This window comes from Bacillus gaemokensis (assembly GCF_001590835.1).
GTDB classification, from domain to species: Bacteria; Bacillota; Bacilli; order Bacillales; family Bacillaceae_G; genus Bacillus_A; species Bacillus_A gaemokensis.
The window spans coordinates 1-57,671 of the sequence record NZ_LTAQ01000011.1 but is presented as its reverse complement, the minus strand read 5'-3'; the positions used below and the strand labels follow the sequence as shown (position 1 = coordinate 57,671).

Sequence of the window (57,671 nt, the reverse complement as noted above, 5' to 3'; positions counted from 1 at the left end):
AGCAACTGCAAGTTCTGGAGTAAATTGACTTTCCAGTGGCCAAATTCTCGTTTCAAGCCACGGCTGTAATAACATATCATCGCCAATTCCGCGTAAAAGACTCATCACGACATGCGTGTGTGTATTCACAAGACCTGGCAATACCCACTTACCATTCAAATCAATTACTTCATCTATTTGATTTTCATTAGAAAATTCACCATTCTGCACTTCTATAATCTTACCATCTTCTACAATGATATATCCGTTTTTAAACACTTCATTCCGTTCATTTAAAGTTGCAATCGCAGCGCTTACATAAGCTGTTTTCAAAAGTATTTCCCCTCTCAACTCTATGAAGTATATTCCCTTTAATAAGTTACCACCATTATAGTAACTCATTAAACATTAAGAGTCAAAAGATATTTCACTTCAAACAAATTCTATTGTATAAAGATATGCACCTTCTGTTTTAAAGCGTAATATTGTCTTTCATTCGTATCTGCAAATGCTTCTTCTCTATTAGAAGTAATATCCATATAGGCTATCTCTTCCAAAAATTGTGTTACTGTAAAATCATATTGCTTGCCATTTATAACGTTGTAAAAGTGCCAAGCCTCGCCAGCTTGCGTCTTCTTTATTTCTCCTCCAAACAAATCATGTATAACAAGTGCTGTTACACCACATTGTCCTTTTGCTGGATTTCCTTTCGTCCACTTTGAGCTTGTTTCAAGTGACAAAGATTTCATTAAAACCTTGTGTACCTGTGCAATTTCTAAATCTCTCATTTCAGCATCTCCTATGTATACCAAAGTTTATACGTCGTATTGTAAAAGTGGCAGAACACGATCTTTAAATACTGTTGAAGGTGTCTCCCCAATTAACTTTGCTCCCATCTTCATGTAATAGCCTTTCGCATTTGGATCACTATCAATCATGAAACTCTTAATTCCTAATTCCGCTGCTTTTTCTACGACACTCCGCCATAGAATTTCCCCATAGCCTTTCCCCTTATAATTTGGATATAAATATAAAAAATCGAGAACATCTTCTTCTTTTCGTTGGAATGAGAAAAAACCAATTTTCACTCCTTCATTTTCTAAAATATATACGTAGTGATTTTTAATATACTTTTCCGTAATCGTTAAATCTTCCTTACATGCCAGTATAAATTCTTCGCTGTAATCCCAAGTTGCTTTTGAGTTTAGTGCTAGTTCACTGAGTTCATTTGCTTCGCTTAGTACGGCCTCTCTCGTTTTCATCCCTAGTCCCTCTCTTCATCTTATATTGATATTTAACTTACCAAATTAGAATTACTTCTTAAAAAATCCAATAAGTCCTTTAAAAATATAGAACTTATCATAACTCTTTCATATTCCTCTCGATTCTTTCCTTAACAACAAATAAGACGCTATACCGATCACGACAGCGCCTAAGATTACAAAAACTATTTTATCCTTGTCATGATTGATTCATAGCCACCGCCATTAGGATAGACCCACGCACCGATATTCACGTTGCCGTCTTGGCTGAATACTCCTTTAAAGTAAGCAGGTGAGCCCTTCCATCCACTCTTAAGTGACGGTACCTTCAGCGCCTCCACTAACCTTCCAAATACTAACTAAACGCTCCAATTGATTCAGATTAGGGTTTGGAATTTGGAATTGATATCCTTGTGATTGCACATTTTCATTCGACATATAATGTCTCCTTTCTAATTATATTTCACCTAAAATATATTAGAGATACAAAGCCCATTCTCCTTTATGTAGATGTAACGTATTACTCATTCAAATGTCCATTTTGATCAATAAAAAGAGAGCATCTGCCCTATTAGATGCTCTTCAACGCGATAAGGAGTAATGAATAGGATATAAGCGGCGGTTAGCTTGTCCTATACTCCAATATATGCTTGTTCGTCTCAAAAGGTGAAACAAAAAGTGCACTGTTCATTTCTAACTATGTAATTACTGTTTTTTATCCAACTTTTCTTTTGCTTTTTTAGGCATATCTTCAGGTCTTACTTCTTCATATCTATGAATTCCATAATAAGATTCACCGTTGTATTTTCCACCTATTTCAACACGGAGATATGCATTCACTCTTAATTTTTTCATTCCATGAAAATAAATCGTTTTTTCATCCCCATATGCATTATACGCTTTTAATGTATACCAATTGAATTTATCTTTTGTACCATCATCAGCTACAGCCGTTGCTTCTTTACCATCTCCATTAATTTGAACATAATACTCCGATGTCATCCAACTCTTAATACCAAATGAATCTTCTTTATCAGCAATACCCCATGCAATAATTCCAACAAAAAATATTACTACGATTCCTATTAGTTTTTTCATTTTTCCACCTTTAATCTTCTTTCAGTTTTGATATTTCGTATACTATCACAGGTACTAAAACTGAATTATCTATTTACATTACACAAACCTTACACTTTTGTAATAATTAATATTCTATTTATATAATCCATAGAGCTATCACCCCTGTATTTCATCTCAATCATCTTGCGTGGTCTTCAATAACGAACTATACCTAAACCTTACTTTACAATCGTTTATTGTGTAATCTCTTTAAAAATATAGAACTTATCATAGCTCTTTCATATTCCCCTTGATTCTTTCCTTACTAGCACTATAAAATAGAAAAGTATTCCAAAACAAACCATCCTTTAGGGGGAGTTGCTTATGCCGTTGGACAACATTTCAGGTAACTAATATTCCAAAATTTAAAGGAGTGCCTGAAATTTGCTAAACTCATATATTAATTCATTTTTATATACAAACAACGAAACGTTTAATGGAACGATCCTTGTAACTCACCAAAGAAAGACCACATATAAGAAGTCATTTGGAAAAGCTAATTATGATTGGGATATTCCAAATACATCTACAACTAAGTTCCGTATTGGATCTGTAACTAAAATCTTTACCGCGGTTGCTATTTTAATGTTAATTGAGGAAAACAAGTTACAATTTGATGATACTATAAATAGATTCATTCCAGTTTTTCCAAAAGGTAACCTAATCACGATTGATCACCTACTCACTCATACATCTGGGGTTGGTAATATTACCTCTCAACAAGACTTTTTATTAAAGTCTTGTGAGTCTCGGACACCAGATGAGTTAATAAACTGGATTATTACCTGTCCATTTGAATCTAATCCGGGAGAAACATTTAATTATTCTAATTCAGGATATATTGTATTAGGAAAGATTATTGAAGTTATAAGTGGTATTTCTTATGAAGAATTTCTTAAGTTGAAGATTTTACAGCCTTTATCTATGATGAATACAGGACTTGATTCTAACAGTACGATTCAAAAATATAAGGCAAATGGTTATGAACTACATCCTACTAATCACTTGCAGCCTGCATCATTTATTAACATGTCTAACTCATATTCAGCTGGTGGATTATTTTCAACAGTCGAAGATTTACATTTACTTGATCTTGCAATAAAAGAGAATCGTTTGTTATCTAGTGACATAACTTCTCGTATGTTTACTGCAGGTAGTTATGAATATGGTTACGGGTGGAATATTTCTATGACAACACAAAATAATAAACTTGTATTCCATCATGGCGGCATTAATGGTTTTACATCATCTTATTTAAGATTGATTGAAAAGGATGTAACAATCATTATTTTAAGCAATGTATCGACAATATTAACATCAACTCTTGCTAATGAAATAGCTTCTTATACAGAGACTAATTATTGATAATGTATGTTGCTTTCCGATAGATTTACTATTTTTAACACCGTTCAAAAATTTGAACGGTGTTAAAAATAATTTAATTTACCTTCGCTCCATAACACCTCGCTACAGCAACGGCCTGCTCAATATCCAACCTTACATTTTTCAAATCAAATGCTCTAAAGTCAATTCGATCAACTATTGCTCCTCTTAAATCTGCACCTACTAGCTTCGCTTTCCCTAACTGCGCACCTGTCAAATCAGCATCACGTAAATCTGCTTTTTCTAAATTACATTCATACAAGTCAGCTTCAACTAAGCGAATACCTTTTAACTTTTGTTTACTTAAATTAACGAATCTTAAATTTGTATATGACCAATCACCAGCTACAATTGTTATCCCATCTACATTCGTCTCTTCAAAATCAGAACCAGTCATTTTACATTCTTCAAATTTAGAAACAAATAAATTTGCTCCAGAAAAGTTACAATTGGCAAACGTAGTTCCTTGATGAATACACGCATTAAAAAGAGTACCAGTAAAATCACATTCTATAAAATTACAATTTTTCGTGAAAACTTCTGATGCATCTACATCCCTGAAACGGCATTTAATGAATGTACAGTTTTTTAATTCCTCTTCTTTTATAGCAATATATCGAAAATCTATTTCTACATACTCTTTATCTACAAATTCACTCACGCTTACTCCTCCAATGTTTTAAAAAGAAAACCCACTTCCACCAAAAGTGAGTTTTCTCTTTATACAATATGTTCATTTAGCCAATCAATTAAGTCTTGAAATACTTCATGTCTATTTACTTCATGAAACATTTCATGTCTCCCATTTTCATATAAGCGTATTGTTACATCTTTTACACCACATTTTTTATACATTTCGTATACTTCTTTTACGCCTTTCCCCATGTTTCCGACTGGATCATGGTCTCCAGAAAAAATATGTATTGGAAGGTCTTTTGGCGTTTTCTTATATTCCTCTAGTTTATTCACTTCAAGTACACCGTTAAATAATTCACGATAAAAGCTTGTTGAACAAATAAAACCACATAACGGATCTTCTATATATCTATCAACTTGATTTGTATCTGAAGAAAGCCAATCAAACTTCGTACGATTCGGTTTAAAATGCGAGTTAAAATTCCCGAATGATAAAAAGTTTAACATTGGGCTTTTCGTTTTTTTTCCGCGAACCTTCATCTCAATTGTTGCTACTTTATGACCAATAGCCCCTAAAATCCCTGGGTTACCACCTGTTCCTGAAATAAGAAACCCATCATACAACTCACCACGAAGTTGTACAGCACGTCTTGATAAGAAAGAGCCCATACTATGTCCTAATAAAAAAAGCGGGCTAGTATGCTGCTTTCGAATATATTCCGATACAAAAATCACGTCAGAAACAGCATGATTCCAGCCAACATTGGGTTCAAAATGACCATAGTCCTCTTCCTGCTTTACGGTTTTCCCATGTCCCCTATGATCATGAGCATAGACGCCATATCCAGCTTGTAATAAGGCATGAATACATTCTGTATAAACACCAGCATGTTCTGTCATACCGTGTGCAATCTGCACAATTCCTCGAGGCTCACTTCCCGGCAGCCACTTACGCAAATAAATTTCCGATCCATCCAATACCGTAACGAAGCTTTCTTGTAGGTTCATTTTGCAGCCTCCAAATCCATTATGTATATCCTCATAAAATGAATGAGTATTCATTATTCTTACTATGTATTATATGCAATTGTTTTCATTATGACAAACACTGTATGTTCTATTTATTAAACGATTCCCTTGACGAATATAAAATAAAATTATATAGTTACTTACATAAAGTAATTAATATAAATTTTAGGAGGTAACACTTATGATACCATCATTATTTTTAGCACACGGCTCACCAATGCTTGCCGTTCAAGATACAGATTATACACGCTTTTTAAAAACACTTGGTGAAACATATAAACCAAAAGCAATTGTTATTTTTACAGCACATTGGGAAAGTGAGGTACTAACGATCTCATCTTCCGATAATGAATATGAAACAATTTATGATTTCGGCGGATTCCCTCCCGAATTATATGAAATAAAATATAAAGCAAAAGGTTCTTCAGCCGTTGCAACAATGCTAGAAGCAAAATTTAAGAATAAAGGGATTCCTGTTCGCAAAGATACAACTAGAGGATTAGATCATGGTTCATGGACACTATTGCATCGTATGTATCCAAAAGCTGATATACCTGTCGTTCAAATTTCAGTAAATCCCTTCCTTCCTGCAAAAGAGCAATTTGAAATTGGACAAGCAATTCAAGGGCTTGGACAAGAAGATATTTTAGTAATCGGTAGCGGTGTTACCGTGCATAATTTACGCGCACTAAAATGGGATCAAACAACACCTGAAGAATGGGCTGTAGAATTTGACGAATGGATTATAAATCATATGCAAAATAACGATAAAGATTCATTATTTAACTGGGAAGCTACCGCTCCTCATGCACGCTTAGCTGTTCCAAGAGCAGAGCATTTTGTCCCCCTTTTCATCGCTATGGGAAGTGGTACTGCTGAAGGAAAAGTCATTCATCGTAGCTATGAGCTTGGAACATTAAGCTATCTTTGCTTTCAGTTTTAATTCATAAAGAAAGGATGAAGCACAACGCTTCATCCTTTTTGTTTTCATACATTATTATTTAGCGGTTCTACTATATAATTCATCTTATTAACTAACTTCCAAATGCTGTTTTTCAGCCACTTGTGCGTGTTTACTATTAAAATTCACCCATATACACGCTATAAACAAAAGCGATGATGTAGAGAAGAATACATATTGAAATCCAGCTTGTGCAGCGATTTGTCCACCGAGTACCGGACCAATCATATTTCCTAAAAATTGAAAGGATTGATTATACCCGAAAATACGTCCAGTTACATGATTTGGTGTATGTTGTTTTAGTAGAGTTTGTACGGAAGGTAATAATCCAGCTTGTGCAATTCCTAATAAAAAACGAAGAATTAATAACTGCCAAGCGGAGGTCACAAATGCTTGTGGGATAAAGATAATTCCTGCAAAGAACAACGCTACAACTAAAGTTTTTTGAGGACCAATATGATCTGATAAACGTCCTAATCTAGGAGCCGCCAAAATGACCGCTAATCCTGTTGCAGACATTACTGCACCTGCAATTGTTTCAATATGAGCTGTATGTGCCCCTGCTAAATGCTTTACGTACAACGTAATAATAGGCTGAATTGACATATTTGCAAGCTGAATCATAAAAGTTGCTACAAATAGGCTTATAATAAAATGTTTCGCTGGTACCATCGTCCATACTTTCTTCGGCTGCACTTTTTTTGCTTGAACAGACTGATTCGATTCATGTAAGAAGAAAAAGACGATTATAAATGACAGAAATAAAAAAGCCCCTGTAATTAAAAATACATGGCGCATTCCAATTAACTCAGACAAATATCCCCCGAGCATCGGACCAAGTAAGGAACCACTTACACCTCCAGTTGATATAGTAGAAATTGCCCATCCAGAATGCTCTTTTGGTGTTTCTGCTGCAATAAACGTCATCGCAGTGGAAAGGAAACCCGACACCGCTCCCATTAAAAAACGAAGTGCGACTAGTTGATACACATTTGTGACAAATCCCATAAGCGTCATAATAACCGCCATACCAAGACTAGCACGAATAAGCATCAATTTCCGTCCATGTATATCACCAAGTTTCCCCCATAAAGGTGACACGATCGCACCCATTAGAAATGTTGCACCGAATGCAATTCCTGACCACTGTGCAATATTAGAAGTACCTGTCACTCCCAGATCCTCAATATAAAAGGATAAGAACGGTATCACTAAACTCATACCTGCTGCAGTGGTAAAACAACCAAGCCAACAAATCATTAAATTTCGTTTCCAGCTGGCCATTTTCACACCTTCTTTCTTAGATACCCATTCTACACCCTTTCCTTTAAATAGTTTAGCAATATGATTCCAAAAGCAATACAATGGACAAACAATAAGCAATATCATTCCTATTGTTTATCCATCCTTTCAATTATTAGGTATTAATCGACCTCCACATGCTTTTTCATAAAACTCAATCGGACCCGCTTGACCAATAATCGCATATTCATAACCAATTTTCTTCATATCAGACAAACATCGGTGTAGTAGTTCTCTACCCACACCTTTCACACGGCTATTTTTAGCTGTTCCCATTGGCCCAAACAGCCCCTTCTTTCCTCTTACAACATCATAACAAGCAAAACCAATAATCTTTTCGTCCTCTACTGCAATATAAATTGATATTTCTGTATTTCCCTGAAAACCATTATTCACCGCTTCAATCCATCTTTCACCAAATTCATAGATAACGAACTGGAGAAGTTCTTCTAAATCAGATTGAGTTGCTCGTCTAACATTACAAATTGAATGATTCATACTTGTTAGTATTTCATAGCTTTTCAAATTCACAGTCATATCTCTTGGTACTGAAACAATTTGTAAAATTCCTTGTCGTACATCTTCATCTAGAAAACTGCGAATTACTTTATCCTTCTGAAGAATTACATTCAAAATATGTCCTTCATTGATATACACTTGATGGAACCGTTCCATCTTCTGTCTGGCTAACTGTAATATCTCTATTGTTTTATAAGAGACTTTATACCCTGCTATCTCCATATATCTTTTATTTTCAAAATATACATGTTGTAAATGCGATAACCTAGCTAAAAAATCTATACCCTCATAACGAAACAAATACATATGTAATTCACTACAAACCCCTGTTGCTTCTTTGCAAGCTCCTATAAATAAGTTTAGCGGTCGGATGATATCCTCGTTACATTCAGCTTCTTGACTTGCAAGTTGAAAGATTCTATTTACACGCTTTGTGAACTGAAATTCTTCCATACATACTCCCCCTTGCTAAGGTAACTTTTTAAATATAAACTTCGCTCCTGTATCATCAGATTCTATACTCCAGTCGATACTCATCTCTTTCGCCATAACAGCAATAATAGATAATCCAATTCCCGCTCCCTTATTTGACGAATGATCATTTTGAAAACCTGATCCATGATCAACAACTGCAATCGTTCCTTCCTCATGGTTCATATATACTCCTATAAATTTCCCATCACTCGCATGCCTAACTACATTTTGAATTACATTATCTATGATTCTTTGAAACCAATTCGCATCAACAGTCCAAAAAAGCGGCTTTTCTGGAATCACAATATCCACTTTGAATCCTTGTTCATCTAATATGTCATACCATGATGCAACAAGTTTTCTCGTTAAACGTGTCATATCCGTTTTTTCTGGATGGTACGGATATTTTTTTGCTGTTATTAATGAATACGATAATAAGTTCTCTATTAACTCCGCTAAGTAATTAATTTTTCCATCCATTCGTACGATTGTTTTCTGTCCTTTGACTGAGATAACTTCTTCTTTTAAAGAATCAATTTGTGCACGCATTGTTGTTAATGGCGTTCGCAAATCATGAGAAAGATCGGCAATTAGTTTTCTACGAAATTGCTCCTCTTCTTCCTCCTTCTTCCGGCTTTGCTTTAGAGCTCCTACCATCCGATTAAAGGACTCTTCTAACAAACCAATCTCATCTTGTTTTGAGATTTGAATTTGAGATGGGAGAGTCTGATCCTGTGGTAGTTCCATTGCCTTTTGTAACTTTAATAATCGTTTTCTAATTTTAAGAAAAAATAAGATAGAGCAAACAATAAATATTACAAAGCAACTAATTATTACGAATTCGAAGACAATCTCGTACCTCTCACGTATTTGAACAATTGGTGCATTCAAATATTTCCTTGGAATTTGAAATACTATAAATGCACCTTGTTTCTCTGTTCCGATATAAGATACAACAGTAAATGGATCCCCTTCAAAACTTCTTTTCATAAACGTTACTGCGTCGCTCACACTCCACCGCTCTGGAATATTTTGTTTTTCCGGAATTTGAAAACTTGTTTTCCCTTGACTATCTACCCAAAACATTGAACTTTCTGGATATTTTTCTCGGATCACTTGAAAGTTCCTCTCAATTTCCTCAGCATTTTTTTCTTGTAAAGTCTTCGCTCTATTTCTCCATTCCTCTTCTATTTCGATACTGGAATACGAAACCTCAAAATCACCCATCCACTCGATATACTTTATAAAAACAAATGAGCTAAGCGGAACCACAAAGGGTAATAATAACAGTGCTGCAAATATAATAAGAAGATATCTTCTGAGTAACGACGTACTTTTTATCATGCCTTACACCGATAACCAATTCCACGGATTGTCTGTATTATTGTTGGACTACTTGGTTTTTTTTCTATTTTTTCACGCAAATGACGGATATGAACCATTAAAGATTTATCACCTTCTATGTAATACTCATTCCATACAGCTTCAAAAATTTGCTCTTTCGTTAATGTACGATTCATATTCTTCATCAAATAAAAAAAGATTTGATGTTGCTTTCCCGATAGAACAATTTCTTCATTTGTTTCTTTGTTAACAATTCGGTAATCTTTCGTATACACTTTTAAATGTTGCACATGTCGTTCTACTGCCTCATCCTTGTTATAACGTCTTATTAAAACTTCAATACGTGCTATTAATTCTTTTGGATGGAATGGCTTCGTTATATAATCATCCGCAAATGTTAATCCATATATTTTATCTTCTAATGTGGTCCTTGCTGTCAACATAATGATCGGGGTATCTGGATATTCACTTTTAAAACGTTGGCCTAATGTAAAACCATCCAGCCCTGGTAACATAACATCTAAAACAATTACATCCGCTGCTTCACTCGCTGCTGTAGTTCCTTTCTCTGAAGTAAACCATGAAACTTCATACTCTTGTTTCTCCAGTTCCCTTTTCACCCATTCCCCAATCTCAAGATCATCCTCAACATATAAAATGCGTATCATTTCTTCACCTTCATATACAAATTTAACCTTTCTCTTCCATCATAAGGAATACGACACTATTTGAAAACTAGAATACTCTAAAATTAGGGGATAATGTCTAAATTTAAACAAAACTTAAACTCTCCTAACATTATCATTAACCTTTATTTCCTATACTTGATTTGAGGTGATAGGAAAATGAATTATATTGTAGAAACGACAGGATTAACAAAAAAATATCGAAATGATTACGTTGTACATAACGTAGACTTAAAAATCCCAAAAGGTGAAATCTACGGTTTTCTTGGCCCGAACGGGGCTGGCAAAACAACTAGTATTCGTATGCTTTTAGGTCTTATTAAACCAACGCAAGGTAATGTTACAATCTTTCAACAGGATTTAATGAAAGAACGTTTATCGATACTATCTAAAATTGGAGCTCTTGTTGAAAATCCATCTTATTACGCACATTTAAATGCTATTGAAAATTTAGAAGTCTATCGTATATTACGTAATGTTCCAAAAGAAAAAGTTGAAGAGGTTTTACAAATCGTTGGTTTACAACATGCTGCAAAACAGAAAGTAAAAGAATACTCATTAGGAATGAAACAACGGTTAGGAATTGCAATTGCCTTACTTGGTGATCCACAGCTATTAATTTTAGATGAACCGACAAACGGACTTGATCCAGAGGGGATTCATGAGATTCGTACGTTAATTAAGCAATTAGCAAAAGAAAGAGGAATTACCATCCTTATATCTAGTCACTTATTAAGTGAAATTGATCAAATGGCAACTTATGTTGGTATCATTGCAAAAGGAAAGCTTATTTTTCAAGACAAAATAGAAACATTGCGCCGCCATGCTCAGCACTCTATTTCACTTATGACAGACAAACCAGATTCAGCTTGGAAAGTCATTCTCGCAAAAGGGATCCCTTCTATGCAAGAAGAGAAGCGAATTATTCTATCAAATGTATCAAATGAAACTGTTGGAGGGATTGTAAAAACACTTGTAACACATAATATTTCTGTATTTCGAATTGAAGAAAATAAAAAATCACTTGAAGAGATATTCTTACAGCTTGTAAAGGAGGGAGAAACCCATGTACAAACGCCTCTTTCAATCTGAGCTTTTAAAAATAAAAAGAAAATGGATTTGGTTTTTAATCTTTTTAGGACCGATAGGTGTCATTTCGCTTCAAGCATGTAACTTTTTTCTTCGATATGATTGGTTGACAACTAAATATGCGAAAGACTTATGGGGAGGACTAATCTTTGAAGTTCAACCTCTCGCTCTAGTAACCCTTATATTAGGTACTACAATTATTACTTCTTTAATTGCTCACCTAGAGCACCATTCTAGTTCATGGAAACATCTACTATCATTACCTATTAAGAAAAGACATATTTTTTTAGTGAAATTTATACTGGTGTTTTTCTTGCTTACTATATCTTGTTCTTTATTATTAGTTGGGACCATTGGATTAGGTTTAGCATTACAATTCGATGCTGTGATTCCATGGTTTTCTATATTTAAAATGAGTTTCTATCCTTATTGGTCGGCACTACCAATTGTAGCTTTACAACTATGGATTGCTGTTATATTCCATAACCAAAGTATTGCATTTACGATTGGACTGCTAGGAACTATTTTTACAATGTTTTCAACAGCTCTTCCGAATTGGTTTATATGGCGATGGCCAAGTTTACGTATTGACTGGGGGCCTCCACTTTTATGTGTAACAATAGGTCTAGTCGTTAGTATATGTATGCTATTTTTCGAGACAGAAATCTTTGCTAGAAAGGATGTGCACAAATAATGGTTTGGCTTAAAACAATGCAAGCTGAATTTTATAAAATTAAAAAAACAAAAATATGGATACTACTATTGTTAAGCCCTGTCTTATCTGGGATAATAGCTTATGCAAACGCCTCAGACTACCCTGATTATAAACATTGGGAGTTAATTTATAATATCATGTTAACGATACATGGCATGTTGCTTCTACCATTATTAACAGGTATTTTCACCGCATTTATTTGCCGCTATGAACATTCAAATGGTGGTTGGAAACAACTTTTAGTACAACCTATATCACGATATCACGTCTATATTATAAAATTTCTCTTTGTTCTCTTATTTATAGGTGCGATGCAAGTCTTCTTCATTATGGGCTATATTAGCATTGGACAACTTTTGCATATATCTGGTCCATTCCCTCTAGCTACTATAGTAAAAAGTGTAGTAGGCGGCTGGATTGCTATACTCCCTTTAATTGCCTTACAACTTTGGGTTTCAAGCATTTGGTCCAGCTTTGCAGCACCGATTGCTTTAAATGTTATAGCAACCATACCCGCTGTAATAATTGCAAATTCTGCAAGGTTTGGACCTTTCTATCCATGGTCTCAACCTTTTCTCGCTATGCTTCCTAAAGAAGACTCACAACTATTTTATATCTCTTTTCAAACACTAGTATTTGTCATAATTGGTAGCTTTGTTATTTTATTTATAGGCGGTTTTGTTCATTTTATCAAAAAAGCATATTAATCCTTCTTTACATACAAATAGCCCAGAACTGTTTCAAAAGAGTTCTGGGCTATCAAACTTAAACATACAAATTATATCCATATATAATAGAAACAATTATTCCAACAACAAGTAGCCCCGGCAATAAATTCGCCACTTTAATTTTAATAAAGCCAAGTAAGTTTAATCCAATTGCAAAAATCATAATCCCACCAGTTGCAGTCATTTCGGTTATAAATTGACTCATCAATTTCTCTGATACAAAACTATCAATTTGCGTTGCAAATATAGCAATTGCTCCTTCATATAAAATAACTGGAACTGCTGAAAATAGCACGCCAATGCCAAGTGTTGTCGTTAAAATAAGAGAAATGAATCCATCAATAATTGCTTTCGTAAATAGCACGTCATGATTTCCGCGAATGCCACTATCTAATGCTCCAAGTATCCCCATTGCTCCAATTGCAAAGATTAACGTAGCTGTCACAAATCCTACAGATATACTTCCTTCCCCTTTTGAACCAACTTTAGTTTCTAACCAATCTCCTAAGCTCTTTAATTTCTCTTCTAATTGCAGCCATTCCCCAATCACTGCTCCAATTACTAGACTGAGAATAACAACAAGAAAGTTTTCGCTTTTCAATCCCATTTGAAGTCCAAGTACCGTCACAGCCAAACCGATTGTATGCATAACTGTTCCCTTCATACTTTCTGGGATACTACTCAATAATTTACCTAATAAAGTACCTATTATAATACAAATCCCATTTACTACTGCCCCTAATATAACCATTAAACATCCTTCACCCCCTTCAAGCTTTCAACTGTTATCTCCACCATACAACAAAATACCCTCATTTTCGACAGAATTTTCAAAACAAAAATATTAAAATCGACTTATGTATTGTATTCTCTCCTTGTTTCGTGTTACCGTAATATTGCAAAGATTACGAGATGAAGTCTCAATCCATTCTCATAATTTACCACATGCATTGTTCATGCTACAAATTCTAGCATACATAGATTAAGAAGCATCTACTTGTTTTTTGTACATATTATACGAAACTCGTACTAACAGATTTTCTAGAAGTACGTCATTATATAAAAACGAAAAAAGGAAAGATAAACATGACAACCTTATTCAAACGTTTTATTTTAATAGCCATTCTTATTACACCCATTGTTTTATTTGTAAACCACTCCTTCACCTCAAAAGCAAAAAACAAAGCTGAAGTCGCAAGTAAAACCGAAAAACCAGCGGATACAAAGAAAACAAAGGATCCTGAAATTACCCTTACTTTTTCTGGTGATACAATGTTTGATTGGCAATTACGTCCTGCCATTCAAAAGAATGGTGCTGATTATCCGTTTCAGCATGTGAAAGATGAAATAACAAAAGCTGATATTTCCTTTATAAACTTAGAATCTGCATTTACAACACGCGAGAAAAAAATCCCTGGTCAGCAATTCTGGATTAAAAGCGATCCTTCCACTTTACAAGCCATTAAAAATACAGGATATGATATTGTTAATATCGGTAACAATCATACACTTGACTATGGACGAGATGGACTTATGGATACGATATCTCATGTAGAAAAACTAAAACTTCCTTATATTGGTGCAGGAAAAAATGCAGATGATGCGTATACAGCACGAGAAATCACAGTAAAAGGAAAAAAAATCAAATTTCTTTCTTTTGTACGCTTTATGCCTGACTTCACCTGGGTAGCCGGAAAAGACAAACCAGGTGTTGCAAATGGATATGATATAAATCTAGTAACAAAAACAATTCAAGAACAAAAGAAGGATGCCGATTATTTAATTGTCTATATGCATTGGGGTGTTGAAAAATCCAATAGACCTGTAGACTACCAAAAACAATATGTTCCAAAAATGGTTGAAGCTGGTGCTAATGCGATTGTGGGAAGTCATCCACACTGGCTGCAAGGATTTGAGTACTACAACAAAGTCCCTGTCGCATATTCATTAGGAAACTTCCTATTCCCAAACTATGTAAAAGGAAAAAGTGCCGAGACTGGTATACTGACTCTTACGCTAAAAGGGGATAATATCCAAATGTCATTCAACCCTTATATGATCCGTAACGATCAAATTTCCCCTGTTACTCCGGAGGAAAAGAAAAAAACACTGCAATATTTACAAACTGTTTCAACCAATATCGAAATTGACGAAAACGGAAAGGTTATAGATAAACGTAAGTAAAAAAAGGGGAGCTTTTCAGTGAAAAGGCCCCCTTTCTTTTTTTTACACTTTAAATTAACAAATCAAACAAAACAGGATTTTTATTCAGTTCCATAAATTGAATATTATTTTCTTGAAAACGAGTAATTAACGCCTCATAATCTTCTTTATGCTTTAACTCCACACCAACGAGGGCAGGACCATTTTCTTTATTATGTTTCTTAATATACTCAAACCTTGTAATATCATCTTCTGCGCCTAATCCTTTATCAAGAAATTCTCGTAACGCTCCTGAACGCTGGGGAAATTCAATAATAAAATAATGTTTTAATCCTTCGTAAATGAGAGAGCGTTCTTTCATTTCTTGCATTCTATCAATATCATTATTTCCACCACTTAATATGCAAACAACGGTTTTCCCTTTAATTTCATCTTTATAAAAATCGAGCGCTGCAATGGAAAGAGCACCAGCTGGCTCAGCAACGATGGCATTTTTCTTGTACAATTCTAAAATTGTTGTACAAATTTTCCCCTCTGAAACTAATACAATATCATCTAGTACGTCTTTACAAGTTTCAAAGGTTAATTTCCCTGCCTTTTTGACAGCCGCTCCATCAACAAAACTATCGATGCTTTCTAGGGCTACATTTTCATTTCGTAAAAAAGCTTCCTTCATCGATGCTGCTCCCTTTGGTTCCACACCGATTACTTTTGTAGCAGGGCTCACACCTTTTACGTATGTACCAATGCCCGATGCTAAACCACCGCCACCGATTGCGGTAAAAACATAATCAACTGGTTTCTCCATATCATGCAAAATTTCAACAGCTACAGTACCTTGCCCGGCAATTACATATGGATCATCAAATGGATGAACAAACATCATACGATTTTCTTCACAATAGTACTGCGCTTCTTGGAAAGAACTATCAAATGTATCCCCAACTAACACAATTTCTGCATAAGCACCACCAAAAAATTGTACTTGTGATACTTTTTGTTTAGGTGTTGTTGTTGGCATAAAAATTTTAGATTGAATCTTCAATAAATTACACGTATATGCAACCCCTTGCGCATGATTACCAGCACTCGCGCACACAACACCGTTTTGCAATTGTTCTTTCGATAAGCTTTGAATTAAATTGTAAGCACCACGGATTTTAAATGACCGAATGACTTGCAAATCTTCTCTTTTCACATATACATCACATTCATACTTCTCAGATAAAACTGAGTCTCGCTGAAGCGGTGTTGTATTGATGATATCCTTCATATGATTATGAGCCACAAGGATATCTTCGATTTTCACTCTCTCCTTTACATTTTGCACCATCTCGTATCATTCCTTATCTCTTTTTATATAGGATCAATCTAAGCTCTGTATTTTTAGTACAGCTCCTGTATTTGCTGATGTCACCATTTGCGCGTAGCGTCCAAGCCATCCTGTTTTTACCTTTAACTCAGGTCTTTTCCATTCTTTCCGGCGTTTTTCTAATTCTTCATCACTTACTCTCACTTCAAGCAACCGTTCTTCTACATCGATACATACAATATCACCTTGCTCAAGAAGCGCAATTTCTCCGCCCGCAGCGGCTTCAGGTGAAACGTGTCCTACAGAAATGCCGCGTGATGCCCCTGAGAAACGGCCATCTGTTAACAATGCAACATCTGCACCTAATCCCATACCAGCAATCGCTGATGTTGGAGCTAACATTTCTGGCATGCCCGGTCCACCTCTTGGTCCTTCATAACGAATAACAACCACATCTCCTTTTTTTACTTTACCGAGCATAATCCCCGCAAGTGCTTCGTCCTGAGAACCAAAAATAACACATGGTCCTTCAAATCGTTTTACTTCTGTTGCGCCGCTTTTAATAACAGCACCATCTCTTGCAAGGTTTCCTTTTAATATACGCAGGCCACCTTCTTCACTATGAGGATTTTCAAGAGAATGAATCACTTCTTTATCTTGAATCTCTGCATGAGCAATGTTTTCACGTAGTGTCTGACCAGTAGCAGTAATACGATCTAGATGGAGTACGCCCTCTTTTCTACTTAATTCTTTTAAAATAGCACTGATGCCACCAGCACGATCAATATCTTCCATATGCCAATTTGAAGCTGGACTTACTTTGCAAAGATGGGGAACACGCCTTGAAACAGAATCAATTCGTTTCATATCATAATCGAGTCCTGCTTCTTGTGCAATTGCGAGCGTATGTAGTACCGTATTGGTTGATCCTCCCATCGCCATGTCTAATGCAAATGCATCGTCAATTGCATCTTCCGTCACGATATCACGTGGTTTAATATCTCGTTCAATTAATACTTTTAATTTCTCTGCTGCTTGCTTGATCAATTCTTCACGCCTTGGATCCGTCGCTAAAATACTACCATTCCCAGGAAGTGCAAGCCCTAATACTTCACATAAGCAATTCATAGAATTCGCTGTAAACATACCAGAACAGGAACCACAAGATGGGCAACCATGATCTTCAATATCCTTTAATTCTTCTTCTGAAATTTTCCCAGATTGATAGGCTCCTACTCCTTCAAAAACAGAGCTTAAATCTACTACATCACCTTTTGATGTTTTTCCAGCTGCCATTGGACCACCAGAAACAAATACAGTCGGAATGTTAACACGCAGTGCTGCCATCATCATACCCGGTGTAATTTTGTCACAGTTTGGAATACAAATCATACCGTCAAACCAATGCGCATTTACTACTGTTTCAACTGAATCCGCAATAATCTCGCGGCTCGGAAGCGAATAACGCATACCAATATGTCCCATTGCAATTCCATCATCCACTCCAATTGTATTAAACTCAAACGGAACCATTCCGACTGCACGCACCGCTTCTTTTACAAGACGACCAAATTCATTTAAATGTTTATGTCCTGGAATAATTTCAATAAAAGAATTACAGATTGCTACAAATGGCTTATCAAAATCCTCATCTGTTAAACCTGTTGCTTTTAATAAACTACGATGTGGTGCTTTGTCAAAGCCCTTTTTAATCATGTCACTTCTCATCTTTTCAAGTCCCTTCCTTGCACATTTTGTTTATCTAACGGTATTCTATTTCTTTACTAAATCTCTTCCTTCTGGTCGCTGAATCCAAGTCATCATTTCACGCAATTCTGCCCCTACTTTTTCAAGTTGATGGTTTTGTTCGGCCTTTTTCATCGCATTATACGCCTTACGTCCCGCCTGATTTTCTAAAATCCATTTCTTTGCAAATTCTCCTTGCTGAATTTCCGAAAGAACTCGTTTCATTTCTTTTTTCGTTTCATCTGTAACAATTCTTGATCCTGTTACATAGTCACCAAATTCAGCGGTATCTGAAATCGAATGACGCATATTCGTTAATCCACCTTCGTACATTAAATCAACGATTAACTTCAATTCATGTAAACACTCAAAGTACGCAATTTCTGGTCGATATCCACCTTCCGTTAACGTTTCAAAACCCGCTTTCACAAGAGCAGTTACCCCACCACAAAGTACAGCTTGTTCTCCAAATAAATCCGTCTCTGTTTCTTCTTGAAATGATGTTTCGATTACACCCGCGCGTGTACAGCCAACTCCTTTTGCATAAGCAAGAGCAATATCAAACGCTTTTCTACTCGCATCTTGATGAACAGCAACTAAAGCTGGAACCCCATTTCCTTCTTGGAAAACACGACGAACGAGATGACCTGGACTTTTCGGTGCGACCATTGCAACATCTACGTAGCTTGGGGGCTGAATTTGTCCAAAGTGAATATTAAATCCATGTGAAAAAAGTAACATTTGTCCTTCACGAAGATTCTCTTCTACTTCATTTCGATAAACATGTGCCTGCTGTTCATCCGGTAGTAACATTTGTACAACATCCGCGGTTCGTACCGCTTTCGAAACGGACATTACTTCGAAACCATCCTTTTTTGCTACCTCAAAAGATTTTCCCGGGCGAACTCCAACTACAACTCGAACACCAGAATCTCGTAAATTTTGCGCTTGTGCATGACCTTGTGACCCATATCCAACTACCGCCACTGTTTTTCCTGCTAATACCTCTAAATTTGCATCTTGTTCATAATATGTTTTCATCTTCCCATACACTCCTTATAATTTGTTTACTTGCAGAACATCAATTAATTTTTCCAACTGATTAACGAGTAGTGTCGCTTCATTTTCGTTACAGGCTGCTGTAAGTTTCATTTTAGAAACATCTTTTGTATCTCCTTCATTTAAATTTAAAGAAGAAATATTATAACCACGCCGAGCAAAAATACCACTTACCCGTAATAAAACGCTCGGATCATTATTAACTACAAGTGAAAAAGTATGACTCATTCTTCCCACCTCTTCATAATCATTTCATGATTTCCTTTATTAGGAGGAACCATCGGAAATACGTTTTCTCCCTCTTCTACGCAAAAATCCACTACGACTGGTCCTTCATGACAAAATGCTTCTAACATAACTTGTTTCGCTTCCATTGGATTTGTAGCACGCAATCCTTTTACTCCATACGCTTCTGCTACCTTCAGAAAATCAGGTGAACCAATTTGCGATTCTGATAAGCGATTTTCATAGAACATCTCTTGCCATTGCCTTACCATACCTAAAAACTTATTGTTAATAATAAAGACTTTGACAGGAATATTATTTTCAGCAATTGTTTGCAACTCTTGAATGTTCATTTGAAAGGAAGCATCACCTGCGATACAGACAACAAGCCTACTCTCAAAGGCAAGCTGAGCACCAATTGCTGCTGGGAATCCAAACCCCATCGTTCCTAATCCACCAGATGTAAGAAAGGTCCGCGGACTTTTTGCTTTATAGAAATGTGCTGCCCACATTTGATGTTGTCCGACTTCTGTAGTCACAATTGCTTCACCATTTGTTAATTCGCTTACTAAATCAATTACATGCTGTGGTTTTAGTTTTTCCTTCTGTTTCTCGTATGACAGTGGGTACTCTTCTTGCCACACTCTTACTTTCTCTACCCATGAATCCGTTTGACAGTACACTGGCATATCTACTAACATTTGCAGCGCTCGCTTCACATCCCCAACAACCGGATATTCTACTACAACATTTTTATGAAGTTCAGCTGGGTCAATATCAATATGTACTTTTTTCGAATAAGGAGAAAATAACTCTAGCTTTCCAGTTACACGATCATCAAAACGAACACCAAAGGCAAGAAGCAAATCACATTCGGTTACTGCCATATTTGCAGCATACGTCCCATGCATACCGAGCATTCCTAAAAATAGCGAATCTTCCGGTGGATAAGCACCAAGCCCCATTAAAGTTGAAACGACTGGAATTTGATTCTTCCTTGCAAATGTTACTAGCTCTTCAGATGCATCTGCGTGAATGATCCCCCCTCCGATATAAAGGAGCGGTCGTTTTGAATTTGATACCGCTTCTGCTACCGTTTCCATCTGCTGCACGTCTGGTTCAAGCTGCGGTTTATATCCCCTGATTTCAACTTCTCCTTCAAAAAATTTTGTTACAATAGAATTTTGAATATCCTTTGGAATATCAATTAACACTGGTCCTGGCCGCCCACTTTTGGCGATATAATATGCCTCATGCAAGATACGTGACAAGCTATTCACATCTCGGACTTGATAATTATGTTTTGTTACTGGCACTGTAATTCCCACAACATCTGCTTCTTGAAATCCATCCTTTCCAATGAGTGGTGTTGCTACTTGACCAGTAATGACAACTAAAGGAATCGAATCCATATATGCATCTGCTAAACCAGTCACTAAGTTTGTAGCCCCTGGGCCGGAAGTAGCGAACACTACCCCGACCTCTCCAGAGGCTCTTGCATATCCTTCTGCACCATGAATTGCTGCTTGTTCATGGCGCGTTAAAATATGTTTCAAACCACTCCCGTATAGCGCGTCATAAACCGGTAAAATCGCTCCGCCTGGATATCCGAAAACTGTTGTTACACCTAATGTCTTCAAACATTGAATAACATGACCGGCGCCTGTTACTCGTTTCGCTTCTTCATGATGTGTTTCTTCACAAACTGCATGTTGTTCCTCCATTTTGTTAACCCCTTCCTTCGCTCCTTAAGCTAAGCTTTCTGCTAATCCTGGAACACGTACCCCTCGCTCTCTAGTTAATTTTTTGAACTCCTCTGTTAACTGTTTGGTTACTTCTCCTGGCTTTCCAGTCCCAATCTCCCTCGAATCTACTTTTACTACTGGAATTAATTCAGCTGCTGTACCCGTTAAGAAAACTTCATCTGCCACATATACGTCGTGGCGAGTAAATGGTCTTTCTTCGCATGAAATACCTAATCGCTCACAAAGTTCAATAACGCTATTTCGTGTAATTCCTTCTAATGCCCCTAAATAGGCAGGAGGTGTTACTACTTTCCCGTCTTTCACAACGAATACATTATCTCCTGATCCTTCACAAACATAACCTTGCTGGTTTAACATAAGTGCTTCTAGCACACCTGCCTGTGCTGCTTCAATTTTTACCAATACATTGTTCAAATAGTTCATTGATTTAATACGTGGATCAAGCGCATCTGGCATATTACGCCTTGAGGCAACTGATACAACACTAAGACCGTTATCATAAAATTCTTGCGGGAATAACTTTAACTGTTCCGCAATAATGATGACACTTGGATTTGCACAACTTCTCGGATCAAGCCCTAAGTCCCCTTTCCCTCTTGAAACAATTAATCTAATATAAGCATCTGCATATTCATTTTTTTGCAATGTCTGTAAAACTGCTTTTTCCATCTCTTCCACCGTCATTGGAATCGTTAGTAAAATTGATTTAGCAGATTCATATAAACGCTTTAAGTGCTCTTTCAAACAAAATACATTTCCACCGTAACTACGAATCCCTTCAAATACACCGTCCCCATATAGAAATCCATGATCATATACTGAAACGACCGCCTTTTCTTTCTCCACTAATTCCCCATTCATATAGATATACTGGTTTCCCATCTTACATCGCTCCTCTTGTTTTATCTCTTTTTACGCAATCCATCTCTATATCGATTGCTGAGAAGAATACATTTAGTCAGAACATTCTGTATATTTAACTTAAAAACATACCCGTCTCAACAATCGATTTTCTACAAACTTGTAGCAATCCATTGCTGAGACGAGGGAATCGTGGTACCACTCAGCTTCCTTATACTTCTCGCGAAATATAAGCTCTGTAAGTCCGAATTAGACTTTTGTTCTTCTACCGGGAACAACTCCGCTACCCCCTACTTGTTTCCTTTCGTGAGTAGTACTCTGAGGTGATCTTCAATCGATATAATTGTTACCACCCTCACAGCCACGGGGTAGCTCTCTGAAACAATTTGTATCGTCTACTTTCCTCTTCTTTGCTTTCTTCTATTCTATTTTCTAAAATAAAAACTCTCGCCTCAGCAATCAATCACTACACCATTGTAGCTTTGATTGCTGAGGCGAGAGTTTCGCGGTACCACTCAGCTTCCTTATACTTCTCACGAAATATAAGCTCTATAGGTCCTATCAGACCCCCGTCTTTTTACCGGAGACGATTCCGCCGCTCTCTACTTGGTTTCCCGTTCGCAAGCGATGCTCCGAGGTGATCTTCAATGATTCGATTGTTACCACCCTCACAGCCACGGGGCAGCTCTCTGAAACTTTCCTAATCATCTACTTTCCTCTTCTTTGCATATAAAAAATATTAAAGTTAGAAAATTCTTAATTAACTTTTAGTTGTTACACGTATTATAGGACTTCACTCTTTTCATTGTCAATAAGTTTTTTGAAAATTTATATTTAAAATAAAATTCTTTTCTTTTTTCTTAGATTAATAAAGATACATACTCTCTACTACATACCTTGATAATAACAACCAAATATTTATCCAACAAAAAAGGAATGAATGTAACACAAGCACTCATATAGTACTTAAGTCTGCTTGTCTTTACCCATATCAATAAAGACAAACAGACTTAAATACATATTTTAAATTATAAGGAGTGGGTCAGTATATGTTAAAAGGAAAAGTTGCATTAGTTACAGGAGCAAGCCGCGGAATTGGACGTGCTATCGCAAAACGCTTAGCAAACGATGGTGCATTAGTTGCTGTTCATTATGGAAATCGAAAAAGCGATGCAGAAGAGACAGTAAGTGAAATCCAATCTAATGGCGGATCAGCCTTTTCTATAGAAGGAAATCTTGAATCATTACATGGTGTAGAAGCTCTTTACGCATCTTTAGATTCCGAATTAGAAAAACGTACTGGCGGGAATCAGTTTGATATTTTAGTAAATAATGCCGCAATTGGTCCCGGGGCCTTTATCGAGGAAACAACTGAAGATTTTTTTGATAGAATGGTTTCCGTAAATGCAAAAGCACCATTCTTCATCACACAACAAGCATTGCCACGTTTACGTGATAATAGCCGCATTATTAACATTTCATCTGCTGCAACGCGTATTTCTTTACCAGATTTCGTTGCATACAGTATGACAAAAGGCGCAATCAATACAATGACTTTTACTCTAGCAAAACAGCTTGGCTCACGAGGAATAACAGTAAACGCAATACTCCCAGGTTTTATCAAAACAGATATGAATGCTGAACTATTAAGTGATCCAATGATGAAACAGTATGCTACTGAGATATCCGCTTTTAACCGTTTAGGCGAAGTAGAAGATATCGCAGATACTGCTGCATTTCTCGCTTCCCCCGACAGCCGCTGGATTACTGGCCAATTAATTGATGTTAGCGGCGGATCATGTTTATAAAAAAACATATATTTGCAAATCTATTTTATTGCGCAATAAAACAATTTATATAATACTAGATAAAACATATATATTTAGGAGGATTACAACAATGACAGAGAAAACATACGAACTCGCAACCTTTGCAGGAGGCTGCTTTTGGTGCATGGTCAAACCATTTGATGAACTTCCAGGTATTCAAAAAGTTGTTTCGGGCTATGCTGGTGGTCATACCCCAAATCCAACATACGAACAAGTAAAATCCGGAACATCTGGACATTTAGAAGTCGTTCAAATTACATTCGATCCTTCTATTTTTCCTTATGAAAAATTATTAGATTTATATTGGCCACAAATTGATCCAACTGATGATGGCGGACAATTTTTTGACCGTGGTCCTTCCTATCGTACAGCAATTTTTTATCATAATGAAACGCAAAAAGAGCTAGCTGAAAAATCCAAGCAAGCTCTAGCAGAAAGCGGCATGTTTAAAGACCCAATCGTAACAGAAATTCGCCCTTCTGCTCCTTTTTATGAAGCAGAAGAATACCATCAACATTTCTATAAAAAAAATCCTGAGAAATACGCACAGGAACGTAAAGAGTCTGGTCGTGAAAATTTCATTAAAGAAAATTGGAAAAAATAATTAGAAAACCCTCACTGCTGTCATTGAATGAAACAAGTAGTGAGGGTTTTATTATCCTGCATGTATTGCCATTGCAAATGAATTATTTAACAAATGTACACCATACGGTACTAAAAAATTATTAGTTTTCCAATATATAATTGCCAGTACGATTCCGAGCATAAAAATATACAATGTAGCGCCTATTGAAATAGGATGACCAAAGGTAAACACTACTGAACATATTATTATACTTATCCACTTTGAAAAAACTCTCCCAGCTTCATTAATAAAATTCCTCGGAAGAATAGCTCTTCCCATAGCAGGGCAAACAAAATGGATCCAATCACATAGAAAATGAACTCTACTTTCTCAGGATATACATACGTTACTGCAGAGTTAGTACTATCCTGTGTTCCCTGTAAAGTCGTCTGTAATATAGCTAAATATACAATTAAACCAATTACAGAGGTTATTATAATAAAATAATGTTTCTTCTCCCTAAATGTCATAAAAGAAAATATTTGGATACAATATCGTCTTGCCGGCGGATAAACAAATACGATTACATAGAAAATACTACACGAAACCATAGTTGAAGTGTATTCATTCGCCAAGTTTATCTTAAATGCATCGCTTACATAACGTATACTAAATAAAGATATAAAAAATGCAATAACCATACCTATAATTTCTAACATATACAAACTTCTAGCAGTTTGCGCCTCTTCCTGTGCAAGATCGATATGCATTGTTATCTCTCCTCTATTCATCTAGTTTCTCTATGAACATACTACCTTTGGAAGAAATACCACACAATAATAAGAACAACCGCCGTTAAACTCCATAGTTTTATTTCATTTTTCACTCTTTCTTGATTCTTATTAGACATTTCATTTCCCCCAGTTCACATTCCATTTTTTCATATTCACCTTATACCGATTGGAATCTAAATCCAATCATGAAGTACTTCGTTTTATCGAGCACTTAATGAAAGTAAAAGTATCTAAAAAATGTTAGTAGCTAAGACACCAATTGCCCAATGGCTAATGCTCATAACATCTTATACCCAAAACTGAGAGAGGCAGTATAAGTTATATACAAAACGATGAATATAAGTATGTAATTTTGCAAAGAGTATACAAACTTTTTTAACACTTACTCCACCTATTTTATATACTTTTTTTGTAAATTATATCATATTACGGAAAAACGACTAAACTTTTTTCAATCTATTTCCCATGCTTCTCTCACTATTGACTTTCTAATATTAAGAAATTAGGATTTGGAATAGAAAGTCTATTAAAACAACATTTGTGGCATGACGACACGAAAACATGGCACGACGTATATACTCTCGCTCTTTTAAAAAGTTAAATGTTCAAATGTAAAAACCTCCAATTCATTCTTGGAGGTTTTTTAGAGTAATAAAGAGCACTTCTTATTCGCTTTTATCTACTATACATTATTTCCTCAACCTCTCAATAAAATCATGTAATTTATCAAGTGACTTCATATTATGATTACAAGCTACACTGTCTTGACAAATATAGTTTCCTCTTTTAATAAAAGTACCTGGCACATCCCCTTTTATTTCAACAAGAAACATACCTACTTCTTCATGTCCATGGCACAATGCACAAATTCCTTTTTTGTTTATACTTTGGAATGTACCTTGTAAACCAACAAACTTATTTTTATTCCTTGCTATAATAAACTTCCTGCTCGTTCCTTTATCAATCCAACCTAGATAAGACATTGCTTTCATATTTATTTCTCCCATTTCAGGAAGCTTCAGTTTTTTAGCCTTTGGGAATAATTTTTTTAACGTTTGCGGCGTAACTTCCTGAAACGGAATTACATACGGATGTAACTTCAATACAAACGCTTCCGCGTCCTCTCTATTTTCAACTGTCAAAATCGTATCCATTAATTCTTTTTGTTCATCAGTAAGATTTTCAAATAAGTGTAATACTTTTTCTATCGCAAGAGACTTCAGGGCAGCAATAACGCCTCTATCGTTTGCTGTCACATGTCCATTCGCTAGAATATGAGCTTGTGATTTTATAAAATTATATTGATCACTTCTAATAAAAGCTTCCATTTTTATCACTCCATACCAAATTGTTGATCTCTTTTTATTGTATACGATACACGTATTTTATAAAATGTCGAAAACAATTGATAAATAAAGTATACACAAAAAGCACTGATTATTTCTTATCGAATAATCAGTGCTTTTCATTGTTATTTTGAATATACGATTTTTTTTATCGTTTCCACAGAAAGAAAGTATTCTTCAGCTAATTGATGAATTGAAGTTCCGCTTTTAAAAGCATGTTTAATTCCTCTATTTCGCGCGTCAATTTGCTTTCTTCCTCCAGATCGTGTACCCCATTTATGATGTGCATGTTCCTGTTTTGGAATATAGATTGTTTCGCCTTGCACATACTTTTGAATTTCTATAATTAAGTTTTCTGGTAAAACAGTCGCTGCTTTTACGTATTTCATTTCTGCTCGCCCCTTATTTTTTATGGTTCATTTCAATAAGGTGCAAAGCCAAATAGAAAAGAAATGATACGAGCTCATTTTGGCGATTATATATTACTTATCTACCTCACGCAAAGTATCGCCATTTCCATACTTGGCTTTGCATGAGACGCTGCAGTGTCTGGCAATTGTATCGTAATCGCCATATAAACACCTCCTAATATACCTTTTGATTCCATTTTATTATATGATAAATTCCCCATACTTGCATCTTCATACTTTTAGAAGAAACAAATGACTTATTTTGATATAATACATTTTGATTGAGTCAAAAGATATTGTGAGGTGAGGTTACGTTATGAAAAAAAGAATCATTATAATCTTTATCCTTTCCCTATTATTATTTGGGACTTACAAATTAATGAATGCAAGAAGCTTTCAATTATTTGGTGAATTAACACATCGTGTAGAAACAAATCAAAAGGTTGTTGCCCTAACTTTTGATGATGGTCCTACAAAAAACGTTGAACAAATATTATCGCTTTTAAATAAATACAACGCGAAAGCTACTTTCTTTGTTATCGGAAACGAATTAGAGAAAAACTTACAGTTAGGACAAGCTATTGCAGAGTCTGGGCATCAACTTGGAAATCATACGTATTCTCATAACAGAATGGTTTTCAAAACACCCTCTTTTATTAAAGATGAGATTGAAAAGACTAATACATTAATTCGTAAAACAGGCTATACAGACAAAATCGATTTCAGGCCACCTAACGGAAAGAAATTAATCGGTCTACCTTATTATTTAAACGAACATAACATCGAAACCATTACATGGGACATTGAACCTGATACTTTTTACAGTTCTGCAACTGACAAAATCAACTATGTGAATCAAAATGTAAAGCCAGGTTCTATCATTTTATTACACGCTATGTATGACAGTTCTAATAGTAACTCACAAACCATTGAAGGGATTTTAGATTCGTTATCTAAGCAAGGTTATCAGTTCGTCACAGTAAATGAGTTACAAAAAAGAGCAATTTAAAAACAAAAAGAACGCTAGCCTATCATTATAACGATAAGCTAGCGTTCTTTTTAAATAATTCCAATTACATTTAAAAACACGATAATAATTGCAATCGGTGCTATATAGCGAAGCAAGAATAGCCATAATACAAATAATTTATAGCCTTTGTTTTTACTTACTCCAAGTTCTTTCATTAATACATCTTTCTTCATTTTTAATGGAACGAAGATCGCAACTAATAATACGCCAAGCGGCATAAGAACGTTACTTACTGCGAAGTCTGCTAGATCAAAAACTGTTTTTCCAAATAGTTTCATATCGCTTAACACACCATATGACAATGCTGACGGAATCCCAACAACAAAGATTAACAAACCAATAATTAAAGCCATTTTTTCACGTTTCTTTGTACCGTTCTTCGTTAAAGAAGCAACGCTAATTTCTAACATAGAAATTGCTGATGTTACAGTGGCAAAGAAGAATAGTAATAAGAAAATAACGAAAAATAGTTTTCCAAATGCCATTTTACTGAAGACCGCCGGTAATACGACAAATAGTAATCCTGGTCCTTGATCTGGTTTCATCCCAAATGCGAATACAACTGGGAAAATTGCAAGTCCAGCAAGCAATGTAATAACAAGTGTTAAACCAACAATAGAAAATGCCGAACGTGGTAAACTTTCTTCTTTTGGTAAGTATGAGCTGTATGTTGCCATTACTGCTACACCGACAGATAATGAGAAGAACGATTGTCCCATCGCATATAGAATATCCGTAGACTTTACAGCTGAAAAATTAGGTTGTAGGAAGAAACGAACCCCTTCTCCTGCTCCATCTAATGTGAGCGCACGAACAATTAATACAAAGAATAGAACAAATAGTGCTGGCATAAAATATTTATTTACTTTTTCAACACCGTTTTGTACTCCTTTACTTACAATAAAAATAGTAATAAGAATAAATAATAACTGTGATCCAACTGCTAAATATGGATTAGAAATAATTTCACCAAATGTTGCTTCATATGCACCATTCCCTTCCCATAGTCTACCTGTAATTGCATTCCATAAATATAATAAAATCCAACCACCGATAACGCTGTAGAAAGAAAGTAATATGAAACATGTTACAATTCCTAATTTCCCAACCCACGGCCACAATGTGTTAGGAGCGATTTCTCTATATGCATCAACAGCTTCTTTTTGTGTACTTCTTCCAATTACAAATTCAGCTAATAATAAAGGCAAACCAATTAATAATGTGAAACCGATGAAAATCAGGAAGAAAGCCCCTCCCCCTCCAACACCAGCCATGTATGGGAACTTCCAAATCGCCCCAAGGCCAATAGCTGATCCTGCTGCTGCTAAAACGAAACCTAATTTCGATGTCCATTGCTGTGAATTCATCTTTCTATCTCCTCTCTTCTTCTATTTTTTCTTTTCATTTCAACCTTACTCATATTGTTCTATCCGCTTTCCTTTCTAATACAACCACTTCCTTTCAGAAATAAAAAACCGCCCCTACGAAGACGTAGGGACGATTAAAACATCGCGGTACCACCCTAGTTGTGAAGAATACTAAGAAACCACCTAAATAAAAAACGTCCCTACGTAAAAACGTAGGGACGATAAAATATCGCGGTACCACCCTAGTTATGAAGATACAACAAGGCTAATCCCTAAATAAAAAACGCCCCTACGTAAAAACGTAGGGACGATATATATCGCGGTACCACCCTAGTTATGAAAAAATTCTTCACCACTTTATTTGATAACGGTATACACTACCGTCTTTCATTTCCTCACAATGAGATTTATGAAAGATGCTCCAGGACGAACTTCATGAATAATCTATATACTGATTCGCACCAACCACCAGCTCTCTGATATAGGGAGATTCTCACTACTTTACCCTTTCATTGCCCAACTATATGTTTTCCGAATTGATTACTATCATTTTTATCACACAATAAAAATAGTGTCAACTTATTTTTCGAATTTTCATGTATTATTTCGCTATTTTCCCCTATAAAAATTCAAAATATGACTTTTCGATGAATACTATTGTACCACTTATGGTTTATACTTTATTAAATACAGTGACGAGTTTATAGTAGTATAGGATGATTGCATTAGAGCAAGAGTAGGAGGAAATGTTTTGTCTACTTCAAAAGTTTTAAAAGGAACTGCTTTACTAAGTGGTGCCACAATGATTTCTCGTATTTTAGGCTTTATATACTTCTTCCCTTTTCAATTATTAGTTGGTGAACAAGGGGTTGCTTTATATGCATATGCCTATTCTTGGTATGGCATCTTGCTTAGCTTTTCAACGGCGGGTATTCCAATTGCCGTATCCAAATTTGTCGCGAAATATAACGCACTAGGTGACTATAGCACAAGTAAAAAGCTGTATAATTCCAGCGTAAAACTAATGATGTTTATGGGCTTTGCTGGATTTTTAATTTTATTTATTGGAGCTCCTTACGTATCACAATTTATTATTCGTTCGAAAACCCCAGATCCAGGATTTATAGCTGACGTAACGCTTACCATGCGTGCGCTAAGCTTTGCTCTTATTATCGTACCAGCAATGAGTGTCACACGTGGTTATTTCCAAGGTTTCCAACATATGAAACCAAGTGCTGTTTCTCAAGTTGTCGAACAAATCGCACGTGTCGTTTTCATTTTAGTTGGTAGTTTTATCGTTTCAAAATTGTTAGGTGGGTCTGTCGCTTCTTCCGTTGCCGTTGCTACATTTGGAGCAGTAATCGGAGCCATTGCTAGCGTTTCAATTTTAGTGATGTACTGGAGAAAGTACAATAACTTAAAACCGCCAGAAGGTGAGCTTAAAACAAGATCATCTAACATTCCATTAAAAAGTATCTATATGGAATTACTTCGTTATGCGATTCCAATTGTATTTGTAGGTATAGCTATTCCGCTGTACACATTAGTGGATCAATATACAGTTGCAGATGCACTAAGAGCAGTTGGAACACCACTCGAAACAGCAAATGCTATTTTCGCTTATATAACGAACTATGCACAAAAATTAATTATGATTCCCGCTTCACTCGCAACAGGATTTTCACTTACGATCATTCCCGCGATAACAAAATCATTTACAAGCGGAAAACTAGAAGAATTACAGGGACAAATCACAAAGATTTTTCAAGTATTATTATTCTTTACCATCCCTGCTGCATTCGGACTAGCTAGCATCGCATATGATGCATTTCGTATGGTATACATGAGTCCTGAAACAGCCTTGGGCGGATCACAATACTTAATTTCTTATGCGCCATCAGCAATATTGAGTGCCATTTTCACTGTTTCAGCAGCAATTTTACAAGGGATTGATTATCAACGAAAAACAATGATTGCCTTTTCTGTTGGTATTGTTGTAAAAATCTTAGTAAACACGCCTCTTCTCTACTTATTAGGTGGGCATGGTGCCGTTCTTGGAACAATTCTCGGATATCTCGTTTCTGATATCATTATGCTATATTGCATCGTTAAATTTGCGAAATTTGATATTGTAGAAACAGCTAAAGCAGCTTTTCTTATTACAATTTACTCCGCAGCGATGTCCGCTGTCGTAATGGGACTAAAATCCATCCTAGGATGGTTAATTCCTGGAGAACCTTATATCGAATCATTACTAATCGTTATCATATGTAGTACAGTTGGTGGATTCGTCTATCTTTCTTTCGTATTAACGAGTGGACTTGCATCACATATTCTCGGTGATCGCATCGGGCGTTTACCTCTACTGAAAAGGTTCGTGAACTAACGTAAAAAAGGTGTAGCCTAAAAATAGCTACACCTTTTTCTATTCTTTTCAAAAGAAACCATTATTCAAACAATCCCATACTTAAATAGCGTTCTCCCGTATCAGGCGCAATACATAATACTTTCTTTCCAGCACCTAACCGTTTCGCTATCATGATTGCGGCATAAACCGACGCACCTGAAGATGGACCTACTAATATCCCCTCTTGCTTCGCTAGATTCCTCATGGTAGTAAGCGCCTCTTCATCTCCAATTTGAATGATTTCATTGTATACTTCTGTATTTAAGTTTTTCGGAACGAATCCGGGACTTGTTCCAACTAGTTTATGAGGCCCTGGAACACCACCAGATAAAACAGGAGATCCTTTTGGTTCTACTACCGCAATATATAAGTCCGGTAATTTCTCTTTTAACGTTTCCCCTGTTCCTGTGATAGTTCCACCAGTTCCAGCGGTTGCTACAAAAGCATCTAACTCTCCATCCATTTGCTCATAAATTTCAAGAGCTGTTGTATAACGATGAATATTCGGATTTGCTGGATTTTCAAACTGCTGCGGAATAAAACTATTTGGTATTTGTTTTTGTAATTCTACTGCCTTCGCAATTGCTCCCGGCATTCTTTGTTCCGCGGGCGTTAATACTACCTCTGCTCCATATGCCTTCAATAAATTAATCCGTTCTTTTGACATATTATCTGGCATAATTAAAATCGCTTTATACCCTTTAGCAGCTGCATTCATCGCTAAACCAATCCCTGTATTTCCACTTGTTGGTTCAATAATCGTATCGCCAGGCTGAATATGGCCATTCTCTTCCGCCATATGAATTAAATTATAGGCAGCACGGTCCTTCACGCTTCGAGATGGATTAAACATTTCTAATTTCACATATACATCCGCTGCATCTTCTGGAACGAAGCGAGATAAACGTACGACAGGTGTATCTCCAATTAATTCTGTAACGTTGTGACATCGTTTCATAGCGTATCCCCTATTCTATACTAATTTTCGGTCGCTTGGCAGTAGCCATGATGTAAGTCCAATTAATGGTAAACAACTACATAATACCATAATAAGTTGCAAGCTATACACATCTGCTAATTTCCCAAGAACAACAGCTCCTAACGCTCCAAGACCAAATGCAAGGCCAACAATTAACCCTGACACCATTCCCACTTTTCCTGGAACAAGCTCTTGTGCGTACACAACGATAACACTAAAACTACTAGAACTAATGAAACCAATACAGATAAATAGTGGCACAACCCACGCAAGAGAAACATGTGGTAATAAAAGCGCCAGTGGTGCAGAACCTAGCATCGAAAATACGATAATATTTTTCTTCCCAAACCGATCTGCTAACGGTCCACCAAAGAATGTACCGAGAACACCAGCAATCATAAAAGCAAATACAAAGTACTGCGCATTTTGAATAGACAAACCGTAATGCTCAATTAAATAAAACTGATAGAAATTCCCAATACCAGCTCCATACCAAGAACGAACAAAGGTTAAGAAGACCAGAAGAACAATTACAAATTTTATATGTGTACTAACAATTGCATTCTCAGCCTCAAGTGCAGCACGTTTCTTTCTTCGTACGGCACCATTTATTAACTCATTTTTGTACCAACTTGAAACGAAAATTAATAATACAATACCGACCACCGCAAAGCCTGTAAAGCCAAGTGCCCCGATTTGACCAAGCGGAACGAAAATTAACGCTGTAAAAATTGGAGCAAGAGAATTCCCTGTATTTCCCCCTACTTGATAAATCGACTGCGCCAAACCACGCTTTGCACCAGCTGCCATATAAGCAACACGTGCTCCTTCAGGATGAAAGACTGCTGATCCTAATCCAATAAATAAAACAGAAATAATAACGATAATAAAGTTTGGTGCAAACGCAAGTCCAATCATCCCAAGCATACTTGAAAACATACCGAGTGGTAATAAAAATGGCGATGGCTTCTTATCAGAGTACATCCCAAACACCGGTTGCATAATCGATGACGTCATATTTAACGCAAAGGCAATCCACCCCACCTGCATATAGGATAAATTCATCGATTTTTCCAAAATAGGAAACAGTGCTGGTACAACTGCCTGCATCGAATCATTTAAAAAATGTCCAAAACTAATCGCAAATAAAATGCGATAAATCGTTGGCGTGGCCACTGTATTCTCTTTCGAAACTGCCTGCATATTTCACTCTCTCCTTCCTCAAAAAACAGAAAATGTAACTAATTAGTATTACACCTACTGTAATAATTTCTGATTTTTGAAATATTTTCTATTCTATACTGGTTTTGCTTCTTTTTCCAGCCACACAACTTCGAGTTTATATAAACCTCTTAATTTATTGTTTTTGTATAGGATTTATCAGATTTAATTATAGAAATTTTCTTTATCTTCTTTTATACTTAGGCAAGAGATGAAGGGAAAGGATGACAGCTATGAAGAAAAAGATAAAAGGGATGGTTGCACTCTCACTCACACTATCAGTATTTTTATCTGCATGTGGTCAAAAACAAGAGACAACCTCTAGCTCAGAAAAGAAAAAAACAGCTTCAAAACAAGTGCTAAACATTGTAGAATCTGGGGAAATTTCTACACTTGATTCATCCATTGCATCTGATGGTTTTTCTTACGGAGCATTAAATAATGTTATGGAAGGACTCTATATGCCTGGACCAGATGACAAACCAGTTCCAGCTGCTGCTGAATCTTACAAATTAAGTGGAGATGGAAAAACATACACATTTAAACTTCACGATTCAAAATGGTCAAATGGTGACCCTGTAACTGCACATGATTTCGAGTACGCATGGAAACGTGCTGTAAGTCCAGAGACTGCCTCTGAATATGCACACATTATGTTTGATATTAAAAATGCCGAAAAAATTAACAAAAAAGAATTACCAATCGATTCATTTGGTGTAAAAGCTCTCGATGATAAAACACTTGAAATACAACTTGAACATCCTGTTCCCTACTTTTTAGGTTTAATGGGATTCGCAACATTCTATCCTCAAAATCAAAAAGTGGTAGAAGCTCAAGGGAAAAATTATGGACTTGAAGCTGCAAATGTAGTTTATAACGGGCCATTTGTATTAAGTGAATGGAAACATGATGCAAGCTATAAAATGAAAAAGAACCCAAACTATTGGGATAATAAAAACGTAAAACTAAATGAAATTAATGTAAATATCGTGAAAGATACTTCTACAGCAGTTAACTTATTTGAGGGAAAACAAGTAGACCGTATCATCATTAATTCGGAATTCGTTGATAAATATCAAAAAGACTCAAGTTTAAAGAAAAAATCGCGCCCTTCTGTGAGTTTCTTCCGGTTCAATCAAAAGAATCCATTACTTGCAAATAAAAATGCACGAAAAGCTATTTCTCTTGCATTTGATAAAAAAGGCGTAGCAAACACAATTTTAAACAACGGCTCTACTCCTGCCAATGCCCTTATTCCAAAAGGATTTGTAAAGGGACCTGACAATAAAGATTTTCGTAGTACAAGTAATCTAAATGTAGAAACAAATATAAAAGAAGCAAAAAAATTATGGGAAACTGCAAAAAAAGAAACAAATATGCAAAACGTTTCTCTTTCCATTTTAACAACTGACGAATCAAATGATAAAAAGATTAGTGAATACTTAAAAGGTGAATTAGAGAAAAACTTACCTGGGTTAAAGATTACATTAAGTCCACTTCCGGTAAAAGCGTTCTTAGATCATGAAGGAAACGGTGACTTTGAAATTTCACTTTCTTCATGGGGAGCCGACTATCCAGATCCAATGACATTTTTAGATATGTTTGTAACAGACGGTTCCTTCAATAGAATGAACTACTCTAACAAAAAATATGATGAATTCATTCAAAATGCCGGCTCTTCCCTACTAAATGATTTATCAGCACGTTGGAAGGCGTTCCAAGATGCTGAAAAGATTTTAGTGGAAGACGATGCAGCAATCGCTCCAATCTTCCAGTCAGGACTTGTTTATTTAGAACGTCCAACTGTAAAAGATGTTGTCGTTCGTCCATTCGCGGGAATTTACTCTTACAAATGGGCTTACATGACGGAGTAAAGAAAAAAAGCGATCCTACCAAAAATAGGATCGCCTTTTTTCTTTACATTACAAAACGCTTATACTTCTCAAAATCACTCGTCTTACATTCGAGTGAAATCTTTGTGCCTTCATTTTCATAACTTGTAGATAAAACATGGGCATGTTCATTGAAGTAGGAAACAACTTGCCCTTGATCATAAGGAATCATCATTTCGCACTTTGTATATTCTTTATAAATGTGTGACCGAATCATTTCAACGAGTTCCTGAATGCCCACTTTTTGTTTTGCAGATAAATATACACGATTCTCCTGTACTTGCGGAATCTCAACATCCATCATATCCGACTTATTATAAGCATAAATCGTTGGGATATTTTCAACTCCCATTTTCTTTAGTGTTTGATTTGTAATCTCAATTAATTGTTCATAATTTGGATTTGCATAATCCACCACATGAATAAGTAAATCTGCTTCCGCTACTTCTTCTAACGTCGAACGGAATGCTTTTACAAGATGATGTGGTAATTTACTTACAAATCCAACTGTATCTGTTAATAAGAAAGATTTATTATCCGGAAGTCCGATATTTCGTACAGATGTTTCTAACGTCGCGAACAACATATCCTTTTCAAATACTTGTTTCTCGATAGAACCGTTAAAAATTTCAAGCATCGCATTCATCGTCGTTGATTTCCCTGCATTTGTATATCCTACCAACGAAACAACAGGGACTTCTTTTTTCTTACGCTGTTTACGCTGCGTTTGACGCTGGGCAACAAGCGCTTCTAATTCTTTATTTAACGCTGCAATTTGTTCTTCAATCTTACGACGGTCTAGCTCTAATTTCTTCTCACCGACACCTTTGTTTTTCGTACCAACGCCGCCGCTCTGTCTTCCTAACGATTCACGAAGACCGATTAAACGAGGCATCATATATTGCAAATGTGCTACTTCTACTTGCAATTGTGCTTCTTTCGTCTTAGCACGCTGCGCAAAAATATCTAAAATTAAAATGGTCCGATCAATTACTTTACAATCCAAATCTTCTTCTAAATTGCGAATTTGTGAAGGCGATAACTCATCATTAAAAATGACCATATTCGCATCTGCTTCCTTTACAAAAACCGATACTTCTTCAATCTTACCTTTTCCAAGGTAATGTGATGGATTTACACGATGTAAATTTTGCGTAACTTGACCTAACACTTCCACATCACATGCTTCCGCAAGATTTGCTAATTCCTCCATTGAATATTCAAAATCACTTTCATTATTTAAATTCACACCAACTAATATTGCTTTTTGTACTATCTCTTCCATATATTCATTCCTCCATTTCGATTACATAAAATAAAAAACACAGGTCACTGCCTGTGTTTTTCGTAAAACGGTATACCAAATAAACAAAAGAAAGCATGACTTTCAACTTGTTAAATGGTCAAAAAGTCCCAAATGATATACGTATCCAAAGAAATGCACACCTATATCACATCATTCTATTTTTAAAGGCAAAACAAAAAGAGGGCGTATTCGTCCCTCCCTCTTTTCACATATAAGTTCAATAAAGGGTTCCTTTAAAATAGGCAGACCAATCCCGTTCACTCTGTACACAGACAGAGCCTTTGAGCGCTATTCAATTATCGGCACAAAGTATTGAGACGTAATCTGATTAAGATCAAAGGAGACCCCTCCGTTCATTAAAAGTTACATAAATCTTAGCATAACTATGTAGCTTTCACAAGCCTAAACTCCACTTACTACCATAAAGAAAATTGATATTTTTCTATCCCATTCATCATTTTTTTGCGCATACGTCTTATTACAAACACGCCTATAATGATGGCAAACAATGCTACTACAGCAACAATAGCAGTATTGCTTATTTTAGAATGATTTGGCATATCTCCTTCAAGATTCACTTGTTTTGTCGGAACATTTCCCTTTGTAATATGACTTAAAACGGATATATCCGTTTCAGCCCTTGCTAATGGTTTCGTCCCACTACAACTAGAAGTATATAACTGATCTTCTGTCCCTCTCTGAGAAGAAAACACAAGATATTCTCCTCCTTTCGCAAAAGGAAACATACAGGAGCCACCAGTCGTATAAATAATAATTTGAGAAGAATCTGCGCCTTTCCAGTTTTTCTTCACTTCAAACAATATAACTTGTCCTGTCTCATTCTTTTCCTTTCACTCTTGAATTTCGAGTACTGTCCCTTCAAATACCGTATCATCTTTCTTAAATGATCCCTCGGTCTGTTGTGGCACACAATCACAAGCATGAACATTGGCTAGTACATACATATACAGACTAACAAAAGCTATCACAATCACTAGCATATACTCGATCCTATTCAACTACATCCTATCCCTTCCCCACTCACTTCCGGCAGTATTTTGACAAAGTAAGTTCAATTCCTCTATTTCGGGAAAGGTTGGTTGCGAATTAGTACGGTCATATCGCGGCTACAGTCCGATTACATGTATATTTTTACGTTTTTGTTTGATTGGTCGATGCGTAATTGCATCACATTGTTGATGCAATTACGGACAAGGCAAATAATAGACCTTCCTCTCTACAAAATACAATACTAAAAAAGCAAGCATCGTTTCATATTTCAAACGGCGCTTGCTTTTTTATTCCTTATCGAATCTGATACCTGAAACTTGATTCACATCTTTAGAGAAACCGTAACTATCTAAACTTAATGTGATAAATCATAATTATAAATTGTGTTTTAAAAACTCTGTAATGTTTCGAATTGTTTCTTCATTTCTCCGATAATATGTCCACTGGCCGTGTCTTGTAGATTCTAATAATCCGGCTTTTTGCATCATAGAAAGATATTGTGAAATGGTTGATTGAGAAAGATTTGCTTTTTCTTGAATATCCCCTACACATACACCGCCTTTTTCGTTAATGTTCTTTGATAAATGAGCTGATGGTTTATCAAAGTGTTTCTCTGGTTCTTTCAACCATTCCAAAATATTTAAACGAGTATCATTAGAAAGTGCTTTAAAAATTTCTATTCTATTCATATCCCCAGATTAATCGGCTATTTACGATATGTCAATTCATCTCATTCCATGTTTAGGATTTTAAATTTTGATATATCGGTATAAACCGATTAACATAGTTAACAAGGAAAAAATAATCGGCAATTCCCGATATGCCGAATTTCACAGACATGGAGGTAATATGATGAATACACGAAACAACAGTACGTTAGCTTTATTAACTTTGGCTATTTCAGCTTTTACCATCGGTGTCACAGAGTTTATCAGTGTTTGTCTACTCCCCTTAATTTCTAATGACTTAGATGTTTCCGTTAGCATGGCAGGATTAACCGTTACAATATATGCTTTAGGTGTAACGATAGGCGCACCTATCCTCACCTCTCTTACAGCAGGAATCCCAAGAAAAAAGTTATTATTATTGGTGATGCTTGTCTTTATAATTGGGAATGGTTTATCCGTCCTTGTCCCAAATCTATATATATTACTAATAGGAAGAACCATAACTTCTTTTACACATGGCGTTTTTATGTCGATTGGTTCATTAATGGCAGCATCATTAGTTTCAGAGAATAAACGAGCACAAGCGATTTCCATTATGTTTTCCGGTCTTACAATCGCCACTATTACTGGTGTTCCAATTGGTACGTTCATTGGTATACAATTTGGGTGGAGAATGGCCTTCTTATTTATTACTATAATTGGAGTCATAGCATATTTTTCAACTCTTCTACTTGTACCCAAATCTGAAGAAAAAGGCGAGCCTTCAACACTCAAAGACTTTAAAGAGCTGTTTACAAATACAAGACTATTATTCGTGTTCATTATAACTGCTTTCGTTTCCAGTGGAACGTTTACCGTATTCACTTATCTTTCTCCACTGTTACAGAATGTCACAAAGTATTCTCTCAATACTGTAACAATCATTCTCTTTCTTTATGGAATCATGATTGCGGTAGGAAATCTCATTGGTGGTAAAGTAACGAACACCCACCCTCTTCATTCCTTATCAAATATCTTTATCTTTCATGCACTTGTACTATTATTATTGTATTTCACAGTTTCTTTTAAGGTTTTAGGTTTAATAACTGTAATGCTAATGGGACTATTCGCTTTCATGAATGTTCCAGGACTTCAATTGTATACATTAGTTTTGGCTGAACGTATTTCACCTAAAACAACTCATGTCGCTTCAGCCATTAACATTGCCTCATTCAACATTGGGATTGCCACTGGTTCCTATATCGGTAGTATAATCATCAAACATAGCTCAATCGTAAATATAACATGGGTAGGAAGTTTACTGGTTCTTATAGGATTACTTCTAACTCAAATTAGTAAAAAGTGGGATCCAAAAATATAAGTAACAAGATGAGTATTATTTAGCTGTTATTGCAGTTGACGAGATACTCCCCCTTGTATAAACTTTTGTATTGAAGTAATCATAAGAAAAACGCTTGGTAAAACCAAAGCGTTTTTCTTACGGTTATCGTAAATATACTAATCTTTAAATAGAGCAGTTCAAGGTAATATAATCACTTTCTCTGTACATGAAGCACAAAGTTCAGCATATCGAATGCACGTTTCTAATGAATCATCAAACTCCATCGGCCACCATCTGATAGCTCCCATCGGCGCTTTTGATGCGAAGGATTCGATTTCTGGAGGAATACATCCTACAATCACTACTTCAATCTCCTTGAAATTATTATCTATTCCCTGTTGAAGGGTCCTAAACAATTCCGTATGCTCTGTTTCTGGATAGGAATACGGGATAGGAAACAAGATTGAAACCCTAGAACGATCTTCATGAACGATATGAGCCGTTTTCCGCGTAATATCATCTGTAGCCGTTTCCCATACACGACTATACGGGACAGAATCCGGTAAATTTAATTCTTTTACTCTCTTATACATTCTTTCATGATAATAATTCTCTAATTCCCTACAGAGAATCTGAATCTGCTCATTTCTAAGAAAAGTAGAATTATCTCCACCTTCATTCCGATATTGAATATAGAGTAAATCGGGAATAGCTACATATTTCGTACAAAGGAATGTCCGAACTAACATATCATAATCGTCTGCAACCAATAATTCTTCTCGGTGCCCCCCAATCTGATGATAGCAATCCCTCGTCCACGCGCGAGGATGATTCGGTAAACCGACTAAATGACCAATAGTATTCCCATTGATTGCTGTTTGTTTGTAAACATTTTGCCACCTGTTCATTTCATGTACCCAAACCCGATAATACATACTATATCCATATCCACAATCCCAACCATACCAATGAGCATTATTGCTTCCTACATATACTTCCGCACCATCTCCATACGCAAAACCACACTCAGGATGTTGTTGAAAGGCACGAACGATTTTCTCCAAACAGTCAGGAGTTAGCTCATCATCATGATCTACTTCAACCAAAATCTCCCCTGTACATAGACCTGCTGCATAACGTTTGACTGCCCCTATGTAACCTGTGCAAGAATCTTGTCGATACCGTCTTATACGCGAATCATTTAGGGAGAGTAAGCATTTGTTATATGTCTCATCCTCATCACCTGAATCATCTACAATTACCCATTCCCAATGTGGATACGTCTGATTCAATAGGGAACGATAAGGTCGCTGAATTTTTTCTTTAGACCTATAACTAGCAGTAAATACAGATACTAAAGGCGTATCTGAAGAAAATTGAGTGGAAAGAATCTTTCGATTTTCAGGAAGAGGATCCGTAAAGTTGAGCCATCCATAAAACAATTTGAATGGTTGAACCTGTACTGGAGAATCGAAATGTAACCAACGTTTTCTTTCGTGAAGTGGTAATGCATTTAACGTTTGAAATTCTTCCCACTCCAATCCCAACGAAACATAAATACGAGGATGCTTAGGATTTATATCCAATAACATATCCTGTGGCCCATACACCTCTACTGTTATGCCACTTTCTTCTAAGTTTGTTATCATTTCTTGCAATCCATCCCACGAATTTTTCCTTGAAACAAATAAATAAGCTGTTAACAATGAAGGGTGATTTGATGCCATAGCCTTTCCTCCTTTTTCATGTATTCAACTAACTATAGATTCATTTTTCATTTATATGTAAATCCTCTCATTTTACATATATAAGAAAAAATTAAATACATGTGTAAAAGATTGAAAAATAAACAACAAGCGCATATTTTTTTAAAAACCACACACACTAACTACAAACTACTATTTTCAATGAATTGGAGACCTAAATATGAAACGAAAAATAACATTCTTATTAGCCTTTATTTGTTTTGCACTTCCCCTCCAAGCAAGTGCTTACACATTTCAAGATCTACCTGTTGCTTCAAAGTCTAAACAGTGGTATATCGAAATTGATAAATCCCATAGCACCAATCCAAATACTTTACAGCCAAAACAAGGCGTCTTTGATACCTATAGTTTATTTGTAAAAAACATTGGTAAAGACGTAGATAATGTATCTGTTGAAGTACACCACAATAATCCAACATCAGAAGCTGCTTTCAAACCTTCTAGTAAATCAAATATGAGCAGTTCAAAAAGCCACTCAAGTTTTGAGCATATGATTTTCCCTCTATACGTTAACACCAATACATTTGAAGTCGTCATCACTTGGGAAGAGAAAGAGTTTAGTTATAATGGACATCCTGAAAGTGAAGGAAAAAAGCTAACGCAAACATTTGTATTTAACGAGCAATAAAAAAGTGTATAGGAATATTTAAAGAGAAAAAGCGAAACTCATTGATACAACAATGGTTTCGCTTTTGCCTTTCTCCTAATAATAGGACATTATTTTAACTTAAAATGTAGGAGTATATAAAAGAATCATATTTCTTATGACTATAACAAGAGTCATTATGTTTCTTATAATCGCGACAACAGTCTACATCTTGGAATTGACAATCTTTTAATTTCTTTTTATACATGACGTCCAACCTTTTTAGTTATTTGTTCATTGGTTCTGAAATTACACTTGAATTTACTATGATTTTGAGATCACATTTTTTTTGACAAAAACCAATGTACTCTATTATATGGTTATCAAAAAAAGGAAAGAGCTTTTACTCCTCGTCATTAGTTCATTTCTAATAGAATTTATAGTTTCAGAATTTGAATGCAAACTAATACATCCTAATTTATATAAAATCCCTATAGGTAAACCTATAAATTTCCAAACATTAGAAAAACACATTATAATATACAAAGCTTTACTGTTAAGAGAGGAGATTGTACTACTATGTCTACTGAATGGAAAAATATAGAACACCGTATGTACACAATGTGCATGATTCAAAATGGAGACACAGTGTTATTAATAAAACGTCCTGACCATCTAGGATTTCCTGGGTATTTAGCACCTGGAGGAAAAGTAGAATTCCCAGAAAGTATCGTTTCAGCAGCAGCTAGAGAGGTCAAAGAGGAAACTGGCTTATTTACTTCAAACTTAATATTTAAAGGATTAGATGAATATGTAAATCCAAAAGAAAATGTACGATATATGGTATTTAATTATTGGACTAATACATTTGAAGGCGAACTTTTTGAAAACCCTCCTGAGGGAGAATTACTCTGGGTTCCAATTGATGCAGCCTTAAATTTACCTATGCAAGATTGGTTTAGAGAAAGATTTCAAATGTTTCTTGTACCAGGAACTTTCGAAATTCAGCGTGTATGGGATAAAGATTTAGATGAACAGGTATCCGTTACAATTACGCATACATAATATAAGGCTTGGAAAATTCTCCAAGCTTTATATTATGTATGTTCTAATGCCTTTCCTTCACAGCTCTTTCAATCTCATAATCAATCTCTAGAAACTTCAGGCCAAATATCTACATTTGATGATGCGCTGTCAAAGTCCTATCATTCTTCTCTTTTATCCTAAACGTCTCAGCTAATGGCAATCGAGCTGTAAAAAAACGAGTCTGTAAGTAGATTCCTTCATCTCCTTTTTTGCTCTCTCTTAACTGACTCGTAATGATAAGATCATTTTCATCATTACGTATTTTTAAAATACCAGTCATATTTGAATATGGTAGTGGCAAAGCGATATTCATATACGTTTCTCCGTTATAAGTGTGCTGCGAGTAAAGAGCTACAAAGATTGTTTCATCCTTCTCGTTTTTCCGGATCCATGCTCTCACATCTTTCCTTCCATCTTTTTCATCTTTAATCGCAACGATATTTCCACGCATAGTCTCCCATCTATTTCCCATTCCTAAATGGATTTGCTGTACATGTCTACTTACTTTTTCATAGAGAAAGGCACAGGGACAAAACCAACGAGACCATTTAATACTTGCTTTTAAATCCTAGTTCTTTGTGCATTCATAAAAACCAATAATTAGCAGAGATACTTTCCTTTCATCAAATCTCGTACTATGAAAATCACTCATTTGATCTACAAGGCCTATATATTCTCTCTTCTCTATTACAGCCTGTTGCAGGGAAACTTTCATCTTCCCTTTGATACGACTCGTCGGCTTTCCATAATGAATATACGCCGGAGCATTCTTTTCAATCATCCAGCCAATAAAAGCTGGCAATGCCACACCAATTCCATTCACAACGCCATGAATCCAAACCATTTGTGCAATTGTAATCGTCATAACTTGCTTAAAGTTTCCGTATGAGTCTACTAGTGAGAACAAAATGGTTACCATAAGTGTACTAGACGAAATGATAAGAAGAATTTTTGCACTTATCGAAGTGAATTTTGTTTTCCATATGTAAATTCCGTAAGCATAAAGCGATACCAGGTAAATAAGTACTGCAAAGAACTCAAATATCCTTGAATAAGTAATACCAATCGCTACTGTCATTGGCGAGATTACAATAATAAACGTAATTACATCATATAATTTACTTTTCTTTTGTTGCTTTCTCCCAAGTAATCCTACAGATAAAGGGAGTAAAAATGCTGAATAGTGAAAACGAGCAGCTGTCAGTAAAACGATATCAGAGCTAAACTGCATAATTGGGATGTTTGCTATAGATGCAAAGAACCAAAAAACAAATAAATAAACCCACTATCAATTGCCTTCTCTTCTAATTGCCCCCATCCTCTTTCTAGTAATCTACTAACACCGAATAACGCAATAATTCCCGTGTATATAAACCAAATAATTGCAAAGAAAAAATAATTTGTTACAAAAGCTAACATTGCACTGATTGCAGCAACTGGATAAAGTAACGATACTAGTTTATAAAACGCTACCTGAGATCCATCTCTTTTCTCCTTATCAACAATGCAAAATGACATGGGTATGAATAGAAGAATTGATAATAATATAATCGATTCAACAAAATTTAACTGCGACCATTCAAATACAAGAAAAATAATATAACAAATCAGTCCAACAATTATATTTTTCATTTATTTTGATCCCTTTCTACAAACGTCCCCTTATAAGAAAATATCGGTCCTAATAATGGATTTCTTACTACAACTTGAATTCGGTAACAATTCATTTCATCTGCTGTTTCCATTTCAATTCCTACATAAATTGGTTTTTGCTTCTTCACCCGTACACCTCCCATTTTCTATATTATTAATGTATATGCAGAATATAGTTTTAGCTACTTTTTTCAAAAATAAATAGAATGAATTTTCGAAATATTAATAAAGCACTTGATTTCCTGAAATATTTTAATTATTATAAAACAAATGTTACCAATAACTTCATAAACCAAACACTCTCGCCCAAAACGTGAGATAGAGGTTGCAGCGCTTATAAGTATTCTAAAGGAGACAAAGAGATGTCGATGAATTTAGAAAAAAGGAAGTGTTGCCGAAATTAATAAATTTCTCTGCATTTATTAATTGGGGCTGTTTTCGAATAGAAACAGAACTGTCATATGTACAGACGTGTACATATGAAGAGCTATCTACAAAAAAGAGATATCATGCTTTATATGATATTCCTTTTTTGGCGGTTTTTTTATTAGCTCCTTTTTCTGTTTCCCTTTTCCTGTAACAGCACCATCCTCACCTATTTGAGATGGTGTTTTTTGTTTTTCTTTCTGGTAACTACAGGAATACTTAGGGATTTATATATTCCTCTCTTATATGTTTTTACATCTTTCCTGCTTTATGAATATGAATATTAATAAATGAAAGAAGGAATTCGCAATGGAAACGATTGTTCAAAAATTTGGCGGTACTTCTGTCGGAAGTATCCAGCGCATTCAACATGTAGCAGATTTAATTATTGAAGAATATGAACGAGGACATAGCGTTGTCACTGTCGTTTCGGCAATGGGAAAAAGTACAGATGAACTTGTTGCTCTCGCTACTGCGATTACAGACAATCCAAGTAAACGTGAAATGGATATGCTTTTAACAACGGGTGAACAAGTAACTATTTCTTTATTAACAATGGCACTGCAAACAAAAGGATATGATGCCATTTCGCTAACAGGTTGGCAAGCTGGTATTACGACAGAATCTGTACATAGTAGTGCACGGATTACTGATATTAACACAGCACGTATTCAATCACATTTACAAGAAGGAACTATTGTCATTGTCGCTGGTTTCCAAGGATTAAGTGAAGAAAATGAAATTACAACGCTAGGCCGCGGTGGTTCTGATACAACTGCTGTTGCATTAGCTGCTGCGCTTCAAGCAAAAAAATGTGATATTTACACAGACGTAACAGGTGTTTACACGACTGATCCACGCGTTGTGAAAGACGCTTATAAATTAGATGAAATTTCTTATGATGAAATGTTAGAGCTCGCAAATCTAGGTGCTGGTGTATTGCATCCACGCGCCGTTGAATTCGCCAAAAATCATAACGTCGTTTTAGAAGTTCGTTCAAGTATGGAACAAGAAAACGGAACAATTGTAAGGGGAGAATGTAGCATGGAACAACAATCAATCGTAAAAGGTATTGCATTTGAAGATAATATTACACGTGTAACAATTAAAGGATTAGAACAAGGATCTCTTTCAACTATTTTCTCTACATTAGCTACTGCTCATATTAATGTCGATATTATTATTCAAAGCATTACAAATGAAGGTACTGTACATCTATCCTTCTCTATTCATTCCAATGATTTAAGAGAAACATTAGAAGTATTAGAACAAAATCAAGAATTACTTCACTATGAATCTGTAGAATATGAAAATCATCTAGCTAAAGTATCTATTGTAGGATCTGGTATGGTATCCAATCCAGGTGTTGCTGCTAATATGTTCTCTACATTAAAAGAAGAAAATATTCATATTAAAATGGTAAGTACATCTGAAATTAAAGTATCTGTTGTTATTGATCGTCTACATTTAGTAAATGGTGTAGAAGCACTTCATCAATCGTTTATGGCAAAAATTGAGCCACTGGTACAAATGAATTAATTTCATTTTCAAAATAACAACAAAGAGCATCTTCTTTGTTGTTATTTTTTTCTCTAGTAAAAATGGAATTATGTTACACTATTATATGTGAAATATTTTCCAAATCATTTCTAATGATACAAAAAACATGTAAAGGTGGATACATAATGAGAACAGAAAATATTCTTTTAATAGATGATGAGCAAGGTATATTAGATATGTTGGTACTTACCTTAAAGAAAGAAAACTTCATTCATATAACAACCGCTCTAAACGGAACTGAAACGTTAAACCTAGTTAAAAGCCGTTCGTTCGATATTATCTTACTCGATGTTATGCTACCAGATATAGATGGTTTCGAATTATGTAGACAAATCCGAAACTATACAAATACCCCTATTCTCTTTGTAACAGCGCGTTCCAGTGACTTAGACAAATTAACAGGACTCGGAATTGGTGGTGATGATTACATAACAAAACCATTTAATCCTTTAGAGGTAGCCGCTCGAATTAATGTCCAATTACGTAGACTAAATATGATACAAGAAAATCACAATGAAGAAAATTCGAACCTACATTTCCAATCCTTCTCCATATATCCTAGTGAGGGACTTATAACTGTAAACGAGGAACCTGTGCATTGCACCGCAAAAGAACTAGAATTACTCACCTTCTTATGTACACATCCAAATCGAATTTTTACGGCTGAGCAATTATATGAACAAGTATGGGGACTATCTTCCATGGGTGATGATAAAACAGTAGTCATGCATATTTCTAAATTACGTAAGAAAATAGAAGAAGATCCGAAGTCACCTAAATGTATTATTAATTTAAGAGGAATCGGCTATAAATTTGTCCCGCAGGCTAAGGAGAAATTCGAATGATAACCCGCTTCCGATTAGGTCTTCACTTTATCCTTAGCTTATTTATTGGTGCTATTTGTATGGGAATTGCAATGGCGATTACAATGGAAATTATACTACCTTTTATTAGGGTAAACGAAGAAACGAATATGGCTGCCCTTATTGTCTTCGGTCTTTTCATATGCACGCTTATTTTCGGTGGTATTATATACGGATGGTATATCGGAAAACCTTTATTTCGGATGATTTCATGGATTCATCATCTAGCAGAAGGTTCTTATGTGACTCCAGAAAACACGAAGCAGATGTATAATAAAAAAACTGGGAAACTAAAAGGGCCTTACCGCTTATATAAAGACGTCTTTTATAATATAGAACATTTAACAAATAGATTACGAGAAATAGAGACTGAACGAGAGCAATTAGAGAAAATGAAACGAGAATGGATGGCGGGAATCTCTCACGATTTAAAAACGCCACTGACTTATATTACAGGGTACAGTACGCTTATGTTATCACCCGATCATGAGTGGAGTCAGGAAGAAAAAGAGAAATTTCTGCAAGAGATTCAGCAAAAAGGGGATCATATGAAGGACTTAATTGAAGACTTAAACCTCTCTTTTCGCCTTCATGATTCACAAATTCCATTAAAAAAAGAAGAAACAAATATCGTTGAATTTACAAGAAGAATGATAGCTGATATAACAAACGATCCACGGTCTGCACACTATCATTTTAGCTTTCAAGCAAACGAAACGAACATTACTATTCCTATTGATACAAAATTATTCCATCGTTCTTTACAAAATTTATTAATGAACGCCATTTTACATAACCCTGTAGAAACAAAGATCCATACATCCATTCTATTAAAGGAAACTGTACATATTATAATAGAAGATACTGGCGCCGGTATGGATGAAATGACAGTACAAAATTTATTTAAACAGTACTACCGAGGTACGACCACAAATGTTTCAAGTGAAGGAACTGGCTTAGGAATGGCGATTGCTCATAAAATTATAACGGCACACGGCGGAACAATTCATGTAGATAGCGAAATAGAGAGAGGTACCAAAATACATATTACACTTCCAATTCTATAGTACTTATCATCTGCAAAAACTACCACTTCATTAAAGTAACGATTACTGTCGCTAAATTTAACAGCACAAATATACATGAAAATTTATTCCTACGAAAAAAAACCAATCTCTCTTTTTTATACGCGAGAAATTGGTTTTTTATTTTTTTACAAATCGAATCGTTCTAAAAATCTTAATTTATTGTCTGTATCCTATATTTTATTTCCCGAAAAAAACACCTATAAGAGAATAGATAATGATCGTTGAAAATAGAACTGTCATATGAACAAGAGAAAAAACAAACAATGCTTTCGCCCATTTCTCTGAATCCATTTTCTTATAACCATATATACTTAAAAGAAGCCATAAAATACTTAAAAGAAGCGCTACAAGCATAAGACCAATACTTAAAGACCCTAAAAGAACACTTATTACAATTAAAATAATTAAATAGATATTCGTTTGTATATATGTTCGTTTCACACCTTTGACTACCGGAAGCATTGGAACCTTTGCAGCCTTATACTCATCATGTTTGCGAATAGCTATAGCATAGAAATGAGGCATTTGCCAAATAACCATTATGATAAAAAGACCGATAATAGCCGGATGCGTTATATCCGGATAAATAGCGGCCCAGCCAATGAGCGGTGGCATTGCCCCTGAAATACTACCTATTTCTGTATTGTAAATTGTTCTTCTTTTACTCCACATTGTATACGGTACAACATATAAAAATAAGCCTAAAAACCCTAATAACGCTGCTAAATACGTAGTGAATGATAATACTACTAACCCTGAGATCGTCATTAGTATTCCAAGCCATAATACAGCCTTAGGACTGATTTCTCCAGTCACAGTTGGTCTATTCTTTGTTCTCTCCATAATAGAATCAATATCACGATCATACAAATTATTAAAAGCTCCTGCTGCACCTATTATTAAAATGGAACCTATGAAAGCAAATATAATTTCTGGAATCTTCTCACTCGGGCTAACCTGATATTTATATAAAGCCAATGTCAATCCAGCAAACATCGGAATCAAGTTCGATTTAATAATGCCGGTCTTAACAGTTTGAGCCAAAATTCCTGACAACTTCTGTTTCGAAATTGTTACTTCTTTTTTCCTTCGCACGATATCCTTTCCCCCTTTTTACTAGATTATCTTACTACAATTAAAAATTTCATTACTACTATTTATTTTCCCACTGTATATTGTTCACAATTTATATACCAATAAAAACTTATATACTACTCGGTATATTAATACTATATGATATACTTGTCAAGAGAAGGGGGAATACGATGAACCGACGAAGATTAACGCAGGAAGAACGGAAGCAAGAAACTCGACAGTTACTCTTAGCATCCGCTTTTGAAACCTTTGCTAAATTTGGGTTCCATGGGGCTTCTGTCGATAAAATTGCAGAACATGCTGGATTTAGTAAAGGTGCTATTTATGCCCACTTTCATACGAAAGAAGATCTTTTTCTAGCTATAGTGGAACAACAAATGAATTTATATGTACAAGACCTCCGTCAAGTAATCGAACAGCAACAATCATTAGCAAATTTTATCGAAACGATGGATGTGTATTCTCATTCAGTTAGACAAAAAACAAAAACATGGAGCATGCTTAGCATGGAATTTCTTCTATATGCAATGCGCGAAGAATCGGTGCGTCACAAATGGTCGAACATGATAACAGACACGGTAGAACAAATTTCCAACTCAATTGAGATTTTGCTACTGAAGGAAAATTATAAATCTACTTTATCCGCAAAAGAAATAGCATGGACCATGCTTTCGTTAGAAAATGGCATGTCCATATTTTATAACATGAATGAACAGCATCTCCCTCTTGATTTATACAAAAAAGCACTACAAAACATGCTCCTATCCTTCAATCAGGAAGAGTAAAAAACCTTCTAATCCAAATCAATTTAAAATACATAAGTTAAAAAAGATAATTATACAACAAAAACACAATCTGAACAGATAAAAATATCCATTCAGATTGTGTTTTTTATAATCGAATTTTATCCCGCATTAACGAGCAGTAATACTCCCACCTCAAAACTCTGCGAGAGCCAAGAAGTTAGGTGGGAAATAAACTGCCCGTAAAAGCCCGATTGGTGAGGGCTAATAATCAGTGGGGGATGAAGAAAACCCCCACTGATTAAAGTTTCACTTTATTTCTTTAAAGCCATTTCATGTTCTCACTACTCATCATGTTTTAGCTCAATCTTTCCTGTCATAGACTGCACCGTTAACTTTATATCATTTTCTTTTCCATTTCCTATACGACCTTTTACACTATGGTCATTTCCTTGTTTATCAGACGAAAGCGAAAAATCATTTTTGATTTGACCCGCACGTGTTGACAAATCAACTTCTAAATTTCTCGGCTCTTTCTTAAAGTTTATATTTATATTAGATGATTCGGTTTTTATTTGACTTTTACCTCTTAACTCTGAAACAGTGGATACATTTACCTCTCCCGTATTATTTTGAATATCAAACGTCCCTTCTACTCCCTGTAACGTAATCTCTCCTGATTTAGAAACTCCTTTTATATTCTCCCCTTTATAATTTTTTATTGTCATATCACTTGAATCACTGTATAAATCCAACTGTTTTGATGCTATATTCTCTCCTACTACCTCTCCTGATTCTGTTTTAACATCTATTTTTTTATATATTTTTTCAGGAAGATATACATGTACAGTAGCTGTTTTCAAATTTACAATGGATGAAGAGTTTTCTGTAATAACTTCTAATTTCTCTCCATCTTCTTTTACTTTCGCATCCTTCACCCCTCCTATATCAACTTTAATATCTTTTTCTGTTGTAGAGTGAAGTTTAATATTTTGTCCTGCTGTTTTTACATAAATCTCATTTATATTTTCCGCAGCGAACTTTTTGGAGACTATTTCTTCATCCTCTTTTGCATCACAAGCTACTAAACTCAAAGTCATTACACTTAGAAATGAAAACAAATACACTTTCTCTTTTAAACCTTTCATTCCATCACCTTCTTGATTTTTCATTTAAATATTAACCGTAATCTCCCTGCTTGTTGCTGCTGTCCAATTATTGCAATACATAATAATACAATCGACATAGCCGCATAAAGAATGAAATATGATGTTGATACCCCTAAAAAGTCCAAATACGAAAGACTGTTCACTGGCCCTAAATACCACCACAGCATATATAACACTTCAAATAATTTACGAGTCCGACTCCATACACCGAGTGTCAATGCTAGTGTTGAAATGAATACTATGCCACTAAGCCAAGAAAGTAAGAAGGAAATATCTTCAATTAATATAAATTGAATGATGATTCCACTAGAAATGATAAGACCTACTATAATACCTGAAATCCACGTTGCAAAAAACATATAAAAAGGAGAACAACTTGAATAAATGATTTGATTTGTTCTATAAAACTGTTCTCTAGTTGCCATCTGCGACCAAATTGCAATTGGCCAAATCATAATGATAGGTAGCCATCCTTTTGATATATCTACCGGACATATTAATCCAAATGCTATCAGTCCAATCGCAATCGCATACCACCAAATCGTAAAACCTTTTAACATAATAGACAGCTCAGCTTTTACTAAGCGCAGCATACTAACGCCCTTTGTTCTCGTTATCGAAGTCAATGTAAATAGTTCAGTATTATGCTCACTCACGGCGATCAATTCGTTATCTTGTCTCAGCTCATTTATTTTCTTTTCGCCTCTACTAGACGTACCAAATCTGTGAAATACAAGTGAAGTAAGCCAAATAAGCAACAGTGTGATTCCAAACCAGATAAAACGTGTTATCAAGATATCGCTGGTCCAATCGACTCCATCCCATTGAAACGTTTGCATCTGTCCCTCTATTGGATAATACCCAAAGCTACGATTTTCTTCACCCCTACTTAGAAATTCAAATTTACTTGCTGCATCTTGAAACATATCCGAACCAATCACATTTAAACCAAAGACATCCCAATAATCATTTGGCTGCTCCATCGCCATAATTCCTAAGAGCACCCATAAAAAAAAGAAAATAATATTTCCTACTACACCCTTCAAACCAGGAAATACGTCAAAAAAAGTAGTCAATGATGCTAAAAGTGCCAACGAAGGAAATACAATATAAAGAAGTGGATATACATAACCACCTAATTGAAACGAAAAATCTTCCCCACGTATAAATTGCATAATAATAAAAGCGATTATAAACACTATTTCAATGACAACTAAAACGACAAAATTAGAAATTGTTTTACTGAAAATATATTGAAATTTACTTATAGGTGAAGCGGCAATCAATTGCCCTACTCCTAATCGTTGATCATCTGAAACTTGACTTCTCAGCATATAAAATCCAAACAACCATAGTAGTAAAGATGAAATCATTGTACCCATACCACCAAGCCAATTCGAATTATATATTCCTCTCACACCGCCGAGTTGAAACACTTCATAACCGGAAGAAGCTGCCGGGACACATGCATACCCTAAAAAAATCGTTAATCCGATTACGATTAAAAATGGATAACTTCTCATTTGTCTAATTAAATTATTTTTAATGAAAGAAAACAAATTATATACATTGTTCAATTTTATGTCCTCCCTTCGAAGAAACATAATATAAGTAAGCATCTTCAACAGAGGCTGCTACCATATGCGCCTTAGCACTAGGAGCGTGATCGGAAACGATGCGCGCATGAATTCCATCACTCCGTTGAATTGCACTGCTTACTATATATTTCTTTTGAACATTATGTAACTCAGAAGCTGGTATAGCCCACTCCCATACTTTCCCCTCTACATGCTTTAATAGTTGTTCAGGCCGCATATGGGCTAGTACATTCCCTTTTGATAATAGAGCAATATCAGTTGCAATCGATTCAATATCTGTTACAATATGTGTCGATAAAATAACGATTCTATCAGAAGAAAGGCTAGATAATAAATTCCTAAATCTAATTCGTTCTTCAGGGTCTAATCCAACTGTCGGCTCATCTACAATCAATAATTTCGGATCATTTAATAACGCCTGCGCAATCCCAACTCTTTGCCGCATTCCACCTGAATAGCCACCTAATAGTCGTTTTCGGTCATTCGATAAATTCAGCGCTTCAAGCAGCTCATTAATTCGCTTTTTTGAAGAGCTCATTGATAGACCTTTCATCGCTGCGATATATTCTAAAAACTCGACCGCGTTCATATTTGGATAGACCCCAAAGTCTTGCGGTAAATATCCGAGCTCTGAACGTAACAACTTTGGCTTCTTTTGAATATTTTCCCCGTCCCATATCACACTACCATCCGTCGGTTGTTCAATTGTCGCTAATATACGCATAAGTGTAGACTTCCCTGCACCATTCGACCCTAAAAGTCCTAACATCCCTGGTTTCAAATGTAAACTACAATCATTCAGCGCTATTTTTCCACCGTATTTTTTGGTTACGTGATCAATTATTAATTCCATTCTTTTTACCTCCTCACCTTATGAAACAAGTGCAATTTTTTATCACTTACGTTTTCTTATTTTCATTGTAGGCGGTGAAAGTAAAATCTAAGTAAAATGAAGGGACAATTCAAGATATAAATTACCACATATCGTCTGAATTGTTCATTAATATGTCACTCATCAGTGCATGTCTCCTATCCTATAATAGAAATAGGAAGAGCTAGCAGGAGCGTACTGACTTCAATATATGAATCTTTCAATCTTTATGTTATGTATTAGCAATATACATAAAACCAGAATTGTATCAAATATCTTATCCAAAATAAAAAACATAGGAATCTGATTCTAAAGAGGGATCAAAAATGGAAATGATCGAAAGATATATTTACGCCGTTACACGCAAACTACCACGATCCAAGTGAAAAGATATTTTCGAAAAACTTCAAATTTTAATTGAAGAAAAATTTGAGAAGAATATACAAGGAAAAGAAATTACTAACAATGATATTGAATCAATACTGCTAGAATTAGGGCAGCCAGTTTAGCTGAAAAATATCGTATTTCGAAATGATATTTGATTAGTCCAGAACTATTTGATCCTTATGCGGCACTTTTGAAGATTATATTACTTTCCATTTTACTGGCGTTTAGCATTATATTCATAATTGAAAGTATTTTGGATCCTAGTAAACTCTTTCAACATTTTATAGACTACGTTATTTCTCTTATTACAACTGGAAGCCCCTAGAGCTTTCTCTGCTTCCTGATACAAAAAAAGAAGAACCCTCACTTACCGAAACGCTGGAAGTAACGAACAAATGGATTATGAAAAGATATACCATCAAAACATTCTGGAAGTTTTACGTATTTCTCCTTCTACGTATTATTATCAACGTAAAAAAGAAGAGAAATCTATAAGTGAGAGACGACCAATTCCAGGTTATTCATTTACTAAGAGTGGTAAAAAAATAGCAGCCGCGCAAGTTGAAAATTAAAGAAATAAAGGTTTGAGGCAAGAAAAAGACCTTTCATCTGATAAAATAATGAGGAATCCTATGAAATCAAAAGTTAAGGGGAGTATATGTCCAAAATTAGGGAGGGTATCCGTCTACGAATAAAAACAAAGGAGTTCTTTTCTTATATAAATTAGTTATTCTCTCTCATAGTACTTAGTTAGGAAAATCTGGAGAAAAAATAGTAGGATTCCTCCTTATTGAAAGCTTTGAATTATCCACTGCACTACTCTCTTCTTGAGATACAGCACTATTACTTGGATTATCTACTGCATTACTTTCTTGTTGTGAAATAGCACTATTACTTGGATTATCCACTGCACTACTTTTTTCTTGTGAAACGGCGCTGTTAGTCGGATTATCCACTGCATTACTTTTTTCTTGTGAAACAGCACTATTGGTTGGATTATCCACTGCATTACTTTCTTTTATAGCAATTGCCGCTCTTTCTGCAGTCCCAATAGCAGTTTGTTCAGGGTTTTGTTCTTGATGTAAATTAAAGGTAAGATTCATTTGAAATGGATACTCTTTTAATTCCTTTTTCAACTCACTCTTTAATTCCTTTCTTAATTCATACTGTAATTCCCTTATTAGTTTTTCTTTCAATTCCTGCTTCAATTCTTCTTTTAATTTTTCTTTTAATTCCTTTTTTAATTCACTCTTTAATTCCTTTCTTAACTCCTTTTTTAAATCTACTTCTAATTGTTTTGAATTTATCCTTCTCTCCATCTATGCTCACCTCTTTTCACTATTATGTAGTGCTATATGATTGATATATGTTCTTTTGAACAAACAAATAAATTATTTAGTAATTACATATTAATTGAAAGTAATTATAAGAATAAACAACCCCCACTTTACATTATGTTATTGTGGGGATTGACTATTTTTAATTCGTGTTATCTATATCTTTTTCCTTTTCCTTTTTTTATATCATCCTGAGAAACTCTACTGTTACTTGGATTATCTGATGCTTTGCTGTCATCTTGAGCTACAGCACTGTTACTTGGATTATCCGATGCGTTACTGTCATCTTGAGAAACAGCACTATTACTTGGATTATCCGATGCGTTACTGTCATCTTGAGAAACAGCACTATTACTTGGATTATCTGATGCGTTACTGTCATTTTGAGCTACAGCACTGTTACTTGGATTATCTGATGCATTACTCTTATCTTGAGCTACAGCACTGTTACTTGGATTATCTGATGCATTACTGTCTTTTACAGCTACAGCTGAATTTTCGACATATCCAAGAGCAATTTGGACAGGGTTTTGTTCCTGATCTGCTTTACGTTTTTCCTTTTCTTCTTTTCCTTTATCCTTATACATTTAGCTAACTCCTTCCACTTGTAAATATTAAATGATAAGCATTTAATACTTATATATTATTATTGAGTTTTTTCTTTTGATTGGACATGAATCCTAAATTTAAAAAAGTATTTAATGAATTACTTGTCGAAAAAAAAAAAAAATGGTACTATCCTATTTTGATTACGAATGGAAGTTAAATTGAATAGGACATACTCATTATTTAAACTGATATTTCATTTTTGCTAACTCACCTCTAAATAGCCATTATCATAGTTCGCGAATTTTTGCTTTCACTGTCGTGCGAGCTTTCTTCTTCGGGATCATGAAAACGAAGAATCCATTCTTATTTCGGTTCGGTATTCGTCTCAGG

General features: G+C 35.3%; 57 protein-coding genes, 2 pseudogenes, 1 riboswitch and 3 other annotated features (1 of these 63 running past the window's edge). Of the genes and pseudogenes, 19 read left to right on the top strand and 40 right to left on the bottom strand.

Annotated elements, in window-relative coordinates:
* The 5 genes from AZF08_RS11130 to AZF08_RS11115 all read right to left on the bottom strand — a co-directional run.
* A protein-coding gene (locus tag AZF08_RS11130) for a bifunctional S-methyl-5'-thioadenosine deaminase/S-adenosylhomocysteine deaminase (RefSeq protein ID WP_051725850.1) crosses the window boundary here: on the bottom strand, window positions 1-330 show its start. 996 nt of this gene lie to the left of the window's left edge; only the first 330 of its 1,326 coding nucleotides appear in the window; its start codon is at window positions 328-330; the stop codon falls past the left edge of the window.
* 92 nt (window positions 331-422) lie between these two features.
* Window positions 423-767, bottom strand: a complete 345-nt coding sequence (locus tag AZF08_RS11125) for a YunG family protein (RefSeq protein ID WP_033676397.1) — start codon at window positions 765-767, stop codon at window positions 423-425.
* Between the two features lie 27 nt (window positions 768-794).
* Window positions 795-1,241 carry a GNAT family N-acetyltransferase gene (locus tag AZF08_RS11120; protein WP_033676399.1) on the bottom strand — a complete coding sequence of 149 codons (447 nt, stop codon included), beginning with the start codon at window positions 1,239-1,241 and terminating at the stop codon, window positions 795-797.
* Window positions 1,242-1,553: 312 nt separating this feature from the next.
* Complete coding sequence (locus AZF08_RS31765) at window positions 1,554-1,679, bottom strand: hypothetical protein (RefSeq protein ID WP_265182920.1); 126 nt, start codon at window positions 1,677-1,679, stop codon at window positions 1,554-1,556.
* 267 nt (window positions 1,680-1,946) lie between these two features.
* Window positions 1,947-2,339 (bottom strand): YxeA family protein, encoded by a 393-nt coding sequence (locus AZF08_RS11115; RefSeq protein WP_051725851.1) that lies wholly within the window; start codon window positions 2,337-2,339, stop codon window positions 1,947-1,949.
* A 405-nt stretch (window positions 2,340-2,744) separates the two neighbouring features.
* On the opposite strand from AZF08_RS11115, the gene AZF08_RS11110 reads away from it, so the two are divergent.
* On the top strand, window positions 2,745-3,725 hold the full coding sequence (locus tag AZF08_RS11110) for a serine hydrolase domain-containing protein (protein WP_033676400.1): 981 nt from the start codon (window positions 2,745-2,747) through the stop codon (window positions 3,723-3,725).
* Between the two features lie 73 nt (window positions 3,726-3,798).
* On the opposite strand, the gene AZF08_RS11105 is transcribed toward AZF08_RS11110, so the two are convergent.
* Both AZF08_RS11105 and AZF08_RS11100 read right to left on the bottom strand, forming a co-directional pair.
* On the bottom strand, window positions 3,799-4,404 hold the full coding sequence (locus tag AZF08_RS11105) for a pentapeptide repeat-containing protein (RefSeq protein ID WP_033676403.1): 606 nt from the start codon (window positions 4,402-4,404) through the stop codon (window positions 3,799-3,801).
* 59 nt (window positions 4,405-4,463) lie between these two features.
* Window positions 4,464-5,387 carry an alpha/beta fold hydrolase gene (locus AZF08_RS11100; protein WP_033676405.1) on the bottom strand — a complete coding sequence of 308 codons (924 nt, stop codon included), beginning with the start codon at window positions 5,385-5,387 and terminating at the stop codon, window positions 4,464-4,466.
* A gap of 202 nt (window positions 5,388-5,589) precedes the next feature.
* Between AZF08_RS11100 and AZF08_RS11095 the strand changes: the two genes are divergently transcribed.
* Window positions 5,590-6,351 (top strand): DODA-type extradiol aromatic ring-opening family dioxygenase, encoded by a 762-nt coding sequence (locus tag AZF08_RS11095; RefSeq protein ID WP_033676407.1) that lies wholly within the window; start codon window positions 5,590-5,592, stop codon window positions 6,349-6,351.
* An 87-nt stretch (window positions 6,352-6,438) separates the two neighbouring features.
* Here AZF08_RS11095 and AZF08_RS11090 read toward each other — a convergent pair whose 3' ends face one another.
* The 4 genes from AZF08_RS11090 to AZF08_RS11075 form a co-directional block, all read right to left on the bottom strand.
* A complete protein-coding gene (locus tag AZF08_RS11090; protein WP_033676484.1) occupies window positions 6,439-7,653 on the bottom strand; it encodes a multidrug efflux MFS transporter in 1,215 nt (404 codons plus the stop codon).
* 126 nt (window positions 7,654-7,779) lie between these two features.
* A complete protein-coding gene (locus AZF08_RS11085; protein ID WP_033676409.1) occupies window positions 7,780-8,643 on the bottom strand; it encodes a GNAT family N-acetyltransferase in 864 nt (287 codons plus the stop codon).
* 15 nt (window positions 8,644-8,658) lie between these two features.
* Window positions 8,659-10,008 (bottom strand): sensor histidine kinase, encoded by a 1,350-nt coding sequence (locus AZF08_RS11080; protein WP_200875230.1) that lies wholly within the window; start codon window positions 10,006-10,008, stop codon window positions 8,659-8,661.
* Window positions 10,005-10,676, bottom strand: coding sequence for a response regulator transcription factor (locus AZF08_RS11075; RefSeq protein WP_033676411.1), 672 nt, complete (start codon window positions 10,674-10,676; stop codon window positions 10,005-10,007). Before AZF08_RS11075 ends, AZF08_RS11080 begins: the two co-directional genes overlap by 4 nt.
* Before the next feature lie 177 nt (window positions 10,677-10,853).
* Here AZF08_RS11075 and AZF08_RS11070 point away from each other — a divergent pair, with 177 nt between their 5' ends.
* The 3 genes from AZF08_RS11070 to AZF08_RS11060 are packed head-to-tail and all read left to right on the top strand — an operon-like array spanning window position 10,854 to window position 13,205.
* Window positions 10,854-11,786, top strand: coding sequence for an ABC transporter ATP-binding protein (locus AZF08_RS11070; protein ID WP_033676413.1), 933 nt, complete (start codon window positions 10,854-10,856; stop codon window positions 11,784-11,786).
* On the top strand, window positions 11,761-12,477 hold the full coding sequence (locus AZF08_RS11065; protein WP_033676415.1) for an ABC transporter permease: 717 nt from the start codon (window positions 11,761-11,763) through the stop codon (window positions 12,475-12,477). Before AZF08_RS11070 ends, AZF08_RS11065 begins: the two co-directional genes overlap by 26 nt.
* Window positions 12,477-13,205 carry an ABC transporter permease gene (locus AZF08_RS11060; RefSeq protein WP_033676417.1) on the top strand — a complete coding sequence of 243 codons (729 nt, stop codon included), beginning with the start codon at window positions 12,477-12,479 and terminating at the stop codon, window positions 13,203-13,205. Before AZF08_RS11065 ends, AZF08_RS11060 begins: the two co-directional genes overlap by 1 nt.
* 58 nt (window positions 13,206-13,263) lie before the next feature.
* Here AZF08_RS11060 and AZF08_RS11055 read toward each other — a convergent pair whose 3' ends face one another.
* Window positions 13,264-13,977 (bottom strand): DUF554 domain-containing protein, encoded by a 714-nt coding sequence (locus AZF08_RS11055; protein WP_033676419.1) that lies wholly within the window; start codon window positions 13,975-13,977, stop codon window positions 13,264-13,266.
* 335 nt (window positions 13,978-14,312) lie between these two features.
* On the opposite strand from AZF08_RS11055, the gene AZF08_RS11050 reads away from it, so the two are divergent.
* Window positions 14,313-15,410, top strand: coding sequence for a CapA family protein (locus AZF08_RS11050; RefSeq protein ID WP_033676422.1), 1,098 nt, complete (start codon window positions 14,313-14,315; stop codon window positions 15,408-15,410).
* Window positions 15,411-15,459: 49 nt separating this feature from the next.
* Here AZF08_RS11050 and ilvA read toward each other — a convergent pair whose 3' ends face one another.
* The 6 genes from ilvA to ilvE are packed head-to-tail and all read right to left on the bottom strand — an operon-like array spanning window position 15,460 to window position 22,379.
* Entirely contained in the window at window positions 15,460-16,722 is a 1,263-nt protein-coding gene (gene ilvA, locus AZF08_RS11045) for a threonine ammonia-lyase IlvA (RefSeq protein WP_033676424.1), read from the bottom strand.
* Window positions 16,723-16,755: 33 nt separating this feature from the next.
* On the bottom strand, window positions 16,756-18,429 hold the full coding sequence (gene ilvD / locus AZF08_RS11040) for a dihydroxy-acid dehydratase (protein ID WP_033676425.1): 1,674 nt from the start codon (window positions 18,427-18,429) through the stop codon (window positions 16,756-16,758).
* A 45-nt stretch (window positions 18,430-18,474) separates the two neighbouring features.
* Window positions 18,475-19,488 (bottom strand): ketol-acid reductoisomerase, encoded by a 1,014-nt coding sequence (locus AZF08_RS11035; protein ID WP_033676427.1) that lies wholly within the window; start codon window positions 19,486-19,488, stop codon window positions 18,475-18,477.
* Window positions 19,489-19,503: 15 nt separating this feature from the next.
* On the bottom strand, window positions 19,504-19,734 hold the full coding sequence (locus tag AZF08_RS11030) for an ACT domain-containing protein (RefSeq protein WP_033676429.1): 231 nt from the start codon (window positions 19,732-19,734) through the stop codon (window positions 19,504-19,506).
* The gene (ilvB, locus tag AZF08_RS11025; RefSeq protein ID WP_033676431.1) at window positions 19,731-21,455 is read right to left on the bottom strand and encodes an acetolactate synthase large subunit; all 1,725 of its coding nucleotides are present in this window, start codon (window positions 21,453-21,455) and stop codon (window positions 19,731-19,733) included. Before ilvB ends, AZF08_RS11030 begins: the two co-directional genes overlap by 4 nt.
* A gap of 24 nt (window positions 21,456-21,479) precedes the next feature.
* Entirely contained in the window at window positions 21,480-22,379 is a 900-nt protein-coding gene (gene ilvE, locus AZF08_RS11020) for a branched-chain-amino-acid transaminase (protein WP_033676433.1), read from the bottom strand.
* 153 nt (window positions 22,380-22,532) lie between these two features.
* Window positions 22,533-22,778, bottom strand: a binding site (T-box leader).
* 67 nt (window positions 22,779-22,845) lie between these two features.
* Window positions 22,846-23,091, bottom strand: a binding site (T-box leader).
* A gap of 316 nt (window positions 23,092-23,407) precedes the next feature.
* Here ilvE and AZF08_RS11015 point away from each other — a divergent pair.
* Together AZF08_RS11015 and msrA are read left to right on the top strand one after the other, a co-directional pair.
* On the top strand, window positions 23,408-24,166 hold the full coding sequence (locus AZF08_RS11015) for an SDR family oxidoreductase (RefSeq protein WP_033676435.1): 759 nt from the start codon (window positions 23,408-23,410) through the stop codon (window positions 24,164-24,166).
* A gap of 91 nt (window positions 24,167-24,257) precedes the next feature.
* Entirely contained in the window at window positions 24,258-24,791 is a 534-nt protein-coding gene (msrA, locus tag AZF08_RS11010; protein ID WP_033676436.1) for a peptide-methionine (S)-S-oxide reductase MsrA, read from the top strand.
* Window positions 24,792-24,842: 51 nt separating this feature from the next.
* Here the strand turns inward: msrA and AZF08_RS32145 are convergent, their stop codons facing one another.
* The 5 genes from AZF08_RS32145 to AZF08_RS30465 all read right to left on the bottom strand — a co-directional run bounded on the left by AZF08_RS32145 (window position 24,843) and on the right by AZF08_RS30465 (window position 27,523).
* Window positions 24,843-25,091, bottom strand: a complete 249-nt coding sequence (locus AZF08_RS32145) for a CPBP family intramembrane glutamic endopeptidase (RefSeq protein WP_082246149.1) — start codon at window positions 25,089-25,091, stop codon at window positions 24,843-24,845.
* Window positions 25,025-25,522, bottom strand: a complete 498-nt coding sequence (locus AZF08_RS11005; protein ID WP_051725853.1) for a hypothetical protein — start codon at window positions 25,520-25,522, stop codon at window positions 25,025-25,027. Before AZF08_RS11005 ends, AZF08_RS32145 begins: the two co-directional genes overlap by 67 nt.
* A gap of 713 nt (window positions 25,523-26,235) precedes the next feature.
* Entirely contained in the window at window positions 26,236-26,874 is a 639-nt protein-coding gene (locus tag AZF08_RS11000; RefSeq protein ID WP_033676438.1) for a FusB/FusC family EF-G-binding protein, read from the bottom strand.
* Between the two features lie 143 nt (window positions 26,875-27,017).
* Window positions 27,018-27,281: a CD3324 family protein gene (locus tag AZF08_RS10995; protein ID WP_033676441.1), complete on the bottom strand. Its 264-nt coding sequence runs from the start codon at window positions 27,279-27,281 to the stop codon at window positions 27,018-27,020.
* A 101-nt stretch (window positions 27,282-27,382) separates the two neighbouring features.
* Complete coding sequence (locus tag AZF08_RS30465; RefSeq protein WP_156029144.1) at window positions 27,383-27,523, bottom strand: hypothetical protein; 141 nt, start codon at window positions 27,521-27,523, stop codon at window positions 27,383-27,385.
* A gap of 95 nt (window positions 27,524-27,618) precedes the next feature.
* On the opposite strand from AZF08_RS30465, the gene AZF08_RS10990 reads away from it, so the two are divergent.
* Window positions 27,619-28,311, top strand: a complete 693-nt coding sequence (locus AZF08_RS10990) for a polysaccharide deacetylase family protein (RefSeq protein ID WP_033676442.1) — start codon at window positions 27,619-27,621, stop codon at window positions 28,309-28,311.
* Between the two features lie 50 nt (window positions 28,312-28,361).
* On the opposite strand, the gene AZF08_RS10985 is transcribed toward AZF08_RS10990, so the two are convergent.
* A complete protein-coding gene (locus AZF08_RS10985) occupies window positions 28,362-29,699 on the bottom strand; it encodes a sodium-dependent transporter (RefSeq protein ID WP_033676444.1) in 1,338 nt (445 codons plus the stop codon).
* 300 nt (window positions 29,700-29,999) lie between these two features.
* Window positions 30,000-30,221 (bottom strand) — a binding site (T-box leader).
* Window positions 30,222-30,450: 229 nt separating this feature from the next.
* Here AZF08_RS10985 and AZF08_RS10980 point away from each other — a divergent pair.
* Window positions 30,451-32,085: a putative polysaccharide biosynthesis protein gene (locus AZF08_RS10980; protein ID WP_033676446.1), complete on the top strand. Its 1,635-nt coding sequence runs from the start codon at window positions 30,451-30,453 to the stop codon at window positions 32,083-32,085.
* A 61-nt stretch (window positions 32,086-32,146) separates the two neighbouring features.
* Here the strand turns inward: AZF08_RS10980 and cysK are convergent, their stop codons facing one another.
* Both cysK and AZF08_RS10970 read right to left on the bottom strand, forming a co-directional pair.
* The gene (cysK, locus tag AZF08_RS10975) at window positions 32,147-33,064 is read right to left on the bottom strand and encodes a cysteine synthase A (RefSeq protein ID WP_033676447.1); all 918 of its coding nucleotides are present in this window, start codon (window positions 33,062-33,064) and stop codon (window positions 32,147-32,149) included.
* A gap of 15 nt (window positions 33,065-33,079) precedes the next feature.
* Window positions 33,080-34,288, bottom strand: coding sequence for an MFS transporter (locus AZF08_RS10970; RefSeq protein WP_033676449.1), 1,209 nt, complete (start codon window positions 34,286-34,288; stop codon window positions 33,080-33,082).
* Between the two features lie 251 nt (window positions 34,289-34,539).
* Here AZF08_RS10970 and AZF08_RS10965 point away from each other — a divergent pair, with 251 nt between their 5' ends.
* Window positions 34,540-36,180, top strand: coding sequence for a peptide ABC transporter substrate-binding protein (locus AZF08_RS10965; RefSeq protein ID WP_033676487.1), 1,641 nt, complete (start codon window positions 34,540-34,542; stop codon window positions 36,178-36,180).
* 43 nt (window positions 36,181-36,223) lie between these two features.
* Here AZF08_RS10965 and hflX read toward each other — a convergent pair whose 3' ends face one another.
* The 4 genes from hflX to AZF08_RS10950 form a co-directional block, all read right to left on the bottom strand.
* Window positions 36,224-37,483: a GTPase HflX gene (hflX, locus tag AZF08_RS10960; protein ID WP_033676451.1), complete on the bottom strand. Its 1,260-nt coding sequence runs from the start codon at window positions 37,481-37,483 to the stop codon at window positions 36,224-36,226.
* A gap of 437 nt (window positions 37,484-37,920) precedes the next feature.
* Complete coding sequence (locus tag AZF08_RS10955) at window positions 37,921-38,316, bottom strand: cobalamin biosynthesis protein CbiN (RefSeq protein WP_407639477.1); 396 nt, start codon at window positions 38,314-38,316, stop codon at window positions 37,921-37,923.
* Between the two features lie 39 nt (window positions 38,317-38,355).
* Window positions 38,356-38,523 carry a hypothetical protein gene (locus tag AZF08_RS31240; RefSeq protein WP_235190083.1) on the bottom strand — a complete coding sequence of 56 codons (168 nt, stop codon included), beginning with the start codon at window positions 38,521-38,523 and terminating at the stop codon, window positions 38,356-38,358.
* Window positions 38,524-38,889: 366 nt separating this feature from the next.
* The gene (locus tag AZF08_RS10950) at window positions 38,890-39,204 is read right to left on the bottom strand and encodes an ArsR/SmtB family transcription factor (RefSeq protein ID WP_033676453.1); all 315 of its coding nucleotides are present in this window, start codon (window positions 39,202-39,204) and stop codon (window positions 38,890-38,892) included.
* A 163-nt stretch (window positions 39,205-39,367) separates the two neighbouring features.
* On the opposite strand from AZF08_RS10950, the gene AZF08_RS10945 reads away from it, so the two are divergent.
* Complete coding sequence (locus AZF08_RS10945; RefSeq protein ID WP_235190084.1) at window positions 39,368-40,543, top strand: MFS transporter; 1,176 nt, start codon at window positions 39,368-39,370, stop codon at window positions 40,541-40,543.
* A 158-nt stretch (window positions 40,544-40,701) separates the two neighbouring features.
* On the opposite strand, the gene AZF08_RS10940 is transcribed toward AZF08_RS10945, so the two are convergent.
* Window positions 40,702-42,231 (bottom strand): glycosyltransferase, encoded by a 1,530-nt coding sequence (locus AZF08_RS10940; protein WP_033676457.1) that lies wholly within the window; start codon window positions 42,229-42,231, stop codon window positions 40,702-40,704.
* A gap of 199 nt (window positions 42,232-42,430) precedes the next feature.
* Between AZF08_RS10940 and AZF08_RS10935 the strand changes: the two genes are divergently transcribed.
* Both AZF08_RS10935 and AZF08_RS10930 read left to right on the top strand, forming a co-directional pair.
* Window positions 42,431-42,898 carry a hypothetical protein gene (locus AZF08_RS10935; RefSeq protein ID WP_033676458.1) on the top strand — a complete coding sequence of 156 codons (468 nt, stop codon included), beginning with the start codon at window positions 42,431-42,433 and terminating at the stop codon, window positions 42,896-42,898.
* A gap of 537 nt (window positions 42,899-43,435) precedes the next feature.
* On the top strand, window positions 43,436-43,921 hold the full coding sequence (locus AZF08_RS10930) for an 8-oxo-dGTP diphosphatase (protein WP_033676460.1): 486 nt from the start codon (window positions 43,436-43,438) through the stop codon (window positions 43,919-43,921).
* A 109-nt stretch (window positions 43,922-44,030) separates the two neighbouring features.
* Here the strand turns inward: AZF08_RS10930 and AZF08_RS10925 are convergent.
* Window positions 44,031-45,574 (bottom strand): annotated as a pseudogene (locus AZF08_RS10925) (YndJ family protein).
* Window positions 45,571-45,723, bottom strand: coding sequence for a DUF4166 domain-containing protein (locus AZF08_RS31235; protein WP_407639475.1), 153 nt, complete (start codon window positions 45,721-45,723; stop codon window positions 45,571-45,573). The pseudogene AZF08_RS10925 and the gene AZF08_RS31235 overlap by 4 nt, the downstream one beginning before the upstream one ends.
* A 183-nt stretch (window positions 45,724-45,906) precedes the next feature.
* Window positions 45,907-46,093, top strand: a riboswitch (Lysine riboswitch).
* 237 nt (window positions 46,094-46,330) lie between these two features.
* Between AZF08_RS31235 and AZF08_RS10920 the strand changes: the two genes are divergently transcribed.
* From AZF08_RS10920 to AZF08_RS10910, 3 genes are all read left to right on the top strand, one after another.
* A complete protein-coding gene (locus tag AZF08_RS10920; protein ID WP_033676461.1) occupies window positions 46,331-47,560 on the top strand; it encodes an aspartate kinase in 1,230 nt (409 codons plus the stop codon).
* 146 nt (window positions 47,561-47,706) lie between these two features.
* Entirely contained in the window at window positions 47,707-48,426 is a 720-nt protein-coding gene (locus tag AZF08_RS10915) for a response regulator transcription factor (protein ID WP_033676463.1), read from the top strand.
* A gap of 59 nt (window positions 48,427-48,485) precedes the next feature.
* Window positions 48,486-49,511 (top strand): sensor histidine kinase, encoded by a 1,026-nt coding sequence (locus AZF08_RS10910; RefSeq protein WP_407639476.1) that lies wholly within the window; start codon window positions 48,486-48,488, stop codon window positions 49,509-49,511.
* A 198-nt stretch (window positions 49,512-49,709) separates the two neighbouring features.
* Here the strand turns inward: AZF08_RS10910 and cyoE are convergent, their stop codons facing one another.
* On the bottom strand, window positions 49,710-50,627 hold the full coding sequence (gene cyoE / locus AZF08_RS10905; RefSeq protein ID WP_033676467.1) for a heme o synthase: 918 nt from the start codon (window positions 50,625-50,627) through the stop codon (window positions 49,710-49,712).
* A 170-nt stretch (window positions 50,628-50,797) separates the two neighbouring features.
* Between cyoE and AZF08_RS10900 the strand changes: the two genes are divergently transcribed.
* Complete coding sequence (locus tag AZF08_RS10900; RefSeq protein ID WP_033676469.1) at window positions 50,798-51,412, top strand: TetR/AcrR family transcriptional regulator; 615 nt, start codon at window positions 50,798-50,800, stop codon at window positions 51,410-51,412.
* A gap of 302 nt (window positions 51,413-51,714) precedes the next feature.
* Here AZF08_RS10900 and AZF08_RS10895 read toward each other — a convergent pair whose 3' ends face one another.
* Genes AZF08_RS10895 through AZF08_RS10885 form a run of 3 tightly spaced genes read right to left on the bottom strand, consistent with a single transcriptional unit; the run spans window position 51,715 to window position 54,990 of the window.
* A complete protein-coding gene (locus tag AZF08_RS10895) occupies window positions 51,715-52,518 on the bottom strand; it encodes a DUF4097 family beta strand repeat-containing protein (RefSeq protein WP_033676489.1) in 804 nt (267 codons plus the stop codon).
* A 20-nt stretch (window positions 52,519-52,538) separates the two neighbouring features.
* The gene (locus AZF08_RS10890; protein WP_033676471.1) at window positions 52,539-54,116 is read right to left on the bottom strand and encodes an ABC transporter permease; all 1,578 of its coding nucleotides are present in this window, start codon (window positions 54,114-54,116) and stop codon (window positions 52,539-52,541) included.
* Window positions 54,100-54,990, bottom strand: coding sequence for an ABC transporter ATP-binding protein (locus tag AZF08_RS10885; RefSeq protein ID WP_033676472.1), 891 nt, complete (start codon window positions 54,988-54,990; stop codon window positions 54,100-54,102). Before AZF08_RS10885 ends, AZF08_RS10890 begins: the two co-directional genes overlap by 17 nt.
* A gap of 800 nt (window positions 54,991-55,790) precedes the next feature.
* Here AZF08_RS10885 and AZF08_RS30460 point away from each other — a divergent pair.
* Window positions 55,791-55,967, top strand: coding sequence for a hypothetical protein (locus AZF08_RS30460; RefSeq protein WP_156029147.1), 177 nt, complete (start codon window positions 55,791-55,793; stop codon window positions 55,965-55,967).
* Between the two features lie 174 nt (window positions 55,968-56,141).
* Here AZF08_RS30460 and AZF08_RS30455 read toward each other — a convergent pair whose 3' ends face one another.
* The 3 genes and pseudogenes from AZF08_RS30455 to AZF08_RS28585 form a co-directional block, all read right to left on the bottom strand.
* The gene (locus AZF08_RS30455; RefSeq protein WP_063177283.1) at window positions 56,142-56,714 is read right to left on the bottom strand and encodes a hypothetical protein; all 573 of its coding nucleotides are present in this window, start codon (window positions 56,712-56,714) and stop codon (window positions 56,142-56,144) included.
* Window positions 56,715-56,884: 170 nt separating this feature from the next.
* A complete protein-coding gene (locus AZF08_RS10875) occupies window positions 56,885-57,319 on the bottom strand; it encodes a hypothetical protein (protein WP_063177282.1) in 435 nt (144 codons plus the stop codon).
* A 252-nt stretch (window positions 57,320-57,571) separates the two neighbouring features.
* Window positions 57,572-57,671 (bottom strand): annotated as a pseudogene (locus AZF08_RS28585) (reverse transcriptase domain-containing protein); the annotation flags it as partial.

Excerpts from the sequence above, each read along its gene's own strand:
- AZF08_RS10970 (WP_033676449.1), bottom strand. The coding sequence starts at position 34,288 with ATGCAGGCAGTTTCGAAAGAGAATACAGTGGCCACGCCAACGATTTAT.
- AZF08_RS11070 (WP_033676413.1), top strand. The coding sequence starts at position 10,854 with ATGAATTATATTGTAGAAACGACAGGATTAACAAAAAAATATCGAAAT.
- AZF08_RS10940 (WP_033676457.1), bottom strand. The coding sequence starts at position 42,231 with ATGGCATCAAATCACCCTTCATTGTTAACAGCTTATTTATTTGTTTCA.
- AZF08_RS11055 (WP_033676419.1), bottom strand. The coding sequence starts at position 13,977 with ATGGTTATATTAGGGGCAGTAGTAAATGGGATTTGTATTATAATAGGT.
- AZF08_RS11005 (WP_051725853.1), bottom strand. The coding sequence starts at position 25,522 with ATGCATATCGATCTTGCACAGGAAGAGGCGCAAACTGCTAGAAGTTTG.
- AZF08_RS10990 (WP_033676442.1), top strand. The coding sequence starts at position 27,619 with ATGAAAAAAAGAATCATTATAATCTTTATCCTTTCCCTATTATTATTT.
- cysK (WP_033676447.1), bottom strand. The coding sequence starts at position 33,064 with ATGAAACGATGTCACAACGTTACAGAATTAATTGGAGATACACCTGTC.
- AZF08_RS11085 (WP_033676409.1), bottom strand. The coding sequence starts at position 8,643 with ATGGAAGAATTTCAGTTCACAAAGCGTGTAAATAGAATCTTTCAACTT.
- AZF08_RS32145 (WP_082246149.1), bottom strand. The coding sequence starts at position 25,091 with ATGGGAAGAGCTATTCTTCCGAGGAATTTTATTAATGAAGCTGGGAGA.
- ilvB (WP_033676431.1), bottom strand. The coding sequence starts at position 21,455 with ATGGAGGAACAACATGCAGTTTGTGAAGAAACACATCATGAAGAAGCG.
- AZF08_RS30460 (WP_156029147.1), top strand. The coding sequence starts at position 55,791 with ATGGATTATGAAAAGATATACCATCAAAACATTCTGGAAGTTTTACGT.
- AZF08_RS11120 (WP_033676399.1), bottom strand. The coding sequence starts at position 1,241 with ATGAAAACGAGAGAGGCCGTACTAAGCGAAGCAAATGAACTCAGTGAA.
- AZF08_RS10995 (WP_033676441.1), bottom strand. The coding sequence starts at position 27,281 with ATGAAATACGTAAAAGCAGCGACTGTTTTACCAGAAAACTTAATTATA.
- AZF08_RS10935 (WP_033676458.1), top strand. The coding sequence starts at position 42,431 with ATGAAACGAAAAATAACATTCTTATTAGCCTTTATTTGTTTTGCACTT.
- AZF08_RS30465 (WP_156029144.1), bottom strand. The coding sequence starts at position 27,523 with ATGGGGAATTTATCATATAATAAAATGGAATCAAAAGGTATATTAGGA.
- AZF08_RS11075 (WP_033676411.1), bottom strand. The coding sequence starts at position 10,676 with ATGATACGCATTTTATATGTTGAGGATGATCTTGAGATTGGGGAATGG.
- AZF08_RS11035 (WP_033676427.1), bottom strand. The coding sequence starts at position 19,488 with ATGAAAACATATTATGAACAAGATGCAAATTTAGAGGTATTAGCAGGA.
- AZF08_RS10875 (WP_063177282.1), bottom strand. The coding sequence starts at position 57,319 with ATGTATAAGGATAAAGGAAAAGAAGAAAAGGAAAAACGTAAAGCAGAT.
- AZF08_RS11060 (WP_033676417.1), top strand. The coding sequence starts at position 12,477 with ATGGTTTGGCTTAAAACAATGCAAGCTGAATTTTATAAAATTAAAAAA.
- AZF08_RS31765 (WP_265182920.1), bottom strand. The coding sequence starts at position 1,679 with ATGTCGAATGAAAATGTGCAATCACAAGGATATCAATTCCAAATTCCA.
- AZF08_RS11095 (WP_033676407.1), top strand. The coding sequence starts at position 5,590 with ATGATACCATCATTATTTTTAGCACACGGCTCACCAATGCTTGCCGTT.
- AZF08_RS11125 (WP_033676397.1), bottom strand. The coding sequence starts at position 767 with ATGAGAGATTTAGAAATTGCACAGGTACACAAGGTTTTAATGAAATCT.
- AZF08_RS10965 (WP_033676487.1), top strand. The coding sequence starts at position 34,540 with ATGAAGAAAAAGATAAAAGGGATGGTTGCACTCTCACTCACACTATCA.
- AZF08_RS10950 (WP_033676453.1), bottom strand. The coding sequence starts at position 39,204 with ATGAATAGAATAGAAATTTTTAAAGCACTTTCTAATGATACTCGTTTA.
- ilvA (WP_033676424.1), bottom strand. The coding sequence starts at position 16,722 with ATGGTGCAAAATGTAAAGGAGAGAGTGAAAATCGAAGATATCCTTGTG.
- msrA (WP_033676436.1), top strand. The coding sequence starts at position 24,258 with ATGACAGAGAAAACATACGAACTCGCAACCTTTGCAGGAGGCTGCTTT.
- AZF08_RS11050 (WP_033676422.1), top strand. The coding sequence starts at position 14,313 with ATGACAACCTTATTCAAACGTTTTATTTTAATAGCCATTCTTATTACA.
- AZF08_RS10920 (WP_033676461.1), top strand. The coding sequence starts at position 46,331 with ATGGAAACGATTGTTCAAAAATTTGGCGGTACTTCTGTCGGAAGTATC.
- AZF08_RS10910 (WP_407639476.1), top strand. The coding sequence starts at position 48,486 with ATGGGAATTGCAATGGCGATTACAATGGAAATTATACTACCTTTTATT.
- AZF08_RS11090 (WP_033676484.1), bottom strand. The coding sequence starts at position 7,653 with ATGGCCAGCTGGAAACGAAATTTAATGATTTGTTGGCTTGGTTGTTTT.
- AZF08_RS10900 (WP_033676469.1), top strand. The coding sequence starts at position 50,798 with ATGAACCGACGAAGATTAACGCAGGAAGAACGGAAGCAAGAAACTCGA.
- AZF08_RS10895 (WP_033676489.1), bottom strand. The coding sequence starts at position 52,518 with ATGAAAGGTTTAAAAGAGAAAGTGTATTTGTTTTCATTTCTAAGTGTA.
- AZF08_RS11100 (WP_033676405.1), bottom strand. The coding sequence starts at position 5,387 with ATGAACCTACAAGAAAGCTTCGTTACGGTATTGGATGGATCGGAAATT.
- AZF08_RS11030 (WP_033676429.1), bottom strand. The coding sequence starts at position 19,734 with ATGAGTCATACTTTTTCACTTGTAGTTAATAATGATCCGAGCGTTTTA.
- AZF08_RS11115 (WP_051725851.1), bottom strand. The coding sequence starts at position 2,339 with ATGAAAAAACTAATAGGAATCGTAGTAATATTTTTTGTTGGAATTATT.
- AZF08_RS10985 (WP_033676444.1), bottom strand. The coding sequence starts at position 29,699 with ATGAATTCACAGCAATGGACATCGAAATTAGGTTTCGTTTTAGCAGCA.
- AZF08_RS10945 (WP_235190084.1), top strand. The coding sequence starts at position 39,368 with ATGAATACACGAAACAACAGTACGTTAGCTTTATTAACTTTGGCTATT.
- AZF08_RS11000 (WP_033676438.1), bottom strand. The coding sequence starts at position 26,874 with ATGGAAGCTTTTATTAGAAGTGATCAATATAATTTTATAAAATCACAA.
- AZF08_RS30455 (WP_063177283.1), bottom strand. The coding sequence starts at position 56,714 with ATGGAGAGAAGGATAAATTCAAAACAATTAGAAGTAGATTTAAAAAAG.
- AZF08_RS11080 (WP_200875230.1), bottom strand. The coding sequence starts at position 10,008 with ATGATAAAAAGTACGTCGTTACTCAGAAGATATCTTCTTATTATATTT.
- AZF08_RS11065 (WP_033676415.1), top strand. The coding sequence starts at position 11,761 with ATGTACAAACGCCTCTTTCAATCTGAGCTTTTAAAAATAAAAAGAAAA.
- hflX (WP_033676451.1), bottom strand. The coding sequence starts at position 37,483 with ATGGAAGAGATAGTACAAAAAGCAATATTAGTTGGTGTGAATTTAAAT.
- AZF08_RS10885 (WP_033676472.1), bottom strand. The coding sequence starts at position 54,990 with ATGGAATTAATAATTGATCACGTAACCAAAAAATACGGTGGAAAAATA.
- ilvD (WP_033676425.1), bottom strand. The coding sequence starts at position 18,429 with ATGAGAAGTGACATGATTAAAAAGGGCTTTGACAAAGCACCACATCGT.
- AZF08_RS10930 (WP_033676460.1), top strand. The coding sequence starts at position 43,436 with ATGTCTACTGAATGGAAAAATATAGAACACCGTATGTACACAATGTGC.
- ilvE (WP_033676433.1), bottom strand. The coding sequence starts at position 22,379 with ATGGGAAACCAGTATATCTATATGAATGGGGAATTAGTGGAGAAAGAA.
- AZF08_RS11015 (WP_033676435.1), top strand. The coding sequence starts at position 23,408 with ATGTTAAAAGGAAAAGTTGCATTAGTTACAGGAGCAAGCCGCGGAATT.
- AZF08_RS10915 (WP_033676463.1), top strand. The coding sequence starts at position 47,707 with ATGAGAACAGAAAATATTCTTTTAATAGATGATGAGCAAGGTATATTA.